Origin of the sequence: Paenibacillus terricola, assembly GCF_014779765.1 — a bacterium.
Lineage (GTDB): Bacteria > Bacillota > Bacilli > Paenibacillales > Paenibacillaceae > Paenibacillus_T > Paenibacillus_T terricola.
Genome location: NZ_JACXZA010000003.1, coordinates 1 through 57,671 on the forward strand (window position 1 = coordinate 1; position 57,671 = coordinate 57,671).

Sequence of the window (57,671 nt, forward strand, 5' to 3'; positions counted from 1 at the left end):
CCTAGGCGCGTCCAGTAACACTGGGTTCATCTTCTTCTCTGCATTTTCTTCGCGACTTCTTCTTCGTATAGAATGCTGTTTGGGTTCTTCTTTGAATATCTCTTCGGCAATGTCGCCTAACTACCTTGTCTCTGAAATTCATGTATTCGCCTTAACCGTGTGTATCTCTGAATATCGCAGATTGATCTTGATTCCGTTGTTTTCTGCGTATTGTTTTCTCGTTCATCATAGCAACCTTTTGATGTTAATTGATGTAAACTTTAAATCCACCTCAATCATCTATGAACTGAATTGCCTCCTATCGCTCATATTTCTCCAGCCGAAATCCCGACTACCTTAATACTATTTTACTATAATATTCCATACCATAGATATCTTTATCTTTATCTTTATAGATCGCCTTTCTTGTCTTTTCTTGCCTCACTTGTCATTGTCATTGTCATTAAACAGCGTGCTGCCGACTTGATCGGAGGCTAATGCCCGGTCGAAGGGGCTTTGGATGCGGCGAACGTCGCGGATGGTGACATGGGTGTAGATTTGAGTCGTTTTGGGGCTGGCATGGCCTAGAAGCTCCTGAATATAGCGCAAGTCAGTGCCTTCTTCGAGCAGATGGGTGGCAAAAGAGTGCCGGAGCGTATGAACGGTCGCCGTAGAACGAAGACCAAGCTCATCTCTCATTCGTTCAAACACATGCTGTATCGTGCGTTCTGTCAGATGTTTAGTCGGATCTGCTCCAGGGAATAACCAATGCAGCGGTTTCTCCTGTTTCATATAGCTCTTAAGCATCTCGTATGCTGCAAAGGACAGAACGGTATAACGATCCTTAGCGCCTTTGGCCTGTCGGATTTTGATGACTTTACGGATTGGATCGATATCCTGCGGCTTCAGCCGGACGGCCTCGCCTATTCGGAGTCCCGCGGAATAAACTAGCGCAAGCAAAGTTCGATGCTTCATATTGGGGACGGCTCCAATCAATCGAAGCACTTCCTCGACTGACAGCACATTCGGCAACTTGCGCTGACGACGAGGCCGCTCCCACTTGTTAGGGAAATCCTTGCGACCCTCCACCTCGCACAACCAGTAACGAAGCGCGCTGATTGCTTGATTCACATAAGCATGAGCTCTGCCGGCATCCATCAGTTTCAGCGTATATTCACGGATCTGCTCATTCTGAATATCTTCCACCTCGCCTCCATGATCAATCATAAATCGCTCGATATGTCCGCAATACGCCTTGCGCGTCCGAATGCCATATCCACGTCTTCGCATATGCTCATCAACATTCTTTGCAATCCCAACAGCCCTCCATTCAGCAGCGATGGACCGCCCGTTCTCCACAAGATTCGCCAACATAGGCACACGGAATAGTAGATCGGGCTCAACCTCACAGTCGACAGCTTTCCTTGTGCACATCGCAATTAACGCGTTGCAGCTGGCCTCAACAATCGGAATGGACCATGCGCGTACTTCTGGATGCCATGAACGCCCTGGCAGTTGGCGTATTTCGTCCAGCAACATCTTCTTATACGAATAGTCGAAAGCTAGCATGATTCTGTCCGTTTTCTGCTCTGAACTACTAATCTTCAACATGACAGGCACCTCTCAATCTTCTGATTGTGTACATTGCGTTTCAACCCTTTACTCCCATTCGTTCTAACAACTTAATGTTTCCAATATAAGCTGTGCCCATTGCTTCTAAACGGGCTTCGGAGGTTTCCTATAGAGCAGCATTAGGGTGAATAAGCATACAAAAAAGAGACTTCCCCAAAGAGAAGTCTCCGATGCTTTCGGATGAAACCGCTTTATTCATTTATAATCGAAACTTGTCCGCCATGTCCCGCCTGCCCATTTGCTCCAATATCGTTCGTTGCCTTGGTCCTATAAGGTCAAAATGCGGGAATTTCTCCCGTCGATGAATATACTTCGGATCAAGACCGTGAGTCCGGCACCATTCTGCCAATCGATCCAAATCGTTGCAGCCAACCTTCGTAATCGTCCGATTGTCCGGCCAACGTTCATCGTACCAGTAATGCGTCAGCAGGGCGATTTCGCCGCGCAGCACGCTTTTCTTCCATTCCTGCAGCTCTTGTCTGCTTACGCCGAATGCCATACTGTCATCACCCTTTAATCTCTCCCGCAATGCTGCATCGCCTAGAAGATCATATGTTCGGCAATAGTATAGCATAGGCACTTCTCATTGCAAACCAGTCATTCCAATGAAGGAAAGGTGCACCAAAGCCCTGTTACTGGTATACTGGATAGGATTAAGACGGTTTACGACAGCCGTATACAAAGAGGAGTTTATACGACAATGGCAACTACGTTCGCAACGCTTGGCGTCTCGCAAGAGCTGACGAGTGTTCTCAATTCATATGGGATTACAACGCCTACCCCGGTTCAGACCAAAGCAATCCCGCTCGCGCTGAAAGGCGTGGATGTGATCGTGCAAGCGCAGACCGGTACGGGCAAAACATTGGCATTCGCGCTTCCGCTGCTCTCCCGCATCGATACGAGCAAGGACCAAACACAAGCGCTGGTGCTCACGCCAACGCGCGAGCTGGCGCTTCAGATTACAGCAGAGATGGCGAAGCTCGCACCCGCTGCAGGCGCTAGTGTCCTCGCCGCTTATGGCGGTCAGGACGTTGAATCCCAAATCCGCAAGCTGGCTAACCGCCAGCCGCATATTATTGTAGCGACGCCTGGACGTCTGCTCGATCACCTTCGCCGCGAGACGGTTTCACTCGGCAAAGTTCGCATGCTCGTCCTCGACGAAGCGGATCAAATGCTGCACATGGGCTTCCTTACTGACGTTGAATCGATCATCGCCAAGATGCCGAGACAGAATCGTCAGACGATGCTGTTCTCTGCAACGATTCCAGACCCGATCCGCAGACTCGGCTCCGAATATATGAACAATCCGGAGGATGTACGCATCACGCCGGAACGCATAACAGTCGATACGATCAAGCAGATCGCGATCGAGACGACGGACCGTCGCAAAGAGGATACGCTTGTGGAGTTGATCGGACGTTACCGTCCATACCTCGCGGTCGTATTCTGCCGGACGAAGGTTCGTGCGAAGAAGCTGAACGAAGCATTGCAAGAGCAGGGCATCGAGAGTGATGAACTGCACGGCGACCTGTCGCAAGCGAAGCGCGAGCAGGTTATGAAGCGGTTCCGTGACGCGCGACTGCAAGTACTCGTTGCGACGGACGTTGCAGCACGTGGTCTCGACGTTGAAGGCGTCACTCACGTCTTCAACTACGATCTGCCAATGGATGCAGAATCGTACGTTCACCGCATCGGCCGGACAGGCCGTGCCGGCAACAATGGCATGTCCGTGACGCTCATGACATCGCGCGATGCAGCGGCTTTGGCTCACATCGAGCGCGCGCTCAACGTTAGAATTGAACGCCGCGACGACTCGGCTGTTGCTCGTGGGGATCTGCCAGTTCGCGTGAAGCCTGATAAGCAAGGTCGTCGTGCTCAGGAAGAGCGAGATGCAGCTTCCCGCGGTGGGCAGTCCGGCGGTCCGCGCGGCAGAGGCAGAGCGGGCGGCGCTGATCAGCGTTCCGGCGGTCGCGGCGGTAATGCAGGACGCGGTGACGCAGCAGCTGCAGGCCGTGGTGGCCGTGGCGAATCCACTTCGGGCCGCGGTCGCGGAGCAGCGCAAGCCAGCTCTTGGAGCGCAGCTCCAGCAGCCGGTCGCGGCGGCGCTTCTCGCTCCGGCGGCAATGCTGGCGGCGGCAAACGAGGCTTCGATGCCGACGCATGGAACGAACCGTCACCGACGCTCAGCCGTGGCGGCTCAACTCCACGCGGCGGTATTGCACCTGCCGGGCGCGGCGGTAATGCTCCCGCAGGGCGTGGAGGCAATGCGCCAGCGGGACGCGGCGGCGGTTCATCTGCGCCACGCGGCGGATCGTTTGCAGGCGGCAGCGTGCTAGCGAACAAACGCGGTGCTGATGCCAGCGCGAATCCTTGGGATTCCGCGCCAGCGAGCAGCCGCAGCAGCGCAGGCGGCAGCAGCAGAGGCGGTCGCTCCGAAGGACGCGGCGGCAATGCTGGCGGACGTGGTCGTTCCGACGCGCCACGCAGCGGCGGTGGTGGCGGTGGTGGCCGCGGTCGCTCGGATGGCGGCGGTCGCAGCGGCGGCCGCTCCAATAACGGAGGCGGACGGCGCGGACGGTAATCGTCGGCGGTTACCGATCCGCATAACAGAACGCCAAGGCCCTCTCACAGGCGCCTTGGCTTCTTCTGTATTTTACCACCTTAATCCCTAATCCACTGACCGAGTACTAACACATAATTGGTTCTATTACATAGAAGGAGTGCGTTCCATTGTCCGATACATCTGAAACACAAACGTCTACAAGAACCACCGTCCCCTTGCCAGACACCTATGTCCAGCAGATGCGAGAACTTCTTGGTGAGACAGAAGCCAACGAATTTCTTGCCAGCTTCCAAGCTCCGCGCGCCTACGGTTTGCGTCTGAATCCATTGAAGGTCAGCAGCACCGAGCTTCCAGCTATTCAATCCATTCAGCAACAGTTTGCGCTTCGACCAATCCCATGGTGCGAGACCGGCTACTACTATGATGAAGCTGCACGCCCCGGCAAGCATCCTTACCATGCCGCAGGCATCTACTATATCCAAGAGCCTTCCGCTATGTCAGCGGCGCAGGCACTCGATCCTCAGCCAGGCGAGACGATTCTCGATCTGGCAGCTGCACCCGGCGGCAAAACAACTCAGATCGCCGGCCGTATGCAAGGCGAAGGTCTCCTCATCTCCAACGAGATTCATCCTGCAAGGGCCCGCATTCTAAGCGAAAATGTCGAGCGATACGGCATTCGCAATGCCGTCGTCACCTGTGCACCACCGGATGTGCTGTCTGCACGCTTCCCGCAGTTCTTCGACCGCATCATGCTCGATGCGCCTTGTTCTGGAGAGGGCATGTTCCGCAAGGACCCTGATGCTATCGGGGAATGGTCGCTGGATCATGTCCAGATGTGCGCGGATCGGCAGGCAGACATCTTAGAACATGCAGCGATTATGCTGAAGCCCGGCGGACGACTTGTTTATTCAACCTGTACGTTCAACCGTTCGGAGAATGAGAACGCAATGGCTGCCTTCATTGCAGCACATCCTGAGTTCAAACTCGAAATAACAGAACGTCTATGGCCTCATCGTTGCGAGGGCGAAGGCCATTTTGTCGCGGTGCTGTTCAAAACAACAGGTGATGATGTGGGGCGCACCACCTTCGTCCCGATTAATCAAATCGCAAGCCGAGACAATCGGAATGCGCCTCAGCGCAGTAAAGGCAAAGCCAAGCCGGGCAATAACAGCTCTCTTGCCGCCGACATGGCCCTGTTCGAAGCATTCGCTGAAGAAGCGCTGCCTGGCTTCAAGCTTGGACCTGGTGAGCCTGTTCGTTTCGGAGAAGCGCTCTACTGGCTGCCTCATGACAAGGAAGGCCGTTTCAGCGCTGCCTCCATCGAAGGGCTGAAGGTCGTACGGCCCGGTCTCCAGCTTGGCGAACTTAAGACGAAACGGATCGAACCTGCTCATGCACTCGCACTCGCCGTCCGTTCCGAGGAAATCGCAAGACTAGCCAGCTTCGGTGCTGATGCATCCGAGACCGCAGCTTATCTACGCGGTGAAGCTTTGCAAGACGATAACAACTATTCCGGCTGGACCATCGTCGCAGCCGATGGCTTCCCGCTTGGCTGGGCCAAGGCAAGCGGCGGCCAGCTTAAGAACCATTTGCCCAAAGGCCTTCGCCGTCTCACATAAACACCGATGCGTGTCCTAATTATCAGCGCAGCATCGGATAATCGTCTCCGACACAGCCATCATGCACGGTCGAACGTCCTTCATGCTTTCGACGCATCCATCGCAATTAAGGGATAGGTTTCTGCCCAAACTTGCGGGATACAGGGCAAATGTCCAAACGTTACGGGCTGATCGTCATATTATACTGTATACCGAGCAGCAAGGAAGACGAACAACAAGATACAGCAGCCTTGGGTGCCGGAATTCGAGTCAGGGAGGAATATCGCATGTCCGGTGTATACGGCGGTGGAGGTTTCACGACGGCAGGTGTCATCCTGGTTCTGTTCATTCTGCTGGTAATTGTTACTCGCGGAATCTTGTACTAATCACCAGAGCTATGCGACACCAATACAGAAAACGCCAAGCAGCTTAGCTGCTTGGCGTTTTTTCCGTTCCCATCATTCTATACGTTTAATACGAATTTATTCAACGCGTGCATGACGCCGTCCTCTGCATTCGAGAGCGTATGTTCATCTGCCGCTTCCTTCACATCTTCAGGCGAGTTATCCATCGCAACGCCCAATCCTGCAAAATGAAGCATCCCGATGTCGTTATAATAGTTGCCGATCGCCATGACACGCTCGCGCGGAATGTTCTGCTGCTTCGCGTATTGCTCAAGCGCGCTTCCTTTGTTCGCCGATGGATGCTGAATATCGATGAAGTATTCGCCGCTTCGGATGATCTGCAGCTCCGTCTCCCAAGTCCGCCATTCAGCCTCAACTTTATCAAGCGTCTTCGGATCCGCGAATACCGTCATTTTGACCAGACCCGTTGGAATTTGATCTTTCTCGATGACGATCGGCACGATGCCGTACTTGGCATACATGTCGAGCCCTTCTTGATCCAACTCATTGAACAGATACAGATCGAATGCCGTATTCAGGTCAAAATGAACCCCCTGCTCCCAGCAATAGTTCATATAGCGGGTTGCCTGCTCCAGCGTGAATTCATACTGATGAACGATTCGCTTATCATCGGCATCGATCGTCGCCGCGCCGTTATGTGTAATAACGATGCCCTGAAGGCCAAGCTTGTCCATAATTTGAAAAGCACCGCCAGGACCGCGGCCCGTACATACCATAATTTCCGCACCGCGCAGTCCAGCTTCACGAACCGCTTGGCGCGTTCCTTCCGTCAGTTCATGATCATCCGTCAGCAAGGTTCCGTCTACGTCCAACGCTATTAATTCGAATGGCAGCACTTCTCTTGTCATGTCTCTCACTCTCCACTTTACGTTTGTTAAGATCGGTCGCTGTTCTTGTGCGCTCGCAGCAGTTCCAACTCTTCTTCGGTAAGCTCGCGATATGAGCCAATTGGAAGAGACTCATCCAGCTTGAGCGGCCCCATCGACACCCTTTTCAAATAAACAACTTGTTTGCCGACCGCCTGGAACATCCGTTTAATCTGATGATATTTGCCTTCGTGAATCGTTATCGTAATCCAACATTCATACAGCTCGCCAAGCAGCTCTGCAGAATCAACAACTAGCTGAGCAGGCAGCGTGACATAACCGTCATCCAGCTCAACGCCTTGCTCGAACTGCTTCTTATCATGCAGGCTCACTGGCTGGCTGCCGTGGATCTTCGCTATATAGGTTTTGGGCACATGCTTCTTCGGTGACAGCAGATCATGTGCGAGTTGGCCGTCATTCGTCAGCAGCAGCAAACCTTCTGTATCCTTATCCAATCTTCCGACTGGAAAAGGTGCCAGCACCTGATCATCTGTCTCAAGCAGGTCGATGACCGTCTCATCGCGAGTATCCTCCGTCGCAGAGACGACGCCCGGCGGCTTGTGCATCATCAGATAGATGACGTCGCGGTAGACAACCGTTTCGCCTGCATATGCAACCTGCTGCTCATCGGGCTTAATCTGAATGCCGCTGTCCTTCACGACTTTGCCATCGACGGTGACAACCCCTTGCTTCACCGCTCGTTTGATCTCGCTGCGTGTCCCATAGCCCATATTCGACAGCAGCTTGTCCAGCCGAAGCCTTGCTCCTGCTGCTTTATCTTTCTTCGCCATCGTTACACCCATCTCCAACCTGCCGGCAGTTCGTTCTTGAGCATGCCGGACGCATATTTGCCCCATCCAATCGGGTAGTTGTCCACACATATCAGCGTATAGCCTTTGTGTGCCGTATCATCTCCGATGACGGTCAGCTCCTCTGTCGCCAGATGAAGCGTTTCCCCTTTCAAAAATCGCATGATTGCCGCGTCGTCCGCGCTGCCGCTCCACGACCGCTTCATCTCGCTTCGACGCAGCCCAAGTGCAAGCGCCTGCGATGGCTCGAAACGATGCCGCCCCGCATCGCCCAAGTACCAGCCTGCTCGAACGACTCGCAGCCCGTCGAGTGATGGCAGCCCTTCCGGCTGCCAATATACGCGCGAGCCGAACGCGACGAGTCTGCCCGTCCATTCGTCAGTGCCGATCAAATGCTCGTCCGCGAAGCTTCGCCAAGCTTCAGCCGGATCAACAGCCACCGCTGCAGCAGCTCCGCCGCCGGCTTTGCCGCCATTGGCATGTTTACCAGCTGCTGCACCTTTCCCGCCATTGCTTCCGCGCGAAGAACGATCACCGCTACGTGCCGCACGTCCCTCATCGCGGCGTTCCATTCGGTCACGCTTGCCGCGTCCAATTGGTGGTTCGCTGGCTGCGAGCACTTCTTCACGACTACCAGCCTGTTGCGCCGCAGCATCGGATTCAGCTTGTCCATCGACTGGAAGTGGCTTCCGTCTTACAACTGCAACGAAATGGCCTTCGCCATCCAGCAAATGCGGCCACAACCGCGCCATTCCCGACTCCGCTATACGACCATCAGCTGAGGCTGTTTCACCGCTAGCTTGCTTATCGCCAGCAGTCACTTGTGCTTCATTCGCGCCTAGACTCTCGCTGCTCTCCTGAGTACTACGGCCTTCGATACCGTTCGTGTCAGCTTGTCCCCACTCCAAACGCCCTTCTACGAAACCCGGCGCCAGTTGTATGGAAACCCGCTCCAGCCTAGGATCGCCAGCGAGGAGATCAGCAATTTGCACCTCATTCTCTGCAGGCGAGAAGGTACAGGTCGAATATACGAGAATGCCGCCAGGTGCCAGCATCTGTGACGCATGTTTGACAATGTCCCGCTGCATGCCTGCACATCGCTCTACCGAATGCCGCTCCCATGAGGCGATCATCGATTCATCTTTACGGAACATGCCTTCGCCAGAGCACGGTGCGTCGACCAGAATCCGGTCGAACCAGCCTGCGAACACCGGTGCCAGCGATGCCGGTTCCTCATTGAGCACGACCGCGTTGCGGACACCGGCGAGTTCAATATTCTTAGCCAACGCCTTCGTCCGTTCCCCCGCGTTGTCATTGGTGACTAGTACGCCTTTACCCTGCAGCTTCGCCGCTATTTGCGTTGACTTGCCGCCTGGCGCTGCGCATAGATCCAGCACGCGGTGGCCAGGTTGTACGTTCAACAGCTCTACCGGCGCCATCGCGCTTGGCTCTTGAATATAATAGAGGCCCGCATGATAGTAAGGATGCTTGCCTGGCCGGTCGTCGCCATCATAATAACTGCCCGTCTCACACCACGGGATCGGGCGAAGATGGAACGGCGATTGCTGCCGCCACTGCTCCGGATCGATCTTCAAGCTGTTCGAACGCAGGCCATAAAGTCTCGGCGCATCGTAAGATGCCATGAAAGCATCGAATTGCTCACCGAGCAGCGTCCGCATCCCGTTGACGAACGCTTCAGGCAACTGTTGTCTCATCAGTGTCCTCCTGAAAGGGGCTTGGCCCCTTTGACCCCATTTTTTCTTTTTTTTCTAAAACTTATTAAATGATTTCAACTGAAAGAGTTCTACCCACCCAAACCCTCCCTGCAAGGGAGGGCCCCATGGGACTCCCGTCCCCTGGACCCCGGAAGGGGATGGTGGCGATACTAAGGCGCGTGTACGTTACATCGTGCTTGGAGTCGCGTGCCCCTGTGGGGCACAACTCTTGTTCGAGCCTTTTCTACCCACCCAAACCCTCCCTGCAAGGGAGGGTCCCATGGGACTGCCGTCCCCTGGACCCCGGAAGGGGATGGTGGCGATACTAAGGCGCGTGTACGTTACATCGTGCTTGGAGTCGTGTGCCCCTGTGGGGCACAACTCTTGTTCGAGCTTTTTCTACCCACCTAAACCCTCCCTGCAAGGGAGGGCCCCATGGGACTCCCGTCCCCTGGACCCCGGAAGGGGATGGTGGCGATACTAAGGCACGTGTATGTTACATCGTGCTTGGAGTCGCGTGCCCCCTTGGGGCACAACTCTTGTTCGAGCTTTTTCTACCCACCCAAACCCTCCCTGCAAGGGAGGGCCCCATGGGACTCCCGCCCCCTGGACCCCGGAAGGGGATGGTGGCGATACTAAGGCGCGTGTATGTTACAACGTGCTTGGAGTCGCGTGCCCCTGTGGGGCACAACTCTTGTTCGAGCTTTTTCTACCCACCTAAACCCTCCCTGCAAGGGAGGGTCCCATGGGACTCCCGTCCCCTGGACCCCGGAAGGGGCTGGTGGCGATACTAAGGCGCATGTAAGTTACAACGTGCTTGGAGTCGCGTGCCCCTGTGGGGCACAACTCTTGTTCGAGCTTATTCTACCCACCCAAACCCTCCCTGCAAGGGAGGGCCCCATGGGACTCCCGTCCCCTGGACACCGGAAGGGATGGTGGCGATACTAAGGCGCGTGTATGTCACATCGTGCTTGGAGTCGCGTGCCCCTGTGGGGCACAACTCTTGTTCGAGCGTAATTTTTACCAGAGCCATAAGCACCAGAATATGAAACGTGTGATGGCTAGGGGCGTATAGGTAGTTAAGTGTTAAGCCCCAATAGAGCACGCACGTTCATGTGCGCTAACTATCCCGCTGCAAATGAAAAACCGGGCTCACCGCAAGGCCGGCCCGGTCTTCATGTGGATGTTGAGGCTAATTGCCGCGCTTGGCTCGTACAATTGCCTGTTCAATATCGTCTGACAGCTGTTTCAAGCCGAATACATCCTCATGTTCCCACAGCTCATTGAACTTGAGTTGGAACTGGGCCGCTTCGCGGAAGCGGTTATAGAAGTACAGATGCTGAATGCCTGTCAGCACACGCGATACGACGTTGGAGTTTTCCTCGAAGTCGCGTTGTGCGTCGATAATCTCTTGCCGGATGCTGGACATCTCCGCATCGAGCAGCGAGGCGGTTTCTGCCGCCTTCTTCAACCGCGCCTTGACGTCCTCCGGCAAGCTTTCCTTATATTTATAGTTCAGCGAATGCTCGATTGTCGCCCAGAAATTCATCGCGAGCGTCCGAATCTGAATCTCAGCCAGCACCTTCTTGAGTCCGAGCGCCGTCTGAACCGGATACTCGACAATCATATGGTAGCTGCGATAGCCGCTGTCCTTATAATTCGTTATATAGTCTTTCTCATATACAAGCGTCAAGTCGTGTCTCGATCGAATGAGAGACGCTACACGATGAATATCATCGACGAATTGGCACATAATGCGTATGCCTGCAATATCTTCGATTCCTTGTTCCAGCTGATCGGGCGCAACGTTCAGCCTCTTCGCTTTCTCCAAGACACTTGAAATTTTCTTAACTCTGCCGGTTACGAACTCGATCGGAGCATATGCCTCTCGCATCTTCAGCTCGGCACGCATTGTCTTGAATTTGACTTTGAGCTCCTCTACCGTCTGTTCATAAGGTTGTAGAAATAATGTCCAGTTCCTTCCGTCCATCCGGCCGCCTCCTGATTCGATTAGTGGTGATTGGAGCCTACCGCTTCTTGGATCGATCGGAATCCGTCACGCTTCAGCCGTTCCTTCAATCCATCGGTCAGCTCGCGGAACAAATCCGGCCCTTTATAAATTAGAGCCGTATAAACCTCGACCAGACTCGCACCTGCGCGAATTTTATCGTATGCGTCATCAGCCGTAAAGATGCCTCCCGAACCAATAATGGGCAGCTTGCCGCCTGTCTGACGATAGACAGAGGAAATGACTTGTGTCGAACGAGCGCTGAGCAGCTTGCCGCTCATGCCGCCCGCTTCTTTTGCATTCGGATGCGTAAGTCCTTCGCGAGACAACGTCGTATTCGTCGCGATTATACCGGACACGCCGCTTGTCGCAATCGTATCGACCGTATATTCGAGCTGCTCGTCCGTCATATCCGGTGCAATTTTCACCAGAATCGGCTTCACTGCCGCTTTACGCTTCGCTGCTTGCTTGCCCATCTCCTCGTTCACGGTAGAGAGGAGCAGCTTCAATTCATCGCCATGCTGCAAGGCGCGCAGATCCGGCGTATTCGGGGAGCTGATGTTGACGACGAAGAAATCGCCTTGATCATACAGCGTCTGAATGCAGCTCCGATAATCTTCATGCGCCAGCTCGTTAGGCGTCACTTTGTTCTTGCCGATGTTGACCGCAAGCGGTACTTTATGGCTGCGTCTGCGCGACAGCTTGTCCGCCATCGCTTCGGCTCCTTTATTGTTGAAGCCCATTCGGTTAATAAGAGCTTGGTCTGGCGGGAGGCGGAACAACCGTGGCAGATCGTTGCCAGCCTGCCCCTTCGGCGTTACCGTACCAACTTCCATGAACGCAAGGCCAATGTGCGAGAAGCCATCCGTAGCTTCGCCGTTCTTATCAAGCCCGGCTGCCAAGCCGATCGGATGGTCAAAATGCAGGCCGAACAAATCAACCGCAAGCTCCGGCGAAGGTTTGACGCCATACATCGAACTCAGTATCGACGTTGCGCCAGGAATACGACCTGCAGCCGCCAGTCCGTCGATTGTCAAATGATGCGCACGTTCAGCATCAAGCCGGAACATAAACGGCTTGAATATTTTGGAATACAGCACTGATGTGTCACTCCGTTCTTTCCTCTATATATGTCTAAATTCTCTACTCTTCAGTTTATCTGTTTCTAAACGAAAAGAAAAGGGCTGCAACATCAGTTGCAGCCCTTAAGTCGCATGAATGCGGCCCTTCTCTATGCCCAAGTATTGCAGCTATGGAAGTAAACGATTACAATAATAGCATTGGTAGATCATTACTTTGGTTCGATAGAAAGGGTGAAGTGCATGAGCGCACCGAAACGTAAAGCACCAGCGATGAAAGCTAAGCAGCCTGAAGCCGTTAACAAGAAAATGTTATACTGGTGGGTTGGCATCTTTGGCGTCATTCTGATCGCCATGATCTTGCTGCTGGTTCTCACCTAATCCATTCGATTCACGATTTAGGTCAACCATGCATAGGTACGACGGGGGTTTGTCTCGTCCTGTTTCGGCTCCAGGTGGAAACGTTCCGCCGGTACCGATACAGTGGCGGGCAGGCCCCCTTGCTGTATCGTCACCTTCGTGCCCAGCGGCACCAGGTCATACAGCTCCTCCAGATCCTCTTGGCTCATTCGTATACAACCTAACGAATCATCTACGCCTATGCTTTGCGGTTCATCTGTTCCATGAATGGCGTAATTCGTATCCGACAGCGTCATGCCTCTGCTGCCATAAGGTCCATCATCACGACCATTCGGATTTCTAACCTTCTCGCTGATGAGGAACGACCCTTCAGGCGTTCGATCTGCGCCTAACCCTACTTTATAAGAACGGACGATAATGTCACCGCTCATAACAGCAAGCCTGTGCGTCATTTTATCAACACGGATTTGCAGCGGCGTATTGGACCACTTAGCATCAGATTGGGATGCGGCATTCTGTCCAACTCCTGCTGCAGCTTTCCCGATTGCATTACCCTTCTGGTCGCCTTGCGCTCCAGCATTGCCATTGTCTCCCCCAGACGTTTGTCCCTTCAACTCGCGCTTCAGCTCTGTCAACAACCGCTCGAACATGGCCTGCATAATTGGCGTATCGCCTGCTAGATAGTTGTTCGGATAAGGCTTGACCAAGTCATCGACAGATGCCGGCCATTGACCCGTACGGCTATAATAATGGCGGATTCCGCTGGCCAGCGTCCAGCGCTGCTCCTGTTCCTGTGTCCAATCAGTGTATGCGGCATAAGATTTCGTTGCATCAGCCGGCGAGCAGTTGCACAGCCGCGACTCATACCAACTGAGCTGCATGACGCCGCCTTGTGGCAGCTGTTCAACAGCGAATAGCAGCTCCGTCGTTCCATTCCAGTTGCGCCAATTGCCTTCCTGCTGCAGCTTGGCCGCTATTCCAAGCGCCGCCCGTTGATCTCCCGCCATCAAATGCTGCATCGCATCACCCAATTCATCTGCCGTTGTTGATTCAACAAGCGCAACGCCGATAGCTGACGATGAGGTAGACTTCACAGCAGGAGCCGCAACATGGTTCGTCTTCGAGCGGCTAATGGAGAACACAATGGCTATCAGCAAGATGGCAGCAGCAACATAAGCAGCCCGCCAACGAATTCGACGCTTTCGCTCCTTCCGCAGCCATTCCATCGCATGCTCAGCCTGCGCCCGCACCTGCTCCTGTGCTTCCGACAACGGATCTGGCCGCTGCTCATATGCTTCATATATATCGCCAGCCTGAATGAAACAATAATTCGCCTTCGCCGCTCTCCCCTGCTGCTCATATTGCTTTCCGAGCAAATACCAGGCCATCCGATTCTCCGGATGCAGCTTCACATATTCCTTCAGATGCTCTGAATTCCGAATCGGATCCATCTCTATCTTGTCCCCCTCCGATCGCGTTACCTTTTCTCTCTATATATATCGGATAGAGACATGATTTCGTTGAACTTGAATCGAATGGAATGGAATAGAAAGAATGTTGCTTGATCGCTATCCACCGACTTATAATAGGGGCATTCTTCCGCATGGGGTGAAATGGGGCATGTTCCGAATCGTTCGAAGTAGCTAATTGTCGGGCTGGGTCACACGCGTACCAGCTAACAAGGGGGTTCTCTGCCCTTTGGACCCGACTCTGCAACGAACAAGCGCTTTAATCGGAACAATCTAATCTCATGAGAGGATGATTTACATTGAATCAAACACAATACAAGCAGTTTTACGAACAAGTCGGCCGATTGAACGGTTGGAATTTCAGCCACGTCAAATGTACAACAAAGGGCGTACTATGGGATTTCTACGGAGAGGTTGCCGCGCGATGCGGCCCATCGGATATTTTACTCGATATCGGTACGGGCGGCGGAGAAGCTCTGCTGACGATTGCGGATTCGGCCTTGCTGCTCATCGGGATCGATAATGCTGCCGGCATGCTGGAGACCGCGAACGCGAATATCGAGCAATCAGGAAAATCCAACGTACGCTTACTGCCAATGGATGCAGATCAGTCGCTGGACTTCCCTGATTCGTTCTTCAACATCGTTTCGAACCGCCATTGCAGCTTTCTTGCCTCGGAGGTATGCCGAGTTCTGTGCAGCAATGGATGCTTCCTGACGCAACAGGTCTGCGAAGGAGACAAGCAGAATCTTAAACAGGCTTTTGGTCGTGGCCAAGCTTTCGGCGTGTCAGACGGCACCTTATTGAAGCAGTATCAGGTGGAGCTTCTTGAAGCTGGCTTCCGCTCGGTCCAATCGTTCGAATACGATGCAATCGAATACTATCATCGCGCTGAGGATCTTATTTTTCTGCTGAAGCATACTCCGATCATCCCGAACTTCGGCCAAGACGAGAACGACTTTGCGATACTTGAGCGATTCATTGCAGACAATCAGACGCAGCAAGGGATAAGAACGAATGCGAAACGATTTATGATCATTGCGACCAAATAGATGCCGATTTACTCACGAACAGCAGGTACAAACACCATTCGCTCCCCCGCGAGCGTTGGTGCATCCCAAACTTCTGCAACGTTGGACAATGGGCAGGTCACCGCATCCACTTGAAGCTTGCCTGCGGCTATCGTGTCAATCAATGAAGGCAGCTCAGCTAGATATCCGGCCATCGTAACCGAGCCTTGACCGCTGCCGACGAGCTGGAAGTTCGCTGAACGGAGCGCTGCCGATGGAATCGCTGCCGTGGCGCCTGCAATAGAACCAATCTGGATCCAAGTCAATGGCCGGCTGCGGTCCGATCGCTTCTTTAATAGTGGGAGCATCGTGAGCGCAGCCGGTTGTCCCCATAAATAATCGATAACGACATCGACCTCCGAAGCTGCTTCGCCCAGACATTTAGTCGCCTCCTCCAAATCGCCTGCAAGAGAAACTGTTACATCCGCCCCTAGTGATTTCAGCGACTCCAACCGCTCCTGATCACGACCCGCACCAATCACTTGACCCGCTCCGAATAATTTGGCAATCTGCACCGCCATCATTCCAGAGTTTCCTGTTGCCCCTAACACAAGCACCTTCTGCCCTGGTTCAAAATGAATCCGTCGGCGCAGCGCCACCCACGCGGACATTGCAGGATTCATCGCTGCGGCGATACGTACAACATCCGTACCATCCGGCAGCGGCAAGCTGCGGCGAAGGTCGACAATCGTCTTCTCCGCCATCGTTCCAATCGATGTATCCGGCGAAACAAAATAGATCAGTTGCCCATTCGGGAGCCGTCCAACGCCGTCAATGCCTGGAATAAGCGGCAGTCCATTCTCGCCTCTACTCGAATAATGCGAGCCGTTCGCTTGTGCCCGCACAAAGTGGTGCAGACCAGCTGCAAGCACATCAACGACTACCTCATGCGGTGAATTCGGCTCGGGCACTTCAATTTCCTCATATTGCGGACCTCTATCGAATGATCGTACCACAGCTGCATTCATCATTCCGTACACCCTCCATAGGAGCAATTGACGCTCATTTAGTTTGTCACACAAACTATAATAGTTTGTGTGACGTACTAAGTCAATGGGCAGTTTGTGTGTTACAATAAGCAGACAACAACTGTATGGAGTGGATGATGTGACGAATCCTTTTACACCATCAGAAGATGGGCTTTCTCTCGTCGACAGCATGGTGCAGTTTTCCTTCCTGGTCCATAACGCGCTGAACCGAATCGGTGCAGAGCTTGATCTATCGATTATTCAAATTCGTCTGCTCGGCATACTGCGCGACCGCGAACCAACCATGCAGCAGCTTGCCCAGCATCTCGGCTTGGACAAATCGAGCATTACCGGCCTTATCGATCGTGCAGAGCGGCGTGGTCTCGTTGAACGTGTCGTATCTCCGCATGATAAGCGCGGCTTTCTTGTGAGGCTTACGAAGCTAGGGAGGCAGTTGATCGAAGAGGGCGAAGCCCGAATCGTGCAGTATCTGACGGAGATGGCGGATGCGCTCTCGGAAGCAGAGCGAAGTCAATTCACATCGCTTGCGACTAGAATGATTTTTTCCGCGCAGCCTTATTCGCGATGAGGGGATGGTTGATGAAGTGCATGCGAATCCTCATGCGGGCAGTCTAACGGTTACAACAGCGCTTATTCAACTGAATTAGTACCTTTTCCTACGCTAACGGTTGTCTTAACACTTATAGGCACTTTTTACATCAAAGAATGGCCATTTCCACTCGATTAGCGTTGCACTGCAACCGTTAGGGCAGGATAGGCCCTGATATCCCGACAATAGGACGCTCCTGCAACCATTACCTATTCGCACCAACCTCACCAACACCGCCTACCCTGATCAGACATCAAAAAAAGCCTTGTCCGCGATGGACAAGGCTTCTTGGATGCGCATATTTTAAGCGTTGAACGGTACGTCTGCGATCTTGATGGAATCCGTCGGGCAGCCGTCAGCTGCATCCTGCAGATCGTCGTACAGATCTTCCGGAATTTCTTGGTTACCGGTGTTTCCGTCGCCATTGTAGATCGTTTCAGCAAGACCTTCATCGTCGTAATCATAAATGTCAGGAGCCGTTGCCCCGCAAGCGCCGCAAGCGATGCAAGTATCTTTCTCGACCCACGTAAATTTGCCCATTTTGAACCCTCCTAAATTGATGCGTTGACAAGCAGATATCTTATACAGATTAGAACGAATTCGCCATAATCCATGACTCTTACTCCTCACTATATAACATATGCTCGTCTGTTTGCAAGGATGTCCCTCTAATTCGTTTATTTCGAATTAAGGCGGATGGATCATCGCCAAGCATGCCCGCAGTAAGCACTGCCGCCTCTCCGAATTTGTCCCTGAGCGCATCCATAACGCGTGTCAGCGCCTCTTTCTTCGGTTGCTCCTCATAGCTGAACAAGTCAAGCTGAACGGCCGTCTCCTCGCGCGGCGACAGCTGTGCAAGGGTAATGCCAAGCAGCCGTACCGGCTCACCTTCCTGCCAATTGGCATCGAATAGCTTACACGCTTCTTTATAAAATAAGTCCGCTGTTTCGCTCGGCACCTCGAGCGTCACAGACCGCTGAATCGTGGACATATCGGGACGCCGAATCGTCACCTGCACCGTCTTTGCCATCAGCTTCTGCCGCCTAAGTCGTCGGCCGGTCTGGTCTGCAAGATTCAGAAGCACGCGGTGCGCATCCTCCCGCTTGATCACGTCTGCCGCCAGTGTCGTCATATGACCAACCGACTTATTGCGATCTCGGCCTTCCTTTACCGGCGAATCGTCGTGTCCATGCGCTGCCGATTTCATCCAACTGCCGTATACACCAAAGTTCCTTACCAGAAGTGATTCCTCTGCTGCAGCCAGTTCGCCGATCGTCATGATGTTCAGCTTGCGCAGCTTCTCAGCTGACTTGCGGCCAACGCCAAACAGCGTATCGCACGGCTTATTCCACAGCACGGCAGGCACATCCCGCAGCCGTAGCACAGTAAGACCTTTGGGCTTGTGCATATCTGAAGCCATCTTCGCCAGCAGCTTATTAGGAGCCACGCCAATCGAGCAAGGAAGCGACCACTCATTCCAGATCCTCTGCTGTATAGTACGCGCAATTTCGAGCGGTGTGCCGAATTGCTTGGATCCAGTAATGTCGAGGTAGCATTCATCGATCGACGTCGCTTCAACCAGCGGTGTATATTGCATCGCGATGCTCATGAATCCGCGCGAATATTTCCGATACAGATCAAAGTCAGGCCGAATAAGAATAAGCTCCGGACAGAGACGCGTCGCCTGCCGCACCGTCATTCCTGTTCGAACGCCTTTGCTGCGAGCGGCATAGGAGCAAGTAACGACAATCCCTTTGCGCAGTTCAACGCTGCCTGCAACTGCGGTCGGCTTATCACGATAGAGATGCGGCTCCTCCGCTTCATGCACGGAGCAGTAGAACGCATTCATATCGAGATGCAGAATGACTCTGCCCTTTGTCGGATAATAACGATCCGTCTGCTGCTCCATGCTTAACACCCCTTCGTGCACCGTTTATTTTGTCCAATCGACTTTCCTTCAGCATACAATTTAATAACCATTCGAGCAATGTAATGAGCCCGCAAAAAAATAGCGCTTTCCACTCTACTTTCGATCGTACAAGTGTTATAATAGGAAATTATGACTTGAAGATAAATTTCCAAAGTACAGTGTTATAATGAGAAAACCTCTGTCGAAGGAACTCGAAGATGAGCGACCGCGTTTTAGAGGTAGGTTTTATCGCCAATAAGAATTTGTTTTTTCTTCTGGGATCGAAATAAATCAATTCTTATGTGGTAGGAAATTATGACTTGAAGATAAATTTCCAAAGTACAATATTATGACTTGCCGAACATTGTAGAAACAACGTTAACGGTAATAAAGGAGGAGCGTCCCGACTATGACAAATGCCATCTCGATCTTTGACACGACGCTGCGTGACGGCACACAAGGTGAAGGGATCAGCTTGTCTGCGGAAGACAAAATCAAAATCGCCCTTAAACTCGACGCACTGGGCGTTCATTATATTGAAGGCGGCAACCCCGGCAGCAATGGCAAGGACATCGAGTTCTTCCAACGTGCGAAGTCTCTTGGACTAAGCGCTAAGCTGACAGCTTTCGGCAGCACGCGCCGCAAGAACAGCCTCGCCGAGCAGGACTCGAGCCTTGTTCGCATTATTGAATCCGGCGTTCCTGCAGCGACGCTGGTCGGCAAATCGTGGGACTTCCACGTACATACCGCCCTGCAGACAACGCTTGAAGAGAACCTTGCGATGATCTACGATTCGATTGCATTCCTGAAGCGCAGCGGACTTGAAGCGATGTTCGATGCCGAGCATTTCTTCGATGGGTTCAAGAACAATCCGGAGTACGCATTATCTGTTCTGAAGAATGCGCATAACGCCGGCGCGGATTGGCTTGTCCTGTGCGATACGAACGGGGGCACGCTGCCAGGCGAGATTCATGATATCGTGACTCGCGTACGCCAAGAGATCAATGCACCGATCGGCATCCATACGCATAATGACTGCGAGCTGGCCGTAGCGAACACACTCGCTGCTGTACAAGCAGGCGCTCGACAAGTGCAAGGAACAATTAACGGTTATGGCGAGCGCTGCGGCAACGCGAACCTATGCTCAATCATCCCAACGCTGCAGTTGAAGATGAATTACAACTGTGTAACGGACCAACAGCTTCAATCGCTTACGGGCACAGCCCGCTATGTGAGCGAGATCGCGAACGTCAATATGCCAGTTGGCCAACCTTACGTTGGCAACGCAGCATTCGCTCATAAGGGCGGCATCCACGTCTCCGCGATCATGAAAGATTCGAAGACGTATGAACACATCTCTCCTGAGCTTGTCGGCAACAAGCAGCGTATCCTTGTGTCCGAGCTCGCAGGTCAGAGCAACATCGTCTCCAAGGCATTCGAGCTTGGTCTCGACGTGAATGCGAATACGGACAAAACGAAAGACATCATGAACCACATCAAAGAGCTCGAGCATCAAGGCTATCAATTCGAAGGCGCTGATGCATCGCTCGAATTGCTCCTTCGCGAAGCTTATGGCGAATCGACTGAGCTGTTCAAGGTTGAGTCGTTCAAGATGCTTGTCGACAAGACGAATGGTCATATGGTATCCGAAGCTATCGTGAAGATTTCGGTCGATGGCCAGATGGTTTATACAGCTGCAGAAGGCAACGGTCCAGTGAACGCGCTTGATAATGCGCTTCGCAAGGCATTGGTACAATTTTACCCAGAGATCGAGAACATTCACCTGTCGGACTACAAGGTTCGCGTTATCGATGAGAAAGATGCTACTGCTGCCAAAGTACGTGTACTCGTCGAGTCCTCCGACTTCGACAATACATGGAGCACAGTTGGCGTATCGAGCAACGTCATTGAAGCAAGCTGGGAAGCGCTTGTGGACAGCATCCGTTATGCGCTGCTTGGCATGTCGAAGGTTGAACCAGCTAACAGCGAGTCGAAGGAACGTCTTGGACTTGTGAATCACTAAATAAATATACACAAAGCCGAAGGGACAGCAATGACTGTCCCTTCGGCTTTTTCTTATGATTCGGCTATGCCTTTGTGTAAAGGATTGGGCTGTAATCTCAAGTAGCTCAGCAAGTTTAACGAATCAAACTAATCAAGACAACTGACGCACCCACCAACGCTATAATAGAAAACAAAAAATAGCTGAGTATCCTTAATGGACGTGGCATTGCGTTTACATCGACTTTTTTCAATGGTCCTCCACCCTCAATATTTTGGATAGAGCGAAGGTTCTCATCAACATAATTATCGTTACTGTACGAATGTTTCTTGTCGGGATGGGTCTCATGGATGTTTTTTCTACTCATTTCCAAGCCCCTCTCACTTCGATTTAGAAACATTTTACCATTTTTGCGAGGATTATGTAATCGATATACAAAACTTCAGTCGGCTTAAGTTGCAACATTATTTGATATGATTGCGTTATACAGTCAACAAGAAAGATGAGAAACCCTCGTAAGTTTAGGTGGTGGTCAGCGTTAACAAGATACTGAAAAAAAACAATCTTGCGGTCTTTCACAGGCTTGATATTACTGACTTTTGCCCTGTTATGTTTATTCGGAATTATTTTCTTTGCAGGAGTATGGTATAAGGATGTCTTCATGGATGGACATTAGGACATTGGAATTTAACAGAGCCAATAAAAAAGCCGCAGCCTCTGTCCATCGACAGCTGCTGCAGCTTCAACCTTCTAGCTATTCGCATATTCCTTCACAATGCGCGCCACATCTTCCTCCGTCATGACGCCATCGATCCGTTCCACGATCGTACCGTTCTTATCCACGACAAACGTCGTCGGAAACGATTTGACCTTATATTCATCCGTTGCATCGCCCTCGCGATCCATCAGAATCGGGAACGTCAACTTCTGCTCATCGACAAAATTACGCGCATCCCGCTCCCGGTCGAACTTCGTTGCGTTCACGCCGCGGAAAGCGATTTGATCACCATATTTTTCAAAAGACTTCTGAAGATCCGGCGCTTCCAGCTCACATGGACCACACCAAGCTGCCCAGAAATTAATAAGCTGGATCTTGTCGCTCTGTCCGCCGACCGTTATCGTTTCATCTTGCAGATTCGGCAGCTCGATTACCGGTGCAGGATAGCCAGCCTTAGGTTTAGATGCTGTCGTCGTCTCCGCGTCAGCTTTGTCCTGCGTATATTGTACAATGGCAACTACAACAAGTGCCGCTATGCCTAAGAACACAAGTATTAATTTTCGATTCCGATCCATCCGCAACTACCTTCCTTCTCCTACGATGCCATTGTCGAAGCAATAGCCAAGATGACTCATTGCTAACATGTTACCATGCTCTCCGTCATACACTCAAGCCAATGGAGCCCTGTGCCAGTCGGCTTAGAAACGAAGTTCAAGAATATGCCACATTCCGGAGCTTAGGATTCTTATTGTTGGCCTTCCCTTCGATTGTTTATGCTGAATCAGACAAAGTTCGCTATACTTAACCTATACCAAATGCAGGAGCCTTCTTCATGACGATGAAAAACAATAGTCCGAGCTATCGCCTTACCTCCAACGCATATGAGCAATTAGTGACTCACTGCCGATCTGCGTATCCGAATGAAGCATGTGGATTGCTTATTATAAGCAGCAGCGACACTCATACTGTCATTGACACCATCCATCCCATTGCAAATGTGCACCCGAATCCATATAACTGCTTCTCATTTGATCCGTCCGAATGGATCTCTGCGCTGTACCAGATCGAACAACATCAACAGCTGTTGATCGGTTATTATCACAGCCACCCGAGAAGCTTGCCAATCCCATCCACCGCTGACTCAATCGGAATGCTGCCGCAGACGGGGGCAATTACGCTTATTGTGTCCTTCTTCACCAGCAAGCCCGACATACGAGCTTATAGGAAATGTTCGGAAGGATGGCAGCAAATAGAACTTCTCATGGATAACGCCAATTCACAATGAAAAGGCAGTCTGACGTCGGCGTAAATCGCCGCTGACAGACTGCCTTTTCATTTGCTCAAATAAGCATACAAATCACCTAACGTAACGATATTCCGATCTGACATCCGTCTCAAATACTGCACCCAAAGCTTGGCCGTCATAATCGAATCATGGAGCGCATGATGCCGATTCTCGATCGGTATACCCGCACTTATGAGCAGCTCATCAAGCCCATATCCATCGCTTCGGCGAGGCTCTAGCCACTTGGCCACCATCATCGTGTCTATAACACGATGGGTCAAATGCACTTTGGACGTACGCCACAGCGCTGCGTTTAGAAACTGCTTGTCATGCCCAGAGCCGTGTGCAATCAGCATTCTTCTTCCGATATATTCCATGAAATCATGCAGCACTTGCATCAAATCCGGCGCATCGGCCGCCATTTCATTCGTAATCCCTGTTAATTCCGTAATATGGAGCGGAATTCGGCGCTTGGGATTAACGAGACTGTAGAACGTATTCCCTTCATCAATCTCTTCCCCTTGTATAACAACGCCGCCGAACGAAATAATCTCATCATCATTATTTGGATAAAATCCGGTCGTCTCCAGATCGAATACAACAATCGGAATTTCGCGGAGCGGCATATCTAACGTCGAATGATTGCGTTGAACCTTCGCCATGGAACGAATAAAGGCCATTTGCTGTGCATTCGGAGATCCTAACATGGAAGCGATAGCAGGCGTGATGCCGCCCATTTTGTACAAATGCCACATACGCCCGGCGCCCTTCTGATCCTTCATCGCACTTCCCCTCCGAATTACTTAAGCCTGACTGATGTCTCTTTGATGATGCGACGCTGCAGCCTCTTGCCGATTCGAAGACCTTTCTTCAATTGTTCGATCATTTCGCGCGTCAATGAACGGACAGCCAGCTTGCCATTATTCGCATACATGCCACGTTCCAGTTTCTCAGTCGTCATCAGACGAAGCTGCAGAAACAACTGGAACGCCTGGCCGTATGATTGTGCATCCTCTTCCGACAAAACATTAGCAGCATGCAGCGCCTTCATCCGCTCGAGCGTCGATGTGCTGCGAATCCCTTGCTGAATGGCCAGGAGACGTATCGCATTTACCATTGGAATATAGGCGCCATATTTCATATCGATGCTGCCTGTATCTTCTCCATAACGCTCCTTGAGCAGCTGACCGAAGATACCGACCAGCACTTTATGCCGCATGGTGTTCTCCAACATCCGCCCAACGATGTTCGGATGCTTCGCCATATTCGCGAAGAAGTGATCTTTCATCCGATCCAGCAATGAGGAGGTCCCATGGACGGAGCGTCCGTCAGCAACGATTAACAAGTAACGAACCGCTTCCCATGATGGCTGTTCGAACCAATCATCAAGCTGCTTATTCCAGCTCGATAAACACATACTCCATGATGGATTATCGCTCAGTACATTGCCTTCGCACCGAGGAAAGCCAAGCCTTTCCAATACGATGACCACCTGCTTTGACAATTGTGCAAAATAGTTGCGATTCGCCTCTGCCTTCTCCGCATTAGGCTCATTCTCATAGACGAGTCCGCTATCCTGATCACTGGATAGTGTTTGTTCGCCTCTCCCGCCGCTGCCGAACAACAAATACGCATATGGCACGGGGGGAGATCCCATCCCAACCCGTGCCATATGTGCCTCCGCGAGGCTTATCGCGCGAATAATGATTGCATCGTAAGCCTCGTTCAGCTCCGTATAGAATTGATCGATCGGCAGTTCGGACCGCTTGCTCGCCATGCGATCGTTCACATGATCTCGCGAGCTGCGCAATGCGTCTGCATCAGCTGCTTCATTGATGGATCGCAGAAGCTGCAACCGCTGCGGATCGCTCATGCGCCGTCCTCTCCCCTCCGTCAATTTACGAACAGGAAGCATTATGCTTGAATGTTGTTATTTTGCGCTTTTTTCATTTGCTCTGGATAGCCATAAGTACCATGCTCACTTAAGTCCAGACCAACGATTTCTTGCTCTTCCGTAACGCGGAGGCCCATGACAAGTTTCATAACACCAAGGATGATGAACGAAACGATAAGCACATACAGTCCGCAAACAACTACCGATTCAAGCTGTACGCCGAATTGATGCCAGCTGCCTGTATCGAATAGGCCGCCTTGGCCTACGCCAACTTTCGTTGCCAATTCATCCGTTGCGAACAGACCGTTAGCCAACGTACCCCAGACACCTGCAGCGCCGTGTACGGACAAAGCATAGATTGGATCATCAATGCGCAGTTTCTCGAATAGCTTCGTACTGAAGAATACGAGTACACCTGCTACAAGGCCGATTACAACCGCTGCCCATGGATCAACGAATGCGCAAGATGCTGTAATGGCTACCAGACCTGCGAGTGCGCCGTTAAGCGTCGTCGAGATGTCCGCTTTACCCGAAATTGCCCAAGAGACAAGCATCGCTGCTACTGTACCTGCACCTGCGCCAAGCATCGTGTTGAATGCGACGAAGCCGAAGAAACCATCGCCTACACTGAGTGCGCTGCCTGCATTGAAGCCGAACCAGCCAACCCAAAGCAGCAATACGGACAATGCGCTGAATACTTGGTTATGACCGAGAATTTCGTTTGCGGAACCATCTTTATTGTATTTGCCAATACGCGGTTTAAGCAAGATCGTTGCTGCCATTGCAGCAAGCGCACCTGTTAAGTGAACAACCGTCGAACCTGCATAGTCTTGCGCACCGTCTTCAGCAAGCCAGCCGCCGCCCCAGATCCAGTGTGCAATGACCGGATATACAAGAGCTGTGAAGAAGATCGTGAATACGAGGTATACCGAAAGTTTCGCACGTTCTGCGAAGCCGCCCCATGCGATGGACAGCGAAATCGTTGCGAATGCTAATTGAAAGAGGAAGAATGCCGTTGACGGGAAGCTATCTCCCTCGCCAGCCGAAGTTACAGGACTATAGAAGAAATCGCCCCAGCCGATAAACTTTCTTAAACCTTCGCTAATATCTGCACCGCCGTTAAAGATGCCGTAACCGAATGCCCAGTATATGAGTGTACACAAGCCGATCGTGAAGATCGTCTTGCCGGCTACGTGACCTGCGTTCTTCATTCGGGTCGAACCCGTCTCGAGAAGAATGAATCCGCCTTGCATAAGAAGAACGAGTACGAATGCGACAATGATCCACACCGAGTTCAGTCCCATGTTCAACAAACCTGTCGATGGACCTTCATCTGCGGCAAAGGCCATTGCCGGGAATAGCATAAGTAAAGCTACAATGGAAAGCATCAACTTCTTGACCATAACAACCACTCCCTTAATGTCATATAACATAACATAGTGCGAAAGACTTAATGTCATTATAGATAGGATTAAGTGGTTTGACAATACGTTTTTTCCAAAATACCTGACATAAGTTAGCAGACGTTATTCTCCGAGTTTCAAATGTGAGGTTTTCAGACATATGAACAAGCGGTGACGAGAATGTTACGAATCTGTCAACATTAAAGCATGACGTTTGACTGTATGGTTCGTTACGCATTATCATGAATATAGAAGAATTAGAATGAAAGCAGGTGCGAACTGTGGCTGAACAATCACTGTACCGTATCGGCGAGTTAGCCAAGAAAACGAACATCAGTCCAAGAACAATCGACTATTATACATCAATGGGACTGATCGAAGCCGCAAGCCGCTCAGACAAAAATTACAGATTGTATAATGACGAAACGATTCGACGACTCAAACGTATTGAACAAATGAAGCACGACAAATACTCGCTGGACGAAATCAAGCGCACACTGTCCGATTGGGATCGAGTGACGTCTGAGGAAGAGGTTTCTCAGAAGCTCAGCGAACTGCAGCTCCAACTTGCCAAGCTGGAGCGCGAAGTAAAGGAGCTCGAGCCTGTCATTGAACAGCTGAAGCCGCGGCAAGCCAATCGCCTCTACACAAGGCTGCTGCCGCAGACAGCCGCTTGTATTGAAGCGCTGATGCTTATTATGAATAAGAGCAACCTAATGTAATGAGCCAGCGAATTTGCGTGCAGACTACAACAAGCCAAATTCATGCATGGAGGGGTTGCAACTATGTTGTTTTTTCATCCAATGGATTTTCTAATCTTGATCGCCTTCGCCGTCTCCATTTGGGCTCAATTCCGTGTACGCGGAACGTTTAACAAGTGGGCAAGCGTTCCCGCATCTAGCGGAATGACTGGTTATGATGCCGCCCGCCGAATGCTCGATGCGAACGGACTGCACAACATTCCGATCGAACCGGTCCGTGGCACGCTCTCAGACCACTACGATCCGATCCAGCGCGTCGTGCGGCTATCTGAACCGGTTTACTACGAGCGCTCGATCTCAGCTATCTCTGTCGCGTGTCACGAGGTCGGACATGCGATTCAACACCAGAAGCACTACCCAATGCTCGTGCTGCGGCACAAGATGTTCCCTGTCGTCAATTTCGCGTCTGGTCTAGCTCCATTCCTGTTGATCGCAGGCTTCCTGTTTCACTTCACAGGCCTGATCGGTGTCGGCATCATCTTCTTCTCGGCAGCCGTCGCGTTCCAACTCGTTACGCTGCCAGTCGAATTCAACGCCAGCAACCGCGCACGCGACGTCATGGTGGCTGAAGGCTTTATCCGCAATGAAGAAGAGCGTGGTGTGGCGAAAGTATTGAATGCCGCTGCTCTCACCTATGTTGCAGCAGCGCTCATCTCACTTCTGGAACTCGTTAAATATATAATGATCTTCACATCGTCTAACAACGACGACTAAGGGTTTTCTACCCACCCAAACCCTCCCTGCAAGGGAGGGCCCCAAAGGTCGTGTGACCTCTGGACTCCTCACAAGGACGCGCCTTTGACTACTTGGGAACGTGTGCCCGCTCTTGCCGCGCCTGCGCGGCAAGGCTGATGGATTGCTGGATCTGGATTCGTTCGTGCGTCTGCTTACTTGTTCAATCGTGTGCAGCTGTCACCGCCCCATAATGGGACTGCGATAAGCTGCAGCATTTGGTAAGTAAACATGCCAAATACTAAATATCGTTCGAGCTTTTAGAGTGTTGTTGTAAAGTTGAATCAAACAGAAAAAAAAAGCGCTGCTCAGCAGCGCTTTTTTTTCTGTTTCTGTTTAAATAGTGTGATTGGTTTACGTGATAACACCTATCTGAACTTTTCTGCATCAACATAAGCCAGTGCCGATTTAATAAACAAAAAAGCTGACATCGGACCAGCCGTGTCAGCTTAACGCTAGTTTATTGTGAGATTATCGTTCGAGCTGCTTATCCTGCAGCTCTTTCTTGAAGTAATCGATAAGGAATGAACGAAACACGTTAGCTACAAGCGGCAGCTTCTCATTAGAACGACGGATAAGGCCAATCGTACGTGAAACTGTAGGTGACTTCAACTTCACCTTAGCCGGCTGCAGCGGCCCTGTCTGGCGCAACGCCATATCAGGCAGCAGACTGACGCCCATCCCTGCTGCGACTAGTCCCCGAATCGTATCCGTCTCTTCTCCCTCGAAACCAACCTTAGGCGTAAAGCCTGCCTCTAGACACGCTTCCCAGACGATCGGCCTGAGCGAGTAGCCTTCGCTGAACATAACGAACGTCTCATCCTTGAGCTGCGCCAGATCGATCTCCTCACTGCCAGCGAGCGGATGACTTGGAGGCAATATCGCAAACAGCTGCTCGGTTAGCAACACCTCGCCGCATACCGACTGATGATCATCCGGGAACGGCGAGATGAAGGCCAGATCGATATCCCCCTGCATCATATCCCGCAGCAAGCTCGGGAACATCCCTTGCTTGAAACGGAATTGCACTTTGGGATGTTGCTTACGGAAAGCAGCAACGACCTGCGGCACGAGCGACATGCCAAGACTGTGCGGGAAGCCTAGACGTATCTCTCCACGCTCTGGATCCATAAACTCATGAATCTCAACGACTGCCTTCTCGATATCATCCAGAATGACCTCTGCACGCTTCAAGAACAGCTGTCCTGCAGGTGTCAGTTGCAAATTGCGGCCTTTCTGAAGGAACAGCTTAACGCCTAGCTCTTCTTCCAACTGATGAATTTGCCGGCTTACGGCTGACTGCGCAACATGAAGCTCCTCTGCTGCTTGCGTAACATGTTCTTTCTTTGCTACTTTGACAAAATAGTATAACTGACGAAGTTCCATATTAAATCATTATGCTCCCCTTCAATGATCGCTCGTGCCCGCATATGCCTATCTCTTCCCCTTAGCGGAGCGAAGCTTCTTCCAAGTGAATAAACCGAACAGAATAAAGCCTGCAACCGCACCGCCGATATGAGCCGATGCATTCACATTCGTATTCATGAACGAATACACCAGCCCAATTGCAATAATGCCGTATATCGTCTTACGAGAGCTTTCATCGAGCAGATGCTTGCCGTATATAGCAAAGAACAGAAAAGCTCCATCGATCCCGTAAATCGCGCCTGACGCGCCGACAGACAACGTCTCCCCATGATGCACCATAGCCGAAAACAGATTTCCGATAATGCCCGCCACCATGTAGAGAACAGTATAGCGCACATGTCCAAGCAGCCGTTCCAGCGGCGGCGCAAAGATAAGCAGCGAGCTCATGTTGAAGAACAGGTGCATAAAGCCTGCATGCAGGAACATCGAGGTGACATAACGCCACCACTCCGTCGTCACATACGGATCTGCCTCCGTCTGAAGGAATCCGTAACGATATAGAATATCACTGCCGTACGGACCTCCATCCAGCTCTACGACGCCATATAGAACCAGGTTGATCGCAATGAGCGCAGCCGTGACAGGATACATACGCAGATAAGCGCGAAAAGATTCATATCTGAAAAAGATCATGCACATTCCACCTTGGTATCAATTGGACAAGTCCAAATCAAAACGTATATAATAATGGATGTTAATCCACCAAAATCAAATAGGGAGGACGAATCCATTATGCTTCAAGCACGCAATGGTGCAGCCACTTTCAAAAGTAACCCGATCACACTGATCGGACCAGAACTCAAAGTTGGAGATCAAGCACCAGACTTCCAAATCAATAAAAATCTGCTCGAAACTGCATCGCTGAGCGATTTTGCTGGCAAAGTAAAACTGATTAGCGTAGTACCTTCGATCGATACGGGCGTATGCGACGCACAAACTCGCCGTTTCAACGAAGAAGCTAGCAACCTCGGCGACAATGTCGCTATCATTACGGTCAGTGTTGACCTTCCATTCGCACAATCCCGCTGGTGCGGCGCTGCAGGCGTAGATCGCGTAGTACTGCTCTCCGATTACAAATCGCACAGCTTCGGCGAAGCATACGGCGTATACATCCAAGAGCTTGGCCTCGATATGCGCTCAATCTTCGTTCTTGATGCGAACAACACGATCCAGTACGTAGAGTACTTGGGCGAGATGACTGAGCATCCGAACTACGAAGCAGCACTGAACGCTGTTAAAGCGCTCGTATAAAACGACCCATCTCATAGACAAAGCGAGTGAAGGAGCTCCCTTCCTCGCTTTTTTCATGTCCATTGTTCAAGTTATTTCTGAGCTGATGTCTTATAGGCAGATAGCTTCTTGTCCAATACACGATATAGTTCGATGATCACGCGATAATTGGAGCCTAGATCGCCAAGCGAGCCGCGAGAAGCCGAGTATACATCGACAGCACTCGTCAATGGGTTAACACCAATGACCGATACTGTAATATCCATCGTACGTCCTGTTACAGTACGCTTCTCAAGAACGATTTCACCCACGGATGGTACTTCGTGAATAATCCGATAGCCTTGAATTTTCTTAAGCGTAGACAGGACTTCCTCCCATGTCTTATCTTTCGACAGCTTGTAATAATGGGATTTCAACAACGGATCCTTTGCCTTGTCCCCCGTTTGCTCATGACTGCGCAGTAGCCCCATCAAGGTCCGCTTCAACAACGAGATCTCCCCCTCCAACATCTATGAACGCTATTTCTTATCATAACACGTTTTAGCCGATTCCGACAATTTTAACGTGCAAACAAACAAAAAATCCCGATCCGTTAGGACCGGGATTTCATTTGCTGCTTGTACCCGCCGATGCCGTCCGACTCGCTTGTTTCTGAACCCGCTCTCGCAGGTGGGTGTCCGCAGAAGCCTTTTTGAGATCCTTCATAAAATGAAGGCGTGTCAGCTGTGCTCCGATTTAGGTCTCCCGTAAAACAGCCATTGGTTCAAAACAATTATGAACCGTAACGAACACCGCAGGATGTATTTGTATTATAGACGGATCGATGACAATTGTAAACGATTCAGATGAATCTATTTTTTGCCTGTCACATGAACGAGATCATCTGATTCTGTACCCTCATCCGATGCTTCTTCTGCCTGCTCTGCAGCTGCACGCTGCTTCTCCATCTGCTCTTGCATCTTCTGATAGATGAAATTGAAGTTCCAGAACGAAATGTACCCGATAATGCTTGCTGTGAAGAATGGGAACAGGAACGTGAAGCGCAAGCTGATGTAGAACACAACACACGCCATAATAAGCGTACTAATCGAACGGAATGGACGACCGATCGAGATCAGCAGCGCATTCTTGATAAGCTGCATCGTCTTCATGTGGTAATGCACCATCATGGAGAAGAAGTTAAACATCGATACGAGCAGCACGAACAGGAATCCAACGAACAAGTACGAGATAAGCTGCATACTTGGCTGATTCCAATAGACCTTGAAATCGACGAAAATAATCGTATACAATGCTGCATACAACAGACCGCCCAGCATGCTCTGCTTGTAGTTTTCTTTATAGCCGCGGAAGAACGTCTTAAGCAGCGGAACGTCGACCTCGCCCATGACCCACTTGCGTGTCAAAGTGTACAGCGCAGCAGTCGCAGGGAACAGCGTGAACGGCGCCAGAATTGCCGCAACGATCAACATCGATGTCTGCGTCGCCGCATCCGTCGCAAAGAAGACTGCTGACAAGACCATAAATAAGAACGGAATCGAACATACAGCCCACAGCACGTTCGTCACCGCAAGGCGCATAATCCATTCGGAGATTCGATAGAATCCACCCATGAGGCCTTTCATTTCCATTGACGATTCCTCCAATTTCGCATCGGCTATTGTGTAGGTAAGCGGTGTCATTTCAATGAAACGTAATAATTGTACCAGTTCCCAATAAGAGAAAACCTCTATCGCGACCCATACAATAAAGTACGGCCACGGTTAGAGGTAGGTTTCATCGCCAATAAGAAAGGTTGTCCCATTCGCACGGGAACACTGTCATTCTTATGTGATAAAGAAAATCCGGGAGGCAGCTGCGCCAGAAGCGCAGCCTAGACACCCGGATGATACTTGTTCCTACTTGTTTACAAAGTCATCCGACGAAGAGTACTTACGACGCGACTCGCCGGAACGCTCGCTGCGTCCTTTGCCGCCTTCGTTACTGCTGCTGCGGTTGCCGCCATAGCTGCGTCCGCTGCCGCCATAACCGCCGCGACCGCCTTCACTGCGATTGCCGCCGCCGTAACTGCGTCCGCCACCGCCGCCTTCGCGGTTAGAGCTGCCGCCGCCACTGCGGTTGCCGCCGAACGAGCCGCCTGTGTAACGACGACCGCTTGCGCGAACGTCTGGACGACGCTTCTTCGCACGAATCGGATCTTCAGGCGTCAGTTCGATGTTGACATCCTTCTTCTCGCCCGTCAACAGCTTGATCGCTGCTGCCAGCAAGTTGACCGAATCATACTGCTCAAGCAGATGAATTGCGATGCCTTTGTATTCTTGAGAATCTTCGCTCTGAACATTCTCGATGAGACGCTCAGCCGTTACGCGCTGCTTGCCTTCAATTGCTTCAGCAATGCTTGGAAGCGGCTTGCGCGTAATTTTGTGACGAGTAACCTTCTCGATAAAGTGCAGGTGATCGATCTCACGTGGTGTTACGAACGACCAAGCCGTACCCTCTTTACCAGCGCGGCCTGTACGGCCGATCCGGTGAACATAGCTCTCAGGGTCTTGCGGAAGGTCGAAGTTGATAACGTGCGTTACACCCGATACGTCCAAGCCACGAGCTGCGACGTCCGTTGCCACGAGAACGTCAATGCTTCCGTCGCGGAATTTGCGCATAACGTTGTCACGTTGATTCTGAGACAGGTCGCCATGAAGGCCTTCTGCCGAGTAACCGCGCTTCTGGAGTGCTTCGGAGAGCTCATCAACGCGGCGCTTCGTACGACCGAAGATGATAGCGAGCTCAGGCGATTCCATATCGATCAGACGGCTAAGTGCTTCAAACTTCTGACGCTCGTGCACTTCAATGTATGCTTGATCGATCAGCGGAGCGCTGACTTGTTTCGGAATGACAGAAACATGCTCAGGGTTGTTCAGGAATTGCTGTGCCAGACGTTGGATGTTCGGAGGCATCGTAGCCGAGAACAACATCGTTTGGCGGTCTTCCGGTACCAAGCTCAGGATGGAAGTAATGTCTTCCATGAAGCCCATGTCGAGCATTTCGTCCGCTTCATCAAGTACAACCGTCTTCACGTCTGCAAGCTTGATCGTCTTACGGTTGATATGGTCGAGCAGACGGCCCGGTGTACCGATAATGATTTGAGGGTGTTTCTTAAGTGCGCGGATTTGACGACCGATCTCTTGACCGCCGTAAATTGGCAGTGTGCGGAGACCTTTGTAACGCGTCAATTTACCGATTTCTTCAGCTACTTGGATCGCAAGCTCACGGGTTGGCGTCATAATAAGTGCCACAATCCGATCTTCGCTTGTCGGGATTTTGTTAATCATCGGGATACCGAATGCAGCTGTTTTACCTGTGCCCGTTTGCGCTTGGCCAATCAGGTCGCTGCCCGTCAACGCAATTGGAATCGATTTGGACTGGATCGGGGTTGCTTCCTCGAATCCAAGCTCCGTAATGGCCTGAAGCACTTTAGGCTCCAGTCCGAATTCAGCAAATGTACTCAAACTTCTTCAAACTCCTTCTATCTTCAGCCTACTTAAAAATATCCAGTTCATTATAACACACCTTGAACGTCGAATACCAGCAAGCTAAGCATGGAAGGATTTGCGGAAAGTCCGCCAGAACACCCTCATCATCGCTGTCATTCAATGGAAAATGCAGTAACGGCGGGGCCTTTCACCGTCTTATTGACATGCATCCCAAGACATTCTGCAACAAAAATAAGTGGAATGTTCAACTTATTGTCAACTAATTGAGCAGGTGACGGCGCTTCCATTTTTGTTCCGTTCACAGTTGCAACCGCTTTCCCAGTCGACATCGTCACTCGAATATCATTTCGTCTCATCGTAATGGACTTTGAAGCAGCATCCCAATTCATCGTCGCCCCGATTAATTCAACAGCCTCCTTGGCAGGAACGAGCACATCGTCATCTCCAGCAGCTGTTCGATTCGAGAAGCTTGCCGCTCGGCCTCCGATCGTAATCGGATAAGCCGCAACCGTTCCTTGCTTCTCATTAATGACAAGCGAATCCACTTGTTCCTCCAACATCGCGTTTCTTGCATCAACATTGTCAGCTGTAACCCGATACGCGGCATCGTCTCTTCCGATCGCTTCAGCAATCGCCGTATTAATGCTTTCCCGATGGTGGGATAAATCTTTATATTGATCCAGATCAAAAGTCCAGCCGCTCTCCGCTTGAAAGTCATAAAGCCGCGTATTCGGGAGCGATTGCAGTTGTTCGAACATCCATTTGCGCATCGTCAACTGATTCTCGTACCGAACCAGATTCGTCTGCTGCCATACCGCCTGGCGCAGCACCGAGTATGGCGGATAGTAGAATGTAAACTTTACTTCCGGATACGCTTGAACGAGCGACAGAACGTAAGTACTGAACGTTTGCTGCACGCTGGACAGCGGATCTTCATTCGCGCCAAAATAATATTCCGACTGCTGTGCATTCAGATAATCATTCATGACCAGCTTGCGGCCGAATTGTACGACATGATTCCAATTATCAAGCATTTCCAGGTTCTGCTCAGCTCCCCGAATCGCCAGCTTCGACATCCCCTTCGCCAGCTCTTCATATGGCGTAATACTGAACCAATACGAATAGTCATTCATCCAGTTGTCGTCATACAGATAGGACGGGAAATCTTTGACTTCCTCATCCGTTGGCTGCCGAAGCGCAAAATAATCAATTCCCCACAGCACCTGTTTCACTTTGCCGGTAGACAATGCAAGCTTCGCCGTCTCATATTGCTCTGGCATTAACGAGCCGCGCAGCGACAGCTTCATGACATGTCCACCCATCGCTGCGCCGACAACGGAAGGGAGAAAATTCTCGGTCATTGAGGTGCCAAGAATAATCGTATCGTAATCGTAATTTCGAGCGAGCCCCGCATTCTGGTAACGCTCTTCTGACGAGAAGAAAGGCTTGTACCACGATTTATGATAATGCTGCAGCGGATCGATTACCCACGATAGCAGAATGGCAACCCCTGCGAAGCCAATTGCGAAGACGCCTGTCAGCAGTACCATCCGCTTGGCAGCATGAGCAGCTGCACGCCGGCGCTTCTGCTTCGGTCGATTAACATTTAATGATACTGACGACGATTGATCTGCCTTCACCACGGCGGGCTGCAGATCGCCAGACGGCGATTGGGACATGATCGGACACCTCCAGCAGATTCGCTAACCTTTAGAAGTTGAAATAGAGGAACGTACTGATCTGATTGAAATACAGCAGCGAATAGATGAACATAAATCCGAGCAGCGCAGCAGCCTGCCAGCTTGGACGGAATCCAAGTTCTCGCTCCCCGCTGTTGCGCAGCAGCAGTACGCATGGCAGAAGTACGACGATTAACAGAATCGGGAATCCAACAAGCTCCAGGCTCGCACTCGACACAGTAATGCCTGATAAACCCAACATCCCGTGAATAATACGACTTGCATCCGACCATGTATCTGCGCGGAAGAAGATCCAAGCGAAATTGACGAATTGAAACGTAATAAACCAAGAAAGCCACTTCGGCATGCTTGGCCCGTAACGTGACCAGAGCCGTTGTACAATCTGGGCAGCCCCATGGAGAAAACCCCAGAACAGGAACGTCCAGCCCGCTCCATGCCATAAACCGCCTAGCAGGAACGTAATCATCAGGTTCATCAGCATTCGGCTTTCGCCTTTGCGATTGCCGCCTAACGGAATGTAAATGTATTCTCTTAGAAATCGGCTGAGCGTCATATGCCACCGCCGCCAGAAATCTTGAATGTTTAATGCTTTGTAAGGCGAATTGAAGTTCTGAGGAAGTCGAATGTTAAAGATAAGCGCGAGCCCGATTGCCATATCGGTATAACCGCTAAAGTCAAAATAAAGTTGGAACGTATAGGCAAGCGATGCTGTCCAGCTCTCGACGAATTGGGTTGCCGAAGCGAATCCGTCGTTCGCATATCCCGCCAAGGTGTCGGCAACGACAACCTTTTTGAATAATCCAAGCACGAACAAGTACAGCCCTGAAGCGGCATTACGCCAATTCCACAGCTTGCTGCGAAGCCGATCGAACTGCGGCATCATCTCGCTGTGATGAAGAATAGGTCCTGCGATTAGATGGGGGAAGAAGGTAACGAACAAGATGTATTGAATCAAATTCGCCTCGCGCGCCTTCTCTTTATAGACGTCTACAAGGTATGCAATTTGGGTGAAGGTGAAGAAGCTGATGCCCAGCGGCAAAGTAATATGGAGCAAGTCGATATGCGCCCCTGTCGCATCTGCGAAGTTCTGAAGGAAGAAATCTGCGTATTTGTAGTAAGCCAATAATAACAAGTTGATTGCTATGCCGGCTGTGAGCACAGCGCGCCTGCGCCTACCCGCTATACGAACGGCATCATCGCTATCTCGAGCGCCAAGCAATCGTCCAATCGTATAGTTGAAGCCGATCGATGCGATAATAAGCGGTACATAGCGATAATCCCAGTAGCCATAGAAGAAGATGGAAGCAGCTGCAAGCCAGCATTTCGCAGCGACAGTCAGTCGCAGCCTGCCAAGAACAAAATAAATGATTGCTGTAATCGGCAGGAACACAAAAATAAACGAGTACGTATTGAACAACATCCTGATGCCCTCCATCATCGCCCGTTGTTAACAGCTTGTTAACCATTCGACAAGAATTTAACTAATTCCTGTTTAACTGCAGACGCTCGACATCAATTTCTTTGCGTTGCCTGTTCCAAGGAAGGAGCTGACTTAAGCTATGCCATTCAATGTGCATTCTGCTGTCCGGCAGCTTGCCACTGTACTGCTGACGCTTGTCAGTGCGGTTCTCGTTGCGATTGGATTCAATCTGCTGCTCATCCCCCATCAACTGCTCAGCGGCGGCATCTCCGGCATCTCCATGATGATCGGTTATATATTCGGCGGCAACATCAGCTGGCTGTACTTCGTCCTGAATGTCCCTGTTCTTATTTGGGGTTGGATGATGCTAGGGCGTCGTTTCGTGCTGCTCAGCATGCTGGCTGTTGTCGGTACGACCATTGCGCTGCAGTTCGTTCCCGTGAAACAACTTGCCGATGATATCGTGCTCGCTTCTGTCTTCGGGGGTCTTACAGTCGGCTTCGGAAGCGGTCTTGCGCTGCGCTATGGCGGCTCATCTGGGGGCTTCGATATTATCGCCTCTATTCTATCCCGCAAAAGGGATCTGCCGATCGGGATGATCATCTTCGTTCTTAACGGCGCCGTTATTGCTGCACTAGCGTTATTCACACATGATCCGGACATTGCGCTCTACTCGTTAATCTCGATTTTTACAGCGGGTAAAGTCGTGGATCTCATCCATGTCCGGCATATCAAGATAACTGCGTTCATCGTGACGAAGGAAAGCGATCGGATTCTAGCCAAAATGCTTGAGCATAAGCGCGGCATTACGATCATCCGAACCCGCGGGGCATTTACCGCTAATGAACAGGACATGCTTATGACCGTCACGACGCGGTATGAACTTGCCGAGCTTCGCAAAACCGTGCTGTCGCTCGATCCGAAAGCGTTCGTTAACATTGTTGAAACCGTAGGCATTATCGGGCAGTTTTATAAACCGCTTCCATAATGCGGGCATGAATGGATTTTCATGGAATCGACTATTCATTTACAATCGGCACTGTTATAATAAGGCTATCCCGTGGTTTTTGCGTTTCTAGCCTGATGTTTTGCCCTGAACATGACTAATGAAAGGGTGATGCCAGATGGATATGGAAACAGTCAAATTGTCGAGGATAGTGGAAAAACTGGCACCTGAACTCGAACCTTTCCTTACAGAACGAGAACGTCAACTGAACATCGTGCTGCGGGATGGTCTCTCTGTACTGGAACCGGAAGATGCAATGGAGATTGTGCAGCTTAGTATTTGTGAACAGCAAAGAGACGTAAGTCTGCATTGACGGTTGAAGGTTTAAGATTGTTGCAAGCAAGAAGCGGACTCCCGCTTCCTAAAGCCTGTCGCCTAAACGGCGGCAGGCTTTTCTTCTATTTGAAATGCCTGACATAACACAGCTGCGTCACACGACGCGTATCTCCAATTTTCATTTATTTTCTTCAAAAATCGATCCTTAGACGTCTGTCGCTCGTCCTCATTCTGCTTTATAATCAGAATGATTACACACGGGGAGAGAACACAATGGACATCTTGCTCACAGTTATTTTATTGCTTAACCACTTATTGACCGGCACGAACGAACAGAGCGTTGCGGCGAACACCGTCGTCAAAGCAGTAACGCAAACGAAAGAAACTACCCCCCCTGGCAGTACCACTGAAACTAACGGAGACAAGACCGACCAGCAGTCCAATGTGTTCGTCAAGAAGGATCCTCAGCCAGATGCACCGAAAGTAAAGGGTATCTATGTAACCGCTCACAGTGCAGGCGGCTCACGAATGAGCAAGCTGCTTGATTTGTTGGATCGCACCGAATTGAACAGCATGGTTATCGACATCAAGGATGACAATGGGTATATTACGTACCCGACCGACAATCAAGAGCTTCTCAAGCTCGGAACGTCGCAGAAGTACATCAGAGACATATCCGCTACTATGGATTTACTGGAGCAGCACAAGGTGTACCCGATCGCACGTGTCGTCGTGTTCAAGGATACGGTGCTCGCCCGCAAGCATCCGGAGCTATCCTATCGTAAGTCTGATGGTACCGTATGGGAGAATGGCAAGGGCGACAGCTTCGTTAACCCGTACCGCCGCGAGGTATGGGAGTATAACGTAGAGATCGCGAAGGAAGCCGCCAAGCTCGGCTTCAAGGAGATACAATTCGACTATGTTCGTTTCCCAGAAGGATTCGAGAAGAAAGAAGACTCTCTCAAGTTCGATAAGACAGATGAGAAGCGGACAGAAGTTATCGCCGACTTCGTCCAATATGCACGCGAACAACTCGAACCGCTTGGCGTCCGCGTCTCGGTTGATATTTTCGGCTATGCAGCATCCGTTCCAGCTGCAGAGGGCATCGGTCAAGACTTTGTGAAAATTTCGAAGCAGGTCAACGTGATCAGCCCGATGATCTATCCGAGCCATTACAGCACAGGCTGGTTTAAAGTCAAGGAACCGGATACGAATCCATATGCCGTAATTAAAGGCGCGATGGAAGATACGCATAAGAAGCTTCAACCGCTTGGCTCATATACCCCAGCTATTAGGCCTTGGATCCAAGATTTTACCGCAAGCTGGCTTGGCAAAGGGCATTACATTAAATACGGCAAAGCAGAAGTTGATGCGCAGCTGAAGGCGCTGAAAGATACGAATATCGAGGAATACCTGCTCTGGAATGCGAATAACAACTATACCGGAGATGCGAATTTCTAAAGCTTACAGCCATTATTCATTGATGAAATGACGAAGCCCGTGGACAATAGGTTCCACGGGCTTCGTTGTTGTTCAACGTAGACCATCAGTGAAAACCAATTGTGTCCTTTAATTAAATAGTATACAATATAATTGGATAAAATATAAAAAGAAGAGGAGTTTGAACATGCTGACCGTTGGCACGAAAGCACCCTTATTCGAAGCAGATAGCACGCAAGGGACTATTAATCTCGCACAGTACGTCGGCAAACAGCCGATCGTGCTCATTTTCTACCCGATGGATGAAACGCCTGGATGCACGAAGCAGTTGTGTGCAGTACGTGACTCGCGTGCGCTCTATGCGCGCCACAATGCCATTGTCCTTGGCGTTAATCCCGCTTCGCTGGAGCATCACCGCCAGTTTGCCGAGAAGCATAACTATGACTTCCCCCTAGTAGTAGATGACGGCGGCGATATTCGCAAATCGTATGGTGTTGGCAAATTCCTTGGTCTCATTGCGCAGCAGCGCGTCGTCTTTATTATTGATCAGGAAGGAAAGATCGTCTTCGCAGAGAAAGGCCTTCGCCCGACCGAGGAAATTCTCGGCGTCCTTCAGTCCCTGTCACCCACCGCACAATGAAACGATGTCTTCAAACAACAAGAGCCTTATGCCTGCTCGGCGTCCTATTACGGACGAGATGCAGTGCATAAGGCTCTCTTCATAACTTGCGTTTATTGCGACAGGCGAAGCGCCAGTTCGTACAGATCCATGTTAAACGATTTCTTCGTGCTAACAACTTTATCGATATCCGTAGCGACGAGCTCGCCTTTAATAATACCGCACGACTTACCCGATTCGCCCTCGATCAACTGGCGAACCGCGAAGTCGCCCAGACGGCTAGCGAGAATCCGGTCGTTATGCGTTGGCGTGCCGCCACGTTGAATATGACCAAGTACAGTGACACGCGGTTCGATTCCGTTGTTCTTCGTAATTGCTTCTGCAATATCATCGCCTTTCGCTGCACCCTCTGCAACGACGATAATACTGTGGCGCTTACCATGACGGAAGTTGTCCGCCATCCGGTTCGAAACTTCTGCCAGGTCAAATGGAACTTCCGGCACGAGAATCGTCTCTGCACCGCTTGCTAGACCCGCGTACAGCGCGATGTCGCCGCAATGACGACCCATAACTTCAACGATCGACGAGCGCTCATGCGACGTCATCGTGTCACGCAGCTTGTTGATCGCATCTACAACGATGCTGACAGCAGTATCGAAGCCGATCGTGAAATCCGTGAACGGAATATCGTTATCGATCGTTCCTGGCAGACCCATCGTTTTGATACCGAGCTTGCTCAATTTGTTCGCACCTTGGTACGAGCCGTCGCCGCCGATAACAACGAGACCGTCGATACCGCGCTCACGGAGAATTTCAGCACCGCGCTGTTGGCCTTCAGCTGTCACAAACTCTTTACAACGAGCTGTCTGCAGCACCGTACCTCCGCGTTGAATAATATCGCCCACGCTGCGCAGATCCATTGGACGCAGATCGTTGTTCAGCAAACCTTGGTATCCGCGCTGGACGCCATATACATCGATTCCGTGGAAAATTGCGCTTCGCACAACGGCACGCACCGCGGCGTTCATCCCTTGCGAATCGCCTCCACTCGTAAGGACGGCAATCGATTTAACAGCTGACATATTCGTCTCCCCCTATCACTTATGCTTGTCTTGTTCGAATCCAAATACTATTCATATAAAAAAACAATCGGGTCCAAGGACTGTTCCGCATGAGCTTACGCGCAACGAGCCTCACATCCCGTTGGTTTCTAACTTTTGGATCGGACAGGTATAGCGCCAACAGCCCTTCTATGATCAGGCGATGAAAGCCGGCGTCCGGCAATCGTCCCACGTCTTCACGTGCACGTTCCACGATAAGAACAATTCGGGATAACAGCGTCTCCTGGTCCGGATAATACGTACAGAAATTCAAGTCGCCGCCATGTCGGTCTTCTTCCTGATCGATTAAGTAATCGAGCATAATATGAAGTCCGCATACGTGCGGAAAATAGCTATTGCGAATAAGCTGCGCATCCTCAGGTCTCAAATCTTCCATGGAAGCAGCGAGAAACAGCATAAACATGCCCAGCGTAGAGCCTGTTGCTGCTGCGAACTCATTCCATTGCAGATGGGGACTGAGCGCACCATTCCGATCCCGCCAAGCGATAAGCTCATCTTCACGAAGATCGATTCGAATATGCTTATATACTTGCAAGTCGGCGTAGAGTCCGACGAGCTCTGTTACATAGTGCTGCACACACGAATATGATGGCAGCTGTCTAATTGCCTGCTGGCATGTACGGACGAGCGCTGGCAGATAGCCGCCGTCCTCGCGCTCTGCTCGATGAGCATAATAGTCGCGAATGGGACCGCTAGGATCAATGGCATCCAGCATCGACTGATGCAGCAGACGGAAGTCGTCCGGATCAAGCGAAGTGCTCCGGTCGCATAGGTTATCCAAATAATCGCTGATCGTTTGAAGCGCAACGATTAAGGAGATTAGTATGGGCCGATAGGCAGCATTCGCTGCTGCATAGATGGCGCCGCCTTCACAATGAAACTGCTTAGTCGCTATGCTTGCAAGCGCTTGTTCCCGCAGTTCTTGATCAGGAATGGTCGCTGCATGCTGCTTCCAGCCTGCAAGCTCCTTCCGAACGTCAGGCAGCACATATTTGTACACTTGAAACATCATGTGAAGCGCGCCGCCCGGCTTGGCAGCACGTTTGCGTGTAGCCGGCATGTCCTTGCTTGGCGCCCCCTTTATTCCGATCCGTCAGGAATGACGCCGCGATTCAATCTCTTGATTGATGCGGTACCAAATATGTAAATCGTTAATCCGGCTGGCGAGCTCGGCAATATCGTAATTAAGCGAACAGCTGACTTCGAAATCGTCTTCTTCGTACAGCTGGGCTTGCCGGGTTTGAATTTGCTGCTCGAATGCGATTATACGGTCAGGGATCGTGCCGCGGATCGTCTCCCATTGTTCGACGATGCGCACCCGCTCCGACTCGGCATAATCATCCCAGTCGTAGTCGAGAACCGGCAGCGAGATACCAAGACGATTGTTCCATACGAATTGATAATTGTTCATCTCCTGCAATCCTCCGCCCTCAATTTTATCATTTTGGATGACATAAATCTAGCCTTGTACCTTTCATAGACATTCCCCCGTCTATCGCTAAGCTGTGATATACTGAGGGACGAATATAAGACCCTACTCGCAGACTCCAAGGAGTGAGCCCTTCAACATGTCCGTAACATCGTCATCGCCGCAGCGAGCCGCCATTCGTCCCAGCTCAGCCGCCAAAGAAACGACAGCGCTGCGGTCATTCACATTCGCAGCTTATGCTACGCAGGCGCTCGTCGTATCCTATTTCCCGCTTTATTTTCTAGACCATGGATTCTCCAGCCAACAGATCGGCATTATCTATTCGACCGGCCCGTTCATCTCAATCTTTGCAAATCTATTGATGGGCATGGCCAGTGATAGATACCGTACGATCAAGAAGCTTCTCCATATTCTATTGTTCGGCCAGCTCGTCATGGTTTCGCTGCTGTTCCCGATCGATACCTTTGCACTTACTTGTCTGGTCATGATCTGCTTCTATTTCTTCCAGACGCCGATTAACCCGCTAAGCGATAGCCTGTTCCTGCTATCCAGCACTTATACAGGCACACCCTACGCGTTAATCCGAATATTCGGTTCACTTGGCTTTGCGGTATCTGCCTACTTGTTCGGTTTAATATTGAAACATACAGGTTCAGAATATACGCTTCCCCTCGCACTAGCAACGATAGGCATCACACTTATACTTACGTTTTTATTGCGAGACTATCAAGGCTCTATGCGTAAAATGGAGTTTTCCGGCTTTTTCAAATTGCTGCGGAAACCAAACGTCGTTGCTTTCTTCTCCATCCTGCTCGTCATCTCGACCGCTCACCGAATGTACGAGGGATTCTTGGCCGTTACGCTGCGCCAGATGGGCGCGTCGGATTCTCTCGTAGGTCTAGCGTGGATGCTCTCGGCATGCAGTGAAATTCCGATCTTCTTCCTGCTTGGCAAGTATGGACACAAGTTTAAGGAGCTGCCGTTGCTCTTCCTTGCCAGCTTATTGTATGGTGTAAGGCTGCTGCTCGTTGCAGAGATGTCGGAGCCCTGGATGGTCGTCATCACGCAATTAATGCACAGCATTACGTTCGGCATCTTCTTCTCTACCGCCCTGCGTTATATTACACAGATGATTCCGGATGATTACCGTTCCTCCGGTCAAGCCGTATTCGCCATTGTGTGGAACGGAATCTCCGGCGTAATCAGCGGTTTGTTCGGCGGTATCGTGTATGGCATGTTCGGACGCGAAGCGTTCTTCCTGCTTGCTGCCGGCCTTGCGGGCCTTGCAGCCATCGGCTTTATTGCAAAACACTACGTCGAGAATCGGCATTCGGTGTAAAACGAACAAAAGGGTAGTTCTCAAGCCGCGCATGCGGCATGAGGACTACCCTTCTTCTATGAACAGAGATAATGATACAGACTAGAAGCCTTGCTTAAGCAGCCATTCCGCACACAGCGGCATCCACGTGCGCGCCGACGGCTCCCATTCAGCCAACCCTATGCCATGACCGTGGCGCTCATAAACATGAAGCTCGAACGGCACCTTGTTGCGCCGCAGCGCTGTCGCGAATAGCAGTGCATTCTCCACGGGAACGGCATCGTCTTCCATCGTATGCCAGATGAACGTTGGCGGCGTTTCTGGTGTCACTTGCAGTTCATTGGACATGTGCTCGATGTCCGCATCCGTTGGATTCTCGCCTAGAAGGTTGCGACGCGATCCATCGTGACGGAATTCACCCATCGAGATGACCGGATAGCAAAGGATGGCTGCATCAGGCCGACTAGACACACGGTCGACTGGATCGTTCGCATCTGGTTGTCCTTGGTCGAAATGAGTAGCGGCAGTAGATACGAGATGGCCGCCCGCCGAAAAGCCAAGAATACCGATATGGTGCGGATCGATATTCCATTCCTTCGCATGCAGTTTTACATACCGAATCGCGCGCTGAGCATCTGTAAGAGGAACTGGATGGTGGTATGGCGCGAACCGATAGCGAAGCACGAAAGCAGAGAAGCCAAACTCATTCAGACGTTTGGCAATCGGTTCGCCTTCATGATCCGCTAGAAATTCATAGCCGCCGCCAGGGCAAACAATAACGGCTCCCCGCGGACGGTCAGACTCAACCAGATAAGGAGTCAGCGTTGGCTGATCGCTGTCTTGATCGCCCTGCGCGAATGGTGCGCCTTCAGGCCATAAGTATATGGTATTGCTCATCGAATAGGTACACTCCTTCATGATCTTATAATGCTAGTGTATCACCCGCTTGTTTAACCGGTCAAAAGCAAGTATCCATGATTGCGACACAGCATCGGGTGTAATGCAGAAATCATGCAAAAAAAGCTCCCTGCATGGCAGGGAGCCTCTTGTTCGTGCTAGGGCATCTATTATAAGAAGCTTTGATCTTATAATTTAATGACGTTAGCTGCTTGTGGACCGCGGTTACCGTCGGTGATGTCGAATTCTACTGCTTGGCCTTCGTCGAGGGTTTTGAAACCGTCGCCCGTGATTGCGGAGAAGTGAACGAATACATCTTCACCGTTCTCAACTTGGATGAAGCCATAGCCTTTTTCTGCGTTAAACCACTTAACTGTTCCTTTCAAATGAACAACCTCCTAAACTTAATCGCCGTATACGACGAATAATACCATTATACATGTACCGATGTTAAAATGCAATTAAACATTGATGACCAACATTTTGGACGAATTTGGGATGAATGGAAGGTGTGAGAGCGCCAGGCTCGGCACCGCTCCAGTACGGCTAATTGCAGCCAAAAGACTGTCCATATGCGGGTACGGCTCCCACCGTAGAGACATCAGCGGATAGATCTTTACCTGTCCGCCAGGACGACATACCCGAATCATGTCAAGCACCGCTCGTTCGTGGAATGAAGCATCAAATTGATCTGCATATAGGAACAGGAAATGACTGCACAAGACGATATCAAACGAATCATTCGCAAAAGGAAGCGCTGGCAATGCCCCTGCCGTATATCGGTCCTTCGCATCCGCTGCCGAGAAGTCGGCTGCGAACCGATGGAATGATTCCAATCGTCCGGCACGATGAAGATCAATATTGCCGTAATAACTCCAGTCGAATCGATGAGCCAGCAACCGCAGCTTCTCGGTCGACGTCTCGATCTCCTCTCTTGCATCAGCAAGCACAATCTCAGGCGCATACGCATATCGGGGATCAACCGCTTGTGCGGCAATCCCTCTGCTGCTGCAATCCGCCGTAAACGACGATGCGCCTCCTGCGATATCAAGAATGTGTTTGCCCTCTAATTGATCTGGCAAATCAAACATTCGCTTATATTCATCAAAACCTCTGCATGTTGCGGCAACGCCCGCTTGTTCATAAACCTCTTGTCGCTGTGTACTCATCTCTTCACGGCTCCTCTATTCTCGTCTCTTCTTATCCAGCGCCGGACGGTCAAGCCGCCGCACGTATTCCGGATACCTAATGTTACCATTACATTAGATTGATTTCCACCCTTAACTTTGGCTATGATGAATGCAAACCTGTGAGAGGGGTCAAGCACCCATGATAAAGAAGCATCAAATTTATAAAACCGATAATTACAACATGTTAACGGTGGAAGTACAAGGAAAAACGCTGGTCGTTCGCGAAATTTCGGATCAATGGGGCGAAGAATGCCACATCTTCGTCAGTCGTCCAGAGATGCTCCATTGGGCAACGAATCGGTTCCGCGCCGAAGATTTCGTCGGACGTGAAGATGAGCGTGATGCAATCCTGACTGCATTCCGCGAAGTGTAGCCGTATAACCTGCCATCTAGGAAGGAATTTCCTTTACCTGCGGCGAACATATCGGGTACAGCCTATGCATACAAGTCACTACGAGAGGATCCGGTTGACTGATGAACACTGAAGCATCCCTTATCTTCATCATCGCGGCGTTCGTACTCGGCGGGGTTATTCTTATGTATCGCAATTCATTATCTGCCCCGCTTCGGCGACCGTTGGCCATTACGGCAATCGTGTTTATTTTGTTTGCTTTCTTCCTCATTGTGTACAGCTTCACCACGATGGGCAGTTAGCTGAAGCTGACAGCATACAGTATGGATAGGAAGCTGGCTCTTACGGCATACTAGCGGCAAACTATGCCGCGAGGTGAATGCTATTGAGATGGCTTCCCGCTCTACTGTCTGTGCTGCTGCCAGCTACGTTAATTGGCGGCTCCGCTCCGCATGCGAAGGCTGGAGCTTCCTATGAAATGCCGAATCAAGCTGCAACCGGGCTGCTATGGAGGCCTTATTCTCAAATTAGGAGGAATACGATGACAAGCGTACCGAAGCGTGCTGAGACTGCTGTAGAATCCCGTTGGAAACTGGAGGATCTGTTCGCGGATCAACCTTCCTGGGACCGTGAATATGCCACTGCGAAGGAGCAAATTGGCAAGCTCGCTAACTTTGAAGGCAAGCTCGCTGATCCTGCCCAATTGAAAGCCTGCTTCGAGCTCGAGGATGAGCTTTCGCTGCATGTAGAACGCCTCTATGTTTATGCGAACATGAAGCATCATGAAGATACGGCAGAGCCAACGTTCCAGTCTCTATCCGAGAAATCGAAGAAGCTGAGCGTAGAATCCGGCGAAGCGATGTCCTATATTACGCCGGAGGTGCTGAGCCTGTCTGACGAACAGTTAGACGCGCTTATTAATAATGCTGACCTTGCGGTTTATCGCAAAACGCTTGAAGAAATGCGCCGGCAGAAAGCTCATATTTTGTCCAAAACAGAAGAAGCGCTTCTCGCTCAAGTCGGCAACATCAGCCAATCGGCGAACACGATCTACAGCATGCTGAACAATGCGGATATCAAATTCCCGAAAGTGAAGAACGAGGAAGGCGAAGAAGTCGAGCTGACGCAAGGGCGCTACATTCAATTCCTCGAGAGCAAAGACCGTGAAGTGCGCAAGAACGCTTTCACAGCGATGTACGATACATACGGCAAGCTTCGCAACACGATTGGTGCAACGCTGAACGCTAACGTTTCGAAGAACGTGTTCTACTCGCGCGCACGCAAATATCCTTCCGTCCTGGAAATGTCGCTGTTCGGCGACAACATTCCGAAGGAAGTGTACACGAACCTGATCGATACGATCCACAAGTCTCTTCCGCTTATGTACCGTTACATGGAGCTTCGCAAGAAACTTCTTGGCGTGGAAGAACTGCATATGTACGATTTGTTCGCTCCGCTTGTTGATGAGTTCAAGCTCGACATTACGTATGAGCAGGCCAAGTCAACGGTTAAAGATAGCTTGCAGCCGCTTGGCAGCGACTACTTGAACGTCTTGCAAGACGGCTTCGACAACGGCTGGATTGACGTATATGAGAACGAAGGCAAACGTAATGGTGCATACAGCTGGGGTGCGTACGGCACTCACCCATACGTTCTGCTCAACCATAAAGACAACTTGAACAGCATGTTCACGCTCACCCATGAGATGGGCCATGCGCTTCACTCCTACTATTCGGATTCGACTCAGAATTATCGTGATGCACAGTACACGATCTTCCTCGCAGAGGTTGCTTCTACGTTGAACGAAGCGCTGTTGATGGACTATCTGCTGAAGAAGTCGACGGATCCGAAGGAGAAAATGTACCTGCTCACCTACTATGCGGACCAGTTCCGTACGACGGTATTCCGTCAAACGATGTTCGCTGAGTTCGAGAAAATCGTTCATGAGCGTACAGAAGCGGGCGAATCGCTGACACCAGCCGATCTGTCCAAAATTTACTACGACCTCAACGTGCTTTACTACGGCAGCGGCATGGTCGTCGATAAGAATATCGAGATTGAATGGGCGCGTATTCCGCACTTCTACACAAGCTTCTACGTGTATAAATACGCAACTGGCTTCTCGGCTGCAACGAGCTTCGCGAAGCAAATTCTCGACGAAGGCCAGCCAGCCGTCGATCGTTACCTGGGCTTCTTGAAGAGCGGCGGCAGCGACTACTCGATCAACATCCTGAAGCGTGCTGGTGTTGATATGTCTACGCCAGAACCAATCGAACAAGCGATGGCCGTGTTCGAGGATCTGATCAGCCAGATGGAGCAGCTGACCAAATAATCCCTATGGGATGCAGCAATGAAAGCCCGAGCCAATTGCTGGCTCGGGCTTTTTTTGCACCCAATAAATAAGGGGTTATTCGTTCTTTTTAATAGGGACTGTAATGGTCTTGTTATAGGTTTTAATATAGTCGAACCCATCTACCATCAATTTCTCCGGCTTTACATCCGTATTAAACGAGTACGTCTGTTCCCACATGATGTTCCCGTTCTTCAAGTCCCAAGGCCGTGATTGCGTAATATTCGAGACAGGTACGGTAATGCCTCCTGCTTCAACAGCCAACGTGTCCGTATCCAGGAACGTAAATTGTTTGCGCGCAATTACGATATCGTAACCTGTTCCTGTTCTCGTAACGCTTCTAATCCACAGCTTCTCATTGCCGATAAGAATGGATCGATCGGATGGCGAAGCAAGCGAGATCGGCTCTTCTACTTTCTGATAGCCGCTGAAATTCTCGAGTACGATTTGCATGGACTCTACCTTATCTGTCGGTATGATATCATATTCAAGTTCGAATCCCGGCTTATCTCCCGTATTGCTCGATCTGCCTCCCCGAGCCCCCACCTCGGTTCCATTGACGTAAAGCTTCGTTTTCCCCATAAATCTCGGAAACTCGCCATTGTCCAATTCGTAATGCCCTTTAATAATCGTTGATGTTGGTGATGCCGTAATGGCATCATAATGTACGGTGCCTTGGTCGACAGGAACAGATGCTGTCAGCTTCTCTTTAATTATACTGTTCATTGCTTTATTCGCATCATATTTGAAGCTGATTGGATATAACAGCCTTTCTTTCCCCTTCCACTCATCGAAGGTAACCGTTAATGTCCTGGAGAATGGGCTGACGGGCCCGAATTTATATACACCCATGAAGCGCGTCCGATCATCGCTATAGTTTCCATATCCTTCTCTCACGTTAGAGTTGCCCTGAAAGCTATGCAGCTTATCTATGCCGAAACGAATACTCTCATCCACATTAAACACGGAACCCTCAGGCAAATCGACTGTATAGTACAGTAGCAATGCGTTATCGTCCGCAATGACCCCTTCAATCGTAATGACGGTTCCATCATCCAACGTTTTGCTTTTCTCCACTGTCTGGCCGTATCCATGATCCACTACATCGGAGAAGCTTAATGATGAAAGCTCCATACTGCTCAGCAGCTTGCCACCGTAATAAGCAAACGCAGGATACTGATACGTGCCAGCGAGCAGTACAACTGCCGCAGCTATTGCTGCAACCCATGCCACCGCTCTAGGTTTACTTTTCTTCTTCGTTGGAACTTGCTGCAGCGCATTCCGAAGCCTGTCCTCAAGTTCTGGCGGGGCCTGGATGATATTCATGTTCTGTTTGTGCTCCTGCAGCTTCTCCTCGATCGTTCGCATGACGATCACCTCCGATCACGGCTTTTAATCGCCCAATACCTTGTGAAATTCTCGACTTGATGGTGCCTAGCGGCGAGTCGGTCATCTCTGCGATCGTCTGATACGGTAGATCATGTACGTAACGCAGCTCGATAGCTTCCCGCTGCCGCGCGTTTAGATGAGAGAGCAGCTCCTCCATATCCATCTCAGACTCCGTATGACGAAACGGATCCTCATCCGTTAATGCAGCAATGGTTGGTTCTTGTTCGCCATCTCCGAATGGAAGAAATCGTTCTCTGCTGCGGAGTATGGTCTTGCAGCGATTGACCAGAATCGTCTTGCTCCAGCTGTAGAAAGACTCTCGATTCTTCAATTGATCCAGCTTCTCATACAGCTTCACGATCATGTCTTCCATCGCATCCATCGCATCGTGCTCGTTCTTCATATAGCTATAGGCAAGCCGATAATAGGCATCCTGCTGCGCTATAATTAACTGTAATAGTGCTTCCTTGTTGCCTCGTTGCGCTTGTTTGACTAGACGGCCGACGTCCATGTTCTCCCCCCTTTACATAGATAAGAGATTGTAGAGGCCATTAAAGTTCATTATGTACAAAAAAAACTCCACAACCAAGGTCTAAGGGAAATTAACTTCCCTAAGCGGTTGCGGAGTATGTGTTTGAACCCTATGATCACACGTTCTAATTAGCGTTCGATCTTAGCCGTCTCTGGCGGCGATAGAACAATGCGGCCGTCTTCCCATTCGACCTTGACGCGTGTATGGTCCTTGAACGCTTCATTATCGAGGTAAGCTGCCGGAATCTGCAATCGTCCAGCTTTGTCAATGACGGCGTATTCGACGTGCGTCTCAGCCTGCTCGGCCTGGCCTTGTGCATTGAAGCTTATCTCTTCTTCGTCAGCATCGGTTTGCGTCCGAATCATCTCCGAAGAGGTACGGCCGTCCCGTATCGCGACGACGCGATCTACCTTGCGTGCAAGCTGCGGATCGTGGGTTACGATAACGATCGTAAGTCCCATCTCCCGGTTGAGACGGCGGAACAGATCAAGCACTTGGCTTGCTGTCTTCGAGTCGAGCGAACCAGTAGGTTCGTCGGCCAGCAGAAGGCGCGGCTGATTCGCAAGCGCAATCGCTATAGCGACACGCTGCTGCTCACCGCCCGATAGCTCGCTCAGCCGATTATGACGGCGATGCTGGAGTCCGACGGCCTCAAGCAGTTCAAGCGCTCTCGCCTTCTTGCGACGACCCTTCAAGAGAACCGGAAGCTCAATGTTCTCTTGCGCGGTCAGATACGGGATCAAGTTGCGCGCGTTGTTCTGCCAGACGAAGCCTACCGACTCCCGTTTGTATCGGATAAGCTGCCGATCAGACATCGTCAGCATGTCCTTGCCATCGACGAACAGCTTGCCTGCTGACGGACGATCTAGTCCGCCGAGCATATTAAGCAGTGTCGATTTGCCGCTGCCGCTCGAGCCGATGATTGCCATCAACTCGCCGTCTTCCACTCGCAAGTCCAGACCTTGAAGCGCTACAACTTCTAGATCAGAAGATTTATATATTTTGACAAGCCCATCGCAATGGATCATGCGGTTACTCCTCTCCCAGCTTCAACGCCTGATGGACACGGATGCGGAACAGTCTCACGCCTAGTACGATCAATCCGATTACGAGCATGAACAAGACGACCGTCAGCAGCTGAATGTAATCCGTCATACTGTGTGCAATGCGGAATGGCAGCATCTGTACCTTCGTATCGAACGACATTCGGAACAGAGGGACGAACCACTCGCTTGTGAAACGGCCCGAGACAAGCCCGATGATTACCGCTATACCGGAAGTTAACAGCTGTTCGCTTATGAGCATGCCGATCAATTGACCGAATGGAATACCCATCGCACGAAGAATGCCGTACTGTAACGTTCTTCCCGACAAGGTCAGTATCCAGAACAACAGGAAGCCGCTTAAGCTAATAAGCATCGATATCACGAAGCCCAATGTCATGACGCCATTGATCGCCAGTCGGAATGGATCGTTACGCGATTCGATCAACGCTGAATTGCGGTCCACGATTTTCACCATCTGCATCTTAGCATCCTGGATTTCTTGATACGTATCGCCTGCATTCTTGCCATCCTTGAGCTTCAGCCACACTTCATACGGCTCAACGGCCAATCGGTTCTGAATCGTATCCAGATGACCAATAATGAGCTTCGGCAGTTCGCCCGACTTGCCATCTGTCGTTAGACCGGCTGTCGGATTCCATGAAGGCCAATAATCTACAATGCCGTATACGACGAATGGAGAGGAACTAAGTTTACGCCAACCAACGTTGATTGTGTCGCCAACTTTAATGCCATTAGCTTCGGCCAGCGTTCTTGAGATCAGAACAGCTGTTGGCTCTGGTGCAATTAGATTCAAGTACAGATTCATATGATGGTCCAGCAGGTCGCTTCGCAAGCTCGCCACTTTACCGAAATCATCGGTCTTAATACCCATTAACTCCGTATCAACAGAACCTTTGCCTAGGGATACCGTCGCATCTGATTTAATAAACACCTGTGCAGCAGCCTCTACACTATCAAACTTACTGTATCTTGCGAAGTCAGGCTCTGTATATTGAATCCGTTTATTCGGATCCGCCGCTGGCACATTAGGGTTCGGTGCTCCGGTTGATGGAGGCGGCGCATCGTTCTGCCAATATTCGGTCAGTACAATATCCGCGCCCATCGAGTAATTGATTCTGTCTTCTAGGTTGTTATTGATTGTTCGCGCCGAGTGGGCACTGAACAATCCTGTTGCAACCGTCAGAACAAGGAACATCTGGATCGTTAAGAATTGCTTCGATGAACGGCTTGTCTGCGTCAGTACCGAATAAAGCGCAGGCGGCCACCATCTTCTGCCGATCCGGTAAATCAATCGAAGCAGCCAAGGATAAATCCGCAGCAGCAGCAGCCCTCCGCCGAAAGCGAACATGGCTGGCGTCAGGAACAGCATCGGGTCAATCTGCAGAGCTCCGCTATCGATGCCAAGCTGATCAAAGTTATCCATCTGCTTCCGGAAACCTCTCAGCAAGTACACCGACACACCAAGAAGAATGACGTCCAGTACAAGCTTATGCCACATCGAAGTGCCTTCGCCACGCGAGATGCTGCGTTTGCGGTCTACGATCGAGACGTTCGCAGCATGAATGACTGGGATAAGCACGAGCAAGATAGCGCCGCCCATTGCATAGGCAGCCAATCGAACCGCGTCTTCCGTCAAATGCACTTCAAGCGCTGAACGGTCTACGAATTGCAGGAATCCGTTCGCAGATCCAAGCACTTTAGTAAACATAAGTCCGCCGAAGACGCCTATCACAAGTGCTGGTATGGCTAGTAATATGGCCTCTATGGCGTATATCCCGATAATCTGGATCTTGCTTGCTCCCCGGCTTCGAAGAACAGAAATTTCGGTCTTCTGACCTTCTATCATTTTGTTCGATATCAACAGCAGATAGAAAATAAGCATCAACATTAGCGGCGCATACAGCGCCCAGAGCAGTCGAGTCAGACGCTCCTTCGTGTCGCCATATCCCTTAAGCGTGCGCAGTGCAGGGAATTCCAATTGGTGCGTGCCAAGCCGATTGTCGAAGTATTTGTCGATACGACCCGCTTCACCGAGAAAGATGTTAAGATTAACCGCTTTCAAATCAGGGTAATTAAGCGCAGCCTGATATTGCAGAGACGAGAGATCAAGTCTGGACAAACCAACGATTTCGCGATCGAACAATTCGAATGGCACAAACATCAAATTGCCGATGCCTTCGAGTTTGAATCGCAAATAGCTTCCTGTCTCCGGTTCTTGCTGCTCAATCAGACCAACTGGCTTGAACTGCAGCGTCTCCCCAGTCTTACTGTTACTTATCTCGAGAATGCTGTTCAGATCGCGCTTGAAATCAATAAGGAACTTCTGAGTAACGAGCGTCTCGATGACGCCATCTACCGGTTCTGCTGCTGGCATTCTGCCATCGAGCAGTTTGATATGCTTATCCAAATCCGATACGGCAACGACAGCAGATAGTCGATTCATCTTCTTCTCTGCTTCGGTAGCATCGGCAGCATATGTCGTATAAGTACGTGTCGCCCGATACTTCTGATAAGCAAGGACACCCATATCGAAACGCTGGAATTCCCTGTTCATGAATTGATCGGCGGCTACGACCCGCTGCGGCAGCTGTGTGACATCCGGTGATACCGATGTCGATACACGGAACCATCCTGGATATTGTTCGGATGATTTCTGCAGGTTCTGAAGCTGTTTCTGCATCGTCTGCTGCAGAATGGCATCCGTATACATTGGCATTGAACTAAACAATGCTGCGCAAATGAGCAAACCAATCAGCAGGTTGAATTGAAGCCAGCTGTTCTTGCGCATTTTACGGATAATCATTGTAAAGATCGCCACACATTGCACCCCCTTCCGCCTGTATGGCAACCTATTAGTTGTTTAGAACGATTTGATCGCCTTCCGATAAGCCGCGACGAATTTCGACTTCGGTAGGTGTCGACATCCCAACTTCTACGTCTACTTCCTTGCGACGGTCGCCGTCCAATACTTGTACATACTTGCGGTCTAGATAAGTGCGAAGGCCTGATTTCGGAATAATGAGTACATTTTGTTGACGCTGTTTGAAAATTTTGAGTTCGGCCATTGCGCCGATTTCACCTTTCAAGCCTTCACCATCAACAATGAGTCTTTTGGCGTTTTTATCGTTCACTTGCTGATTGCTAGAGAAGGCAGACGAGCTTGGCGTCTGTACGACTTTGCCCGTAAGTTCTTTACCGTCGATCTTAATTTCAACTGGCATGTTAGGCTGTAATGAAGAAAGTTCTGCGGGGTCATCTGTTGTATATACCAACTGAATACGCGACGGGTCAGCGATCGTTAAGACCGTATCGTACGCGTTCATGTTTTGTCCGAGGGAGAGATCTGCCAGATACGTGACGACGCCATCGATTGGCGCGACAAGACGCAAGCTGTCCCATTGCTGTTGGAGGTTGTCCAACTGCAGCTGGACCGACTTCAGATCCAGTTTCTTGGACTTGATTTGATCTTCATTGCCGCTCTTGATGGCACTCTGCAAATCGATCTGCGTGCGCTCGTATGAAATCTTCTGAAGCTCGAGTCTCAGCTTCAAATCATCGCTGCCTAATTCTAGTAGAAGCTGGCCTTTCTTAACCGTGTCGCCTTGCGATACATGGACGGCTGCGAGCCTTCCACCGCTTTGTTTGAAGAATACGTCTTGCTGCGATTTCGACACTACGGTTGCGATGCCTTTAAAATAAATAGAGAGCTCGCCTTTCTTGACATCGACGACATCAAATTTCTGTTCTGCTGGCTTCACGAGAGGCGGCGGAATCGCCTCTTCTTCCTTCGGCAGCAGGGAACAGCCTGACAATGTTGCGACGATTAAGCTAGCGACACCGACACCAGAAGCAATAGCTTTAAACTTATTCCTCATTGGCCTTACCAATATGCCCATCCTCCAATGCGATCGTCTGATCCATCATACTGAGCACGCTAAGATCATGCGTTGTCATAATAATCGTCATGCCAAGCCGATCTACGAGCTCACGAAATAGTCGGATTACGGAACGTCCAGTCTTCGAATCCAACTCAGCGGTCGGTTCATCTGCCAGCAATAGGACAGGATGATGGGCGATCGCCCTCGCAATTGCCACCCGTTGCTGTTCACCGCCCGACAACTCGCCGGGCCGATGCTTCATTCGCTCTTTCATCCCAACTTGTTCAAGCGCCTCTTCCGCCATGCGGCGCGTTTGCGAAGAGGCAATCCCTGCAATGCGCAGCCCAAACTCCACATTCTCATAAGCAGACATTAACGGCATCAATGCATATGATTGAAAAATAAGACCGATTCGCTGCCGCCGCAGCTGATTCCGCTGCTTCTCCGACAGAACGGTCAAATCCTCGCCTTGCAGCAAAAGCCTTCCTTCAGAAGGCCGATCCAGCGCACCGATTATGTTCAATAGCGTAGTCTTCCCCGATCCTGAACGGCCGCGGAGCGCTGTAATCGTCCCTTGCTCTGCTGTAAAGCTTATTTCACTCAATGCTTTGACTGCACCGTCGCCTCTGCCGAAAACGCGCGTTACTTTATCTGCAACAACCATAGATGTACGCGCCTGCTCGACTGTCATCAGCTTGTCCTCCCTTCATGTTACTACCAGCATTATCGAGGAACTGATGTAGACTCGCGAATAATTAACTCGATTGGCTCAACGAGAACGGGCGGCGAATAATCCGGGTTCTCTACCAGCTCTATCAACTGGTGAATAACTCTCTCGCCGATTGAGAAGATGTTCTGGCTCACAGTAGTAAGGCCAGGCTTAACTATTGATGCGAAAGCTGTATTATCGAACCCGACTACAGACACATCGCCTGGTACGCTTAGTCCTGCGTCTGCAACCGCATTCATAACACCAAGCGCCATAACATCGGACGTACAGACTACTGCCGTAGGTCGGTCGGGTAGCTTCAACAAATTCTGCATCGCATTATAGCCGCCAGCCATATCAAAGTTGCTAATCTCTACATAATTAGAATAATACGGAAGCTGGAATTGGCGCAAGCCTTGTTGATAACCCTCGAATCTTGTCCGCCCCGCTACATAACCCAAATAACCGGAAACGAATGCAATCTTGCGATGTCCAAGGTCATACAGATGCTCCATAACCGTCAGAATGCCGTTGCGGTTATCCGCTGTAATGTATCCTGCGCGGCGTCCAATTAAATCCGTATCGACGAACATCGTAGGCAGTTCCGCCTTGACCAAATCCATCGGAATCTTATTATCTCTACCGACACCGAATACGACCATTCCATCTACGTTACGGCTGGAACAATGACGAATAACCGAGTATTCCGGATCGTTGAAATCAGCCGACAAGTGCAGTAAGTCATAGCCACTTGAAGCCAATGCCTTCTGCATCCCTGACATTAACTCAGATACGAAAGGGTTCGTCATTATGTTGTGCAGCAAAATACCGATCGTCCACGAACGCTTCTTTACAAGCCCTCTTGCAACAACGTTAGGTTCATACCGGAGCAGCCGAATCGATTCATTTACTTTCTTTCTCGTCTTCTCGCTAACATCCGTATAGTTATTGATCACTTTGGATACGGTCGTAAC

54 protein-coding genes and 1 other RNA gene (1 of these 55 running past the window's edge) are annotated in these 57,671 nt (G+C 50.7%); 19 read left to right on the top strand and 36 right to left on the bottom strand.

The window, feature by feature from the left end:
- Positions 1–420: 420 nt before the first annotated feature.
- Together H8B09_RS12245 and H8B09_RS12250 are read right to left on the bottom strand one after the other, a co-directional pair.
- Complete coding sequence (locus tag H8B09_RS12245) at positions 421–1,590, bottom strand: tyrosine-type recombinase/integrase (RefSeq protein WP_191203837.1); 1,170 nt, start codon at positions 1,588–1,590, stop codon at positions 421–423.
- 220 nt (positions 1,591–1,810) lie between these two features.
- The gene (locus tag H8B09_RS12250; RefSeq protein WP_191203838.1) at positions 1,811–2,110 is read right to left on the bottom strand and encodes a hypothetical protein; all 300 of its coding nucleotides are present in this window, start codon (positions 2,108–2,110) and stop codon (positions 1,811–1,813) included.
- 201 nt (positions 2,111–2,311) lie between these two features.
- On the opposite strand from H8B09_RS12250, the gene H8B09_RS12255 reads away from it, so the two are divergent.
- The 3 genes from H8B09_RS12255 to H8B09_RS12265 all read left to right on the top strand — a co-directional run bounded on the left by H8B09_RS12255 (position 2,312) and on the right by H8B09_RS12265 (position 6,158).
- Positions 2,312–4,192 (top strand): DEAD/DEAH box helicase, encoded by a 1,881-nt coding sequence (locus H8B09_RS12255; protein ID WP_191203839.1) that lies wholly within the window; start codon positions 2,312–2,314, stop codon positions 4,190–4,192.
- 149 nt (positions 4,193–4,341) lie between these two features.
- The gene (locus tag H8B09_RS12260; protein WP_224753555.1) at positions 4,342–5,793 is read left to right on the top strand and encodes an RsmB/NOP family class I SAM-dependent RNA methyltransferase; all 1,452 of its coding nucleotides are present in this window, start codon (positions 4,342–4,344) and stop codon (positions 5,791–5,793) included.
- A gap of 266 nt (positions 5,794–6,059) precedes the next feature.
- Positions 6,060–6,158: a hypothetical protein gene (locus H8B09_RS12265; protein ID WP_006036210.1), complete on the top strand. Its 99-nt coding sequence runs from the start codon at positions 6,060–6,062 to the stop codon at positions 6,156–6,158.
- Between the two features lie 77 nt (positions 6,159–6,235).
- On the opposite strand, the gene H8B09_RS12270 is transcribed toward H8B09_RS12265, so the two are convergent.
- From H8B09_RS12270 to H8B09_RS12290, 5 genes are all read right to left on the bottom strand, one after another.
- A complete protein-coding gene (locus H8B09_RS12270; protein WP_191203840.1) occupies positions 6,236–7,045 on the bottom strand; it encodes a Cof-type HAD-IIB family hydrolase in 810 nt (269 codons plus the stop codon).
- Between the two features lie 26 nt (positions 7,046–7,071).
- The gene (locus tag H8B09_RS12275; RefSeq protein WP_191203841.1) at positions 7,072–7,854 is read right to left on the bottom strand and encodes a pseudouridine synthase; all 783 of its coding nucleotides are present in this window, start codon (positions 7,852–7,854) and stop codon (positions 7,072–7,074) included.
- Between the two features lie 2 nt (positions 7,855–7,856).
- A complete protein-coding gene (locus H8B09_RS12280; protein WP_191203842.1) occupies positions 7,857–9,587 on the bottom strand; it encodes an RsmF rRNA methyltransferase first C-terminal domain-containing protein in 1,731 nt (576 codons plus the stop codon).
- A gap of 1,192 nt (positions 9,588–10,779) precedes the next feature.
- On the bottom strand, positions 10,780–11,577 hold the full coding sequence (yjbM, locus tag H8B09_RS12285) for a GTP diphosphokinase (RefSeq protein WP_191203843.1): 798 nt from the start codon (positions 11,575–11,577) through the stop codon (positions 10,780–10,782).
- Between the two features lie 20 nt (positions 11,578–11,597).
- Entirely contained in the window at positions 11,598–12,695 is a 1,098-nt protein-coding gene (locus tag H8B09_RS12290; protein WP_191203844.1) for a quinone-dependent dihydroorotate dehydrogenase, read from the bottom strand.
- A gap of 222 nt (positions 12,696–12,917) precedes the next feature.
- Here H8B09_RS12290 and H8B09_RS12295 point away from each other — a divergent pair, with 222 nt between their 5' ends.
- Positions 12,918–13,055: a hypothetical protein gene (locus H8B09_RS12295; protein WP_191203845.1), complete on the top strand. Its 138-nt coding sequence runs from the start codon at positions 12,918–12,920 to the stop codon at positions 13,053–13,055.
- A gap of 17 nt (positions 13,056–13,072) precedes the next feature.
- Here H8B09_RS12295 and H8B09_RS12300 read toward each other — a convergent pair whose 3' ends face one another.
- Positions 13,073–14,485: a L,D-transpeptidase gene (locus H8B09_RS12300; RefSeq protein WP_191203846.1), complete on the bottom strand. Its 1,413-nt coding sequence runs from the start codon at positions 14,483–14,485 to the stop codon at positions 13,073–13,075.
- A gap of 317 nt (positions 14,486–14,802) precedes the next feature.
- Between H8B09_RS12300 and H8B09_RS12305 the strand changes: the two genes are divergently transcribed.
- The gene (locus H8B09_RS12305) at positions 14,803–15,555 is read left to right on the top strand and encodes a class I SAM-dependent methyltransferase (protein WP_191203847.1); all 753 of its coding nucleotides are present in this window, start codon (positions 14,803–14,805) and stop codon (positions 15,553–15,555) included.
- 8 nt (positions 15,556–15,563) lie between these two features.
- Here the strand turns inward: H8B09_RS12305 and H8B09_RS12310 are convergent, their stop codons facing one another.
- Positions 15,564–16,544 carry a quinone oxidoreductase family protein gene (locus H8B09_RS12310; protein ID WP_224753556.1) on the bottom strand — a complete coding sequence of 327 codons (981 nt, stop codon included), beginning with the start codon at positions 16,542–16,544 and terminating at the stop codon, positions 15,564–15,566.
- A gap of 136 nt (positions 16,545–16,680) precedes the next feature.
- Between H8B09_RS12310 and H8B09_RS12315 the strand changes: the two genes are divergently transcribed.
- Positions 16,681–17,130 (top strand): MarR family winged helix-turn-helix transcriptional regulator, encoded by a 450-nt coding sequence (locus H8B09_RS12315; protein WP_318152601.1) that lies wholly within the window; start codon positions 16,681–16,683, stop codon positions 17,128–17,130.
- A gap of 324 nt (positions 17,131–17,454) precedes the next feature.
- On the opposite strand, the gene H8B09_RS12320 is transcribed toward H8B09_RS12315, so the two are convergent.
- Together H8B09_RS12320 and H8B09_RS12325 are read right to left on the bottom strand one after the other, a co-directional pair.
- A complete protein-coding gene (locus H8B09_RS12320; RefSeq protein WP_110045035.1) occupies positions 17,455–17,691 on the bottom strand; it encodes a ferredoxin in 237 nt (78 codons plus the stop codon).
- Positions 17,692–17,770: 79 nt separating this feature from the next.
- On the bottom strand, positions 17,771–19,060 hold the full coding sequence (locus tag H8B09_RS12325) for a DNA polymerase IV (protein ID WP_191203849.1): 1,290 nt from the start codon (positions 19,058–19,060) through the stop codon (positions 17,771–17,773).
- Positions 19,061–19,469: 409 nt separating this feature from the next.
- Between H8B09_RS12325 and cimA the strand changes: the two genes are divergently transcribed.
- Positions 19,470–21,083 carry a citramalate synthase gene (gene cimA, locus H8B09_RS12330; protein WP_191203850.1) on the top strand — a complete coding sequence of 538 codons (1,614 nt, stop codon included), beginning with the start codon at positions 19,470–19,472 and terminating at the stop codon, positions 21,081–21,083.
- 729 nt (positions 21,084–21,812) lie between these two features.
- On the opposite strand, the gene H8B09_RS12335 is transcribed toward cimA, so the two are convergent.
- Positions 21,813–22,355, bottom strand: a complete 543-nt coding sequence (locus H8B09_RS12335) for a TlpA family protein disulfide reductase (RefSeq protein ID WP_191203851.1) — start codon at positions 22,353–22,355, stop codon at positions 21,813–21,815.
- A gap of 257 nt (positions 22,356–22,612) precedes the next feature.
- Between H8B09_RS12335 and H8B09_RS12340 the strand changes: the two genes are divergently transcribed.
- Entirely contained in the window at positions 22,613–23,065 is a 453-nt protein-coding gene (locus H8B09_RS12340) for a M67 family metallopeptidase (protein ID WP_191203852.1), read from the top strand.
- Positions 23,066–23,112: 47 nt separating this feature from the next.
- On the opposite strand, the gene H8B09_RS12345 is transcribed toward H8B09_RS12340, so the two are convergent.
- The 3 genes from H8B09_RS12345 to H8B09_RS12355 are packed head-to-tail and all read right to left on the bottom strand — an operon-like array spanning position 23,113 to position 26,362.
- Complete coding sequence (locus H8B09_RS12345) at positions 23,113–23,847, bottom strand: exonuclease domain-containing protein (RefSeq protein WP_191203853.1); 735 nt, start codon at positions 23,845–23,847, stop codon at positions 23,113–23,115.
- 17 nt (positions 23,848–23,864) lie between these two features.
- Positions 23,865–24,938, bottom strand: coding sequence for a DUF294 nucleotidyltransferase-like domain-containing protein (locus H8B09_RS12350; RefSeq protein ID WP_191203854.1), 1,074 nt, complete (start codon positions 24,936–24,938; stop codon positions 23,865–23,867).
- A 41-nt stretch (positions 24,939–24,979) separates the two neighbouring features.
- Positions 24,980–26,362, bottom strand: a complete 1,383-nt coding sequence (locus H8B09_RS12355; RefSeq protein WP_191203855.1) for an ammonium transporter — start codon at positions 26,360–26,362, stop codon at positions 24,980–24,982.
- A 281-nt stretch (positions 26,363–26,643) separates the two neighbouring features.
- Here H8B09_RS12355 and H8B09_RS12360 point away from each other — a divergent pair, with 281 nt between their 5' ends.
- Together H8B09_RS12360 and H8B09_RS12365 are read left to right on the top strand one after the other, a co-directional pair.
- On the top strand, positions 26,644–27,084 hold the full coding sequence (locus tag H8B09_RS12360) for a MerR family transcriptional regulator (protein WP_191203856.1): 441 nt from the start codon (positions 26,644–26,646) through the stop codon (positions 27,082–27,084).
- Between the two features lie 63 nt (positions 27,085–27,147).
- Complete coding sequence (locus H8B09_RS12365; RefSeq protein WP_191203857.1) at positions 27,148–27,837, top strand: zinc metallopeptidase; 690 nt, start codon at positions 27,148–27,150, stop codon at positions 27,835–27,837.
- 489 nt (positions 27,838–28,326) lie between these two features.
- Here the strand turns inward: H8B09_RS12365 and gltC are convergent, their stop codons facing one another.
- Positions 28,327–29,241: a glutamate biosynthesis transcriptional regulator GltC gene (gltC, locus tag H8B09_RS12370; protein ID WP_191203858.1), complete on the bottom strand. Its 915-nt coding sequence runs from the start codon at positions 29,239–29,241 to the stop codon at positions 28,327–28,329.
- Between the two features lie 48 nt (positions 29,242–29,289).
- Complete coding sequence (locus H8B09_RS12375; protein WP_191203859.1) at positions 29,290–29,916, bottom strand: rhomboid family intramembrane serine protease; 627 nt, start codon at positions 29,914–29,916, stop codon at positions 29,290–29,292.
- A 99-nt stretch (positions 29,917–30,015) separates the two neighbouring features.
- Here H8B09_RS12375 and tpx point away from each other — a divergent pair, with 99 nt between their 5' ends.
- A complete protein-coding gene (gene tpx / locus H8B09_RS12380) occupies positions 30,016–30,534 on the top strand; it encodes a thiol peroxidase (protein ID WP_191203860.1) in 519 nt (172 codons plus the stop codon).
- Positions 30,535–30,605: 71 nt separating this feature from the next.
- Here tpx and H8B09_RS12385 read toward each other — a convergent pair whose 3' ends face one another.
- The 6 genes from H8B09_RS12385 to H8B09_RS12410 all read right to left on the bottom strand — a co-directional run bounded on the left by H8B09_RS12385 (position 30,606) and on the right by H8B09_RS12410 (position 37,124).
- Positions 30,606–31,001, bottom strand: coding sequence for a DUF1499 domain-containing protein (locus H8B09_RS12385; protein WP_191203861.1), 396 nt, complete (start codon positions 30,999–31,001; stop codon positions 30,606–30,608).
- Positions 31,002–31,129: 128 nt separating this feature from the next.
- Positions 31,130–31,316, bottom strand: a non-coding RNA gene (ssrS, locus tag H8B09_RS12390) — 6S RNA.
- Between the two features lie 48 nt (positions 31,317–31,364).
- The gene (locus H8B09_RS12395) at positions 31,365–32,144 is read right to left on the bottom strand and encodes a YesL family protein (protein ID WP_191203862.1); all 780 of its coding nucleotides are present in this window, start codon (positions 32,142–32,144) and stop codon (positions 31,365–31,367) included.
- A gap of 267 nt (positions 32,145–32,411) precedes the next feature.
- Positions 32,412–34,019, bottom strand: a complete 1,608-nt coding sequence (cshA, locus tag H8B09_RS12400; protein ID WP_191203863.1) for a degradosome RNA helicase CshA — start codon at positions 34,017–34,019, stop codon at positions 32,412–32,414.
- 137 nt (positions 34,020–34,156) lie between these two features.
- Positions 34,157–35,683, bottom strand: coding sequence for a copper amine oxidase N-terminal domain-containing protein (locus H8B09_RS12405; RefSeq protein ID WP_191203864.1), 1,527 nt, complete (start codon positions 35,681–35,683; stop codon positions 34,157–34,159).
- Positions 35,684–35,714: 31 nt separating this feature from the next.
- Positions 35,715–37,124 (bottom strand): MBOAT family O-acyltransferase, encoded by a 1,410-nt coding sequence (locus H8B09_RS12410; RefSeq protein ID WP_191203865.1) that lies wholly within the window; start codon positions 37,122–37,124, stop codon positions 35,715–35,717.
- Positions 37,125–37,263: 139 nt separating this feature from the next.
- Here H8B09_RS12410 and H8B09_RS12415 point away from each other — a divergent pair, with 139 nt between their 5' ends.
- The 4 genes from H8B09_RS12415 (at position 37,264) to H8B09_RS12430 (ending at position 40,486) form a co-directional block, all read left to right on the top strand.
- Complete coding sequence (locus H8B09_RS12415; RefSeq protein ID WP_191203866.1) at positions 37,264–38,112, top strand: YitT family protein; 849 nt, start codon at positions 37,264–37,266, stop codon at positions 38,110–38,112.
- Between the two features lie 136 nt (positions 38,113–38,248).
- Complete coding sequence (locus H8B09_RS12420) at positions 38,249–38,443, top strand: hypothetical protein (protein ID WP_191203867.1); 195 nt, start codon at positions 38,249–38,251, stop codon at positions 38,441–38,443.
- Between the two features lie 236 nt (positions 38,444–38,679).
- Complete coding sequence (locus tag H8B09_RS12425; RefSeq protein ID WP_191203868.1) at positions 38,680–39,867, top strand: putative glycoside hydrolase; 1,188 nt, start codon at positions 38,680–38,682, stop codon at positions 39,865–39,867.
- A gap of 166 nt (positions 39,868–40,033) precedes the next feature.
- Positions 40,034–40,486 carry a peroxiredoxin gene (locus tag H8B09_RS12430; protein WP_191203869.1) on the top strand — a complete coding sequence of 151 codons (453 nt, stop codon included), beginning with the start codon at positions 40,034–40,036 and terminating at the stop codon, positions 40,484–40,486.
- Between the two features lie 92 nt (positions 40,487–40,578).
- On the opposite strand, the gene pfkA is transcribed toward H8B09_RS12430, so the two are convergent.
- The 3 genes from pfkA to H8B09_RS12445 are packed head-to-tail and all read right to left on the bottom strand — an operon-like array spanning position 40,579 to position 42,997.
- The gene (pfkA, locus tag H8B09_RS12435; protein ID WP_191203870.1) at positions 40,579–41,547 is read right to left on the bottom strand and encodes a 6-phosphofructokinase; all 969 of its coding nucleotides are present in this window, start codon (positions 41,545–41,547) and stop codon (positions 40,579–40,581) included.
- A 19-nt stretch (positions 41,548–41,566) separates the two neighbouring features.
- Positions 41,567–42,646 (bottom strand): tetraprenyl-beta-curcumene synthase family protein, encoded by a 1,080-nt coding sequence (locus tag H8B09_RS12440; RefSeq protein WP_224753557.1) that lies wholly within the window; start codon positions 42,644–42,646, stop codon positions 41,567–41,569.
- A 33-nt stretch (positions 42,647–42,679) separates the two neighbouring features.
- A complete protein-coding gene (locus H8B09_RS12445; protein ID WP_191203871.1) occupies positions 42,680–42,997 on the bottom strand; it encodes a hypothetical protein in 318 nt (105 codons plus the stop codon).
- 157 nt (positions 42,998–43,154) lie between these two features.
- Between H8B09_RS12445 and H8B09_RS12450 the strand changes: the two genes are divergently transcribed.
- Positions 43,155–44,354: an MFS transporter gene (locus H8B09_RS12450; protein ID WP_191203872.1), complete on the top strand. Its 1,200-nt coding sequence runs from the start codon at positions 43,155–43,157 to the stop codon at positions 44,352–44,354.
- Between the two features lie 81 nt (positions 44,355–44,435).
- Here H8B09_RS12450 and H8B09_RS12455 read toward each other — a convergent pair whose 3' ends face one another.
- The 3 genes from H8B09_RS12455 to H8B09_RS12465 form a co-directional block, all read right to left on the bottom strand.
- Positions 44,436–45,230 carry an alpha/beta hydrolase gene (locus H8B09_RS12455; protein WP_191203873.1) on the bottom strand — a complete coding sequence of 265 codons (795 nt, stop codon included), beginning with the start codon at positions 45,228–45,230 and terminating at the stop codon, positions 44,436–44,438.
- Between the two features lie 188 nt (positions 45,231–45,418).
- A complete protein-coding gene (locus H8B09_RS12460; protein ID WP_110045060.1) occupies positions 45,419–45,616 on the bottom strand; it encodes a cold shock domain-containing protein in 198 nt (65 codons plus the stop codon).
- A 75-nt stretch (positions 45,617–45,691) separates the two neighbouring features.
- A complete protein-coding gene (locus tag H8B09_RS12465) occupies positions 45,692–46,399 on the bottom strand; it encodes a class I SAM-dependent methyltransferase (RefSeq protein WP_191203874.1) in 708 nt (235 codons plus the stop codon).
- Positions 46,400–46,559: 160 nt separating this feature from the next.
- Here H8B09_RS12465 and H8B09_RS12470 point away from each other — a divergent pair, with 160 nt between their 5' ends.
- From H8B09_RS12470 to pepF, 3 genes are all read left to right on the top strand, one after another.
- Positions 46,560–46,793 (top strand): hypothetical protein, encoded by a 234-nt coding sequence (locus H8B09_RS12470; protein WP_191203875.1) that lies wholly within the window; start codon positions 46,560–46,562, stop codon positions 46,791–46,793.
- A 101-nt stretch (positions 46,794–46,894) separates the two neighbouring features.
- The gene (locus H8B09_RS12475) at positions 46,895–47,074 is read left to right on the top strand and encodes a hypothetical protein (RefSeq protein WP_191203876.1); all 180 of its coding nucleotides are present in this window, start codon (positions 46,895–46,897) and stop codon (positions 47,072–47,074) included.
- A gap of 239 nt (positions 47,075–47,313) precedes the next feature.
- Positions 47,314–49,104 (top strand): oligoendopeptidase F, encoded by a 1,791-nt coding sequence (gene pepF, locus H8B09_RS12480; protein WP_191204506.1) that lies wholly within the window; start codon positions 47,314–47,316, stop codon positions 49,102–49,104.
- A gap of 75 nt (positions 49,105–49,179) precedes the next feature.
- Here pepF and H8B09_RS12485 read toward each other — a convergent pair whose 3' ends face one another.
- From H8B09_RS12485 to H8B09_RS12515, 7 genes are all read right to left on the bottom strand, one after another.
- On the bottom strand, positions 49,180–50,490 hold the full coding sequence (locus tag H8B09_RS12485) for a DUF4179 domain-containing protein (RefSeq protein ID WP_191203877.1): 1,311 nt from the start codon (positions 50,488–50,490) through the stop codon (positions 49,180–49,182).
- A complete protein-coding gene (locus H8B09_RS12490) occupies positions 50,417–51,022 on the bottom strand; it encodes a sigma-70 family RNA polymerase sigma factor (RefSeq protein WP_191203878.1) in 606 nt (201 codons plus the stop codon). Before H8B09_RS12490 ends, H8B09_RS12485 begins: the two co-directional genes overlap by 74 nt.
- Positions 51,023–51,171: 149 nt before the next feature.
- Complete coding sequence (locus H8B09_RS12495) at positions 51,172–52,071, bottom strand: ABC transporter ATP-binding protein (RefSeq protein WP_191203879.1); 900 nt, start codon at positions 52,069–52,071, stop codon at positions 51,172–51,174.
- Between the two features lie 4 nt (positions 52,072–52,075).
- Positions 52,076–54,928 carry an ABC transporter permease gene (locus H8B09_RS12500; protein ID WP_191203880.1) on the bottom strand — a complete coding sequence of 951 codons (2,853 nt, stop codon included), beginning with the start codon at positions 54,926–54,928 and terminating at the stop codon, positions 52,076–52,078.
- Between the two features lie 34 nt (positions 54,929–54,962).
- Positions 54,963–55,997, bottom strand: a complete 1,035-nt coding sequence (locus tag H8B09_RS12505; protein WP_224753558.1) for an efflux RND transporter periplasmic adaptor subunit — start codon at positions 55,995–55,997, stop codon at positions 54,963–54,965.
- On the bottom strand, positions 55,975–56,679 hold the full coding sequence (locus H8B09_RS12510) for an ABC transporter ATP-binding protein (protein ID WP_191203882.1): 705 nt from the start codon (positions 56,677–56,679) through the stop codon (positions 55,975–55,977). The genes H8B09_RS12505 and H8B09_RS12510 overlap by 23 nt, the downstream gene beginning before the upstream one ends.
- 32 nt (positions 56,680–56,711) lie before the next feature.
- Positions 56,712–57,671: the 3' portion of a LacI family DNA-binding transcriptional regulator gene (locus tag H8B09_RS12515; RefSeq protein ID WP_191203883.1), read on the bottom strand. Its footprint extends 42 nt past the window's final position; the window shows 960 of its 1,002 coding nt (coding positions 43–1,002); its start codon lies beyond the right edge, outside the window; its stop codon occupies positions 56,712–56,714.

What these genes read in the sequence shown, in the direction of transcription:
- H8B09_RS12245 (WP_191203837.1), bottom strand. Translation starts at nt 1,590, where the DNA reads ATGTTGAAGATTAGTAGTTCAGAGCAGAAAACGGACAGAATCATGCTA.
- H8B09_RS12250 (WP_191203838.1), bottom strand. Translation starts at nt 2,110, where the DNA reads ATGGCATTCGGCGTAAGCAGACAAGAGCTGCAGGAATGGAAGAAAAGC.
- H8B09_RS12255 (WP_191203839.1), top strand. Translation starts at nt 2,312, where the DNA reads ATGGCAACTACGTTCGCAACGCTTGGCGTCTCGCAAGAGCTGACGAGT.
- H8B09_RS12265 (WP_006036210.1), top strand. Translation starts at nt 6,060, where the DNA reads ATGTCCGGTGTATACGGCGGTGGAGGTTTCACGACGGCAGGTGTCATC.
- H8B09_RS12270 (WP_191203840.1), bottom strand. Translation starts at nt 7,045, where the DNA reads ATGACAAGAGAAGTGCTGCCATTCGAATTAATAGCGTTGGACGTAGAC.
- H8B09_RS12275 (WP_191203841.1), bottom strand. Translation starts at nt 7,854, where the DNA reads ATGGCGAAGAAAGATAAAGCAGCAGGAGCAAGGCTTCGGCTGGACAAG.
- H8B09_RS12280 (WP_191203842.1), bottom strand. Translation starts at nt 9,587, where the DNA reads ATGAGACAACAGTTGCCTGAAGCGTTCGTCAACGGGATGCGGACGCTG.
- yjbM (WP_191203843.1), bottom strand. Translation starts at nt 11,577, where the DNA reads ATGGACGGAAGGAACTGGACATTATTTCTACAACCTTATGAACAGACG.
- H8B09_RS12295 (WP_191203845.1), top strand. Translation starts at nt 12,918, where the DNA reads ATGAGCGCACCGAAACGTAAAGCACCAGCGATGAAAGCTAAGCAGCCT.
- H8B09_RS12300 (WP_191203846.1), bottom strand. Translation starts at nt 14,485, where the DNA reads ATGGATCCGATTCGGAATTCAGAGCATCTGAAGGAATATGTGAAGCTG.
- H8B09_RS12310 (WP_224753556.1), bottom strand. Translation starts at nt 16,544, where the DNA reads ATGATGAATGCAGCTGTGGTACGATCATTCGATAGAGGTCCGCAATAT.
- H8B09_RS12320 (WP_110045035.1), bottom strand. Translation starts at nt 17,691, where the DNA reads ATGGGCAAATTTACGTGGGTCGAGAAAGATACTTGCATCGCTTGCGGC.
- H8B09_RS12325 (WP_191203849.1), bottom strand. Translation starts at nt 19,060, where the DNA reads ATGGAGCAGCAGACGGATCGTTATTATCCGACAAAGGGCAGAGTCATT.
- cimA (WP_191203850.1), top strand. Translation starts at nt 19,470, where the DNA reads ATGACAAATGCCATCTCGATCTTTGACACGACGCTGCGTGACGGCACA.
- H8B09_RS12335 (WP_191203851.1), bottom strand. Translation starts at nt 22,355, where the DNA reads ATGGATCGGAATCGAAAATTAATACTTGTGTTCTTAGGCATAGCGGCA.
- H8B09_RS12340 (WP_191203852.1), top strand. Translation starts at nt 22,613, where the DNA reads ATGACGATGAAAAACAATAGTCCGAGCTATCGCCTTACCTCCAACGCA.
- H8B09_RS12345 (WP_191203853.1), bottom strand. Translation starts at nt 23,847, where the DNA reads ATGAAGGATCAGAAGGGCGCCGGGCGTATGTGGCATTTGTACAAAATG.
- H8B09_RS12350 (WP_191203854.1), bottom strand. Translation starts at nt 24,938, where the DNA reads ATGAGCGATCCGCAGCGGTTGCAGCTTCTGCGATCCATCAATGAAGCA.
- H8B09_RS12355 (WP_191203855.1), bottom strand. Translation starts at nt 26,362, where the DNA reads ATGGTCAAGAAGTTGATGCTTTCCATTGTAGCTTTACTTATGCTATTC.
- H8B09_RS12365 (WP_191203857.1), top strand. Translation starts at nt 27,148, where the DNA reads ATGTTGTTTTTTCATCCAATGGATTTTCTAATCTTGATCGCCTTCGCC.
- gltC (WP_191203858.1), bottom strand. Translation starts at nt 29,241, where the DNA reads ATGGAACTTCGTCAGTTATACTATTTTGTCAAAGTAGCAAAGAAAGAA.
- H8B09_RS12375 (WP_191203859.1), bottom strand. Translation starts at nt 29,916, where the DNA reads ATGATCTTTTTCAGATATGAATCTTTTCGCGCTTATCTGCGTATGTAT.
- tpx (WP_191203860.1), top strand. Translation starts at nt 30,016, where the DNA reads ATGCTTCAAGCACGCAATGGTGCAGCCACTTTCAAAAGTAACCCGATC.
- H8B09_RS12395 (WP_191203862.1), bottom strand. Translation starts at nt 32,144, where the DNA reads ATGGAAATGAAAGGCCTCATGGGTGGATTCTATCGAATCTCCGAATGG.
- H8B09_RS12405 (WP_191203864.1), bottom strand. Translation starts at nt 35,683, where the DNA reads ATGTCCCAATCGCCGTCTGGCGATCTGCAGCCCGCCGTGGTGAAGGCA.
- H8B09_RS12410 (WP_191203865.1), bottom strand. Translation starts at nt 37,124, where the DNA reads ATGTTGTTCAATACGTACTCGTTTATTTTTGTGTTCCTGCCGATTACA.
- H8B09_RS12415 (WP_191203866.1), top strand. Translation starts at nt 37,264, where the DNA reads ATGCCATTCAATGTGCATTCTGCTGTCCGGCAGCTTGCCACTGTACTG.
- H8B09_RS12420 (WP_191203867.1), top strand. Translation starts at nt 38,249, where the DNA reads ATGGATATGGAAACAGTCAAATTGTCGAGGATAGTGGAAAAACTGGCA.
- H8B09_RS12425 (WP_191203868.1), top strand. Translation starts at nt 38,680, where the DNA reads ATGGACATCTTGCTCACAGTTATTTTATTGCTTAACCACTTATTGACC.
- H8B09_RS12430 (WP_191203869.1), top strand. Translation starts at nt 40,034, where the DNA reads ATGCTGACCGTTGGCACGAAAGCACCCTTATTCGAAGCAGATAGCACG.
- pfkA (WP_191203870.1), bottom strand. Translation starts at nt 41,547, where the DNA reads ATGTCAGCTGTTAAATCGATTGCCGTCCTTACGAGTGGAGGCGATTCG.
- H8B09_RS12440 (WP_224753557.1), bottom strand. Translation starts at nt 42,646, where the DNA reads ATGCCGGCTACACGCAAACGTGCTGCCAAGCCGGGCGGCGCGCTTCAC.
- H8B09_RS12445 (WP_191203871.1), bottom strand. Translation starts at nt 42,997, where the DNA reads ATGAACAATTATCAATTCGTATGGAACAATCGTCTTGGTATCTCGCTG.
- H8B09_RS12450 (WP_191203872.1), top strand. Translation starts at nt 43,155, where the DNA reads ATGTCCGTAACATCGTCATCGCCGCAGCGAGCCGCCATTCGTCCCAGC.
- H8B09_RS12455 (WP_191203873.1), bottom strand. Translation starts at nt 45,230, where the DNA reads ATGAGCAATACCATATACTTATGGCCTGAAGGCGCACCATTCGCGCAG.
- H8B09_RS12465 (WP_191203874.1), bottom strand. Translation starts at nt 46,399, where the DNA reads ATGAGTACACAGCGACAAGAGGTTTATGAACAAGCGGGCGTTGCCGCA.
- H8B09_RS12470 (WP_191203875.1), top strand. Translation starts at nt 46,560, where the DNA reads ATGATAAAGAAGCATCAAATTTATAAAACCGATAATTACAACATGTTA.
- H8B09_RS12475 (WP_191203876.1), top strand. Translation starts at nt 46,895, where the DNA reads ATGAACACTGAAGCATCCCTTATCTTCATCATCGCGGCGTTCGTACTC.
- pepF (WP_191204506.1), top strand. Translation starts at nt 47,314, where the DNA reads ATGACAAGCGTACCGAAGCGTGCTGAGACTGCTGTAGAATCCCGTTGG.
- H8B09_RS12485 (WP_191203877.1), bottom strand. Translation starts at nt 50,490, where the DNA reads ATGCGAACGATCGAGGAGAAGCTGCAGGAGCACAAACAGAACATGAAT.
- H8B09_RS12490 (WP_191203878.1), bottom strand. Translation starts at nt 51,022, where the DNA reads ATGGACGTCGGCCGTCTAGTCAAACAAGCGCAACGAGGCAACAAGGAA.
- H8B09_RS12495 (WP_191203879.1), bottom strand. Translation starts at nt 52,071, where the DNA reads ATGATCCATTGCGATGGGCTTGTCAAAATATATAAATCTTCTGATCTA.
- H8B09_RS12510 (WP_191203882.1), bottom strand. Translation starts at nt 56,679, where the DNA reads ATGACAGTCGAGCAGGCGCGTACATCTATGGTTGTTGCAGATAAAGTA.